Source organism: Winogradskyella sp. (assembly GCF_003712105.1).
Classification (GTDB): domain Bacteria; phylum Bacteroidota; class Bacteroidia; order Flavobacteriales; family Flavobacteriaceae; genus Winogradskyella.
Genome location: NZ_RHLG01000001.1, coordinates 921,915 through 979,585, shown reverse-complemented (window position 1 = coordinate 979,585; position 57,671 = coordinate 921,915). Strand labels below are relative to the sequence as shown.

At 34.6% G+C, this 57,671-nt stretch carries 41 protein-coding genes and 1 tRNA gene (2 of these 42 cut by a window edge); 14 read left to right on the top strand and 28 right to left on the bottom strand.

Annotated elements, in window-relative coordinates; translation table 11 throughout:
• The 3 genes in view from nrfD to ED556_RS04455 are tightly spaced (at most 27 nt apart) and all read right to left on the bottom strand, a layout consistent with a single transcriptional unit that may run on beyond the window.
• A protein-coding gene (gene nrfD / locus ED556_RS04465) for an NrfD/PsrC family molybdoenzyme membrane anchor subunit (protein ID WP_296319770.1) crosses the window boundary here: on the bottom strand, positions 1–1,689 show its 5' portion. The gene continues 39 nt to the left of window position 1, outside the view; 1,689 of the gene's 1,728 nt are visible here — the first part of the coding sequence; its start codon is at positions 1,687–1,689; its stop codon lies off the left edge, out of view.
• 27 nt (positions 1,690–1,716) lie between these two features.
• Positions 1,717–4,800, bottom strand: a complete 3,084-nt coding sequence (locus tag ED556_RS04460; protein WP_296319768.1) for a TAT-variant-translocated molybdopterin oxidoreductase — start codon at positions 4,798–4,800, stop codon at positions 1,717–1,719.
• 20 nt (positions 4,801–4,820) lie between these two features.
• A complete protein-coding gene (locus tag ED556_RS04455; protein WP_296319766.1) occupies positions 4,821–6,116 on the bottom strand; it encodes a c-type cytochrome in 1,296 nt (431 codons plus the stop codon).
• A gap of 173 nt (positions 6,117–6,289) precedes the next feature.
• On the opposite strand from ED556_RS04455, the gene ED556_RS04450 reads away from it, so the two are divergent.
• Positions 6,290–6,709, top strand: coding sequence for an SPOR domain-containing protein (locus tag ED556_RS04450; RefSeq protein WP_296319765.1), 420 nt, complete (start codon positions 6,290–6,292; stop codon positions 6,707–6,709).
• 59 nt (positions 6,710–6,768) lie between these two features.
• Here the strand turns inward: ED556_RS04450 and ED556_RS04445 are convergent, their stop codons facing one another.
• The 6 genes from ED556_RS04445 to ED556_RS04420 all read right to left on the bottom strand — a co-directional run bounded on the left by ED556_RS04445 (position 6,769) and on the right by ED556_RS04420 (position 13,065).
• Complete coding sequence (locus ED556_RS04445; RefSeq protein ID WP_296319763.1) at positions 6,769–7,440, bottom strand: T9SS type A sorting domain-containing protein; 672 nt, start codon at positions 7,438–7,440, stop codon at positions 6,769–6,771.
• A gap of 7 nt (positions 7,441–7,447) precedes the next feature.
• Positions 7,448–8,029, bottom strand: coding sequence for a tail fiber protein (locus ED556_RS04440; RefSeq protein WP_296319760.1), 582 nt, complete (start codon positions 8,027–8,029; stop codon positions 7,448–7,450).
• A 92-nt stretch (positions 8,030–8,121) separates the two neighbouring features.
• Complete coding sequence (gene infB / locus ED556_RS04435; RefSeq protein WP_296319759.1) at positions 8,122–10,821, bottom strand: translation initiation factor IF-2; 2,700 nt, start codon at positions 10,819–10,821, stop codon at positions 8,122–8,124.
• Between the two features lie 62 nt (positions 10,822–10,883).
• Complete coding sequence (nusA, locus tag ED556_RS04430; RefSeq protein WP_296319757.1) at positions 10,884–12,116, bottom strand: transcription termination factor NusA; 1,233 nt, start codon at positions 12,114–12,116, stop codon at positions 10,884–10,886.
• A 12-nt stretch (positions 12,117–12,128) separates the two neighbouring features.
• Positions 12,129–12,593 (bottom strand): ribosome assembly cofactor RimP, encoded by a 465-nt coding sequence (gene rimP, locus ED556_RS04425; protein WP_296319734.1) that lies wholly within the window; start codon positions 12,591–12,593, stop codon positions 12,129–12,131.
• 399 nt (positions 12,594–12,992) lie between these two features.
• A tRNA-Gln gene (locus ED556_RS04420) sits at positions 12,993–13,065 on the bottom strand.
• A 153-nt stretch (positions 13,066–13,218) separates the two neighbouring features.
• Here ED556_RS04420 and ED556_RS04415 point away from each other — a divergent pair.
• Both ED556_RS04415 and ED556_RS04410 read left to right on the top strand, forming a co-directional pair.
• On the top strand, positions 13,219–16,653 hold the full coding sequence (locus ED556_RS04415; protein ID WP_296319731.1) for a DUF2723 domain-containing protein: 3,435 nt from the start codon (positions 13,219–13,221) through the stop codon (positions 16,651–16,653).
• Positions 16,653–17,279: a polysaccharide deacetylase family protein gene (locus ED556_RS04410; RefSeq protein ID WP_296319730.1), complete on the top strand. Its 627-nt coding sequence runs from the start codon at positions 16,653–16,655 to the stop codon at positions 17,277–17,279. The genes ED556_RS04415 and ED556_RS04410 overlap by 1 nt, the downstream gene beginning before the upstream one ends.
• On the opposite strand, the gene ED556_RS04405 is transcribed toward ED556_RS04410, so the two are convergent.
• The 5 genes from ED556_RS04405 to ED556_RS04385 all read right to left on the bottom strand — a co-directional run bounded on the left by ED556_RS04405 (position 17,276) and on the right by ED556_RS04385 (position 24,430).
• A complete protein-coding gene (locus tag ED556_RS04405) occupies positions 17,276–17,572 on the bottom strand; it encodes a thioredoxin family protein (protein ID WP_296319728.1) in 297 nt (98 codons plus the stop codon). The two genes, ED556_RS04410 and ED556_RS04405, sit on opposite strands and share 4 nt — an antisense overlap.
• 101 nt (positions 17,573–17,673) lie before the next feature.
• The gene (locus ED556_RS04400; protein WP_296319726.1) at positions 17,674–18,909 is read right to left on the bottom strand and encodes a metallophosphoesterase; all 1,236 of its coding nucleotides are present in this window, start codon (positions 18,907–18,909) and stop codon (positions 17,674–17,676) included.
• Positions 18,910–18,951: 42 nt separating this feature from the next.
• Positions 18,952–21,405: a glycoside hydrolase family 2 protein gene (locus tag ED556_RS04395; protein WP_296319724.1), complete on the bottom strand. Its 2,454-nt coding sequence runs from the start codon at positions 21,403–21,405 to the stop codon at positions 18,952–18,954.
• A complete protein-coding gene (locus tag ED556_RS04390) occupies positions 21,395–22,084 on the bottom strand; it encodes a copper homeostasis protein CutC (protein ID WP_296319722.1) in 690 nt (229 codons plus the stop codon). The genes ED556_RS04395 and ED556_RS04390 overlap by 11 nt, the downstream gene beginning before the upstream one ends.
• A 63-nt stretch (positions 22,085–22,147) precedes the next feature.
• The gene (locus tag ED556_RS04385; RefSeq protein WP_296319720.1) at positions 22,148–24,430 is read right to left on the bottom strand and encodes a family 20 glycosylhydrolase; all 2,283 of its coding nucleotides are present in this window, start codon (positions 24,428–24,430) and stop codon (positions 22,148–22,150) included.
• 40 nt (positions 24,431–24,470) lie between these two features.
• Between ED556_RS04385 and ED556_RS04380 the strand changes: the two genes are divergently transcribed.
• Genes ED556_RS04380 through ED556_RS04370 form a run of 3 tightly spaced genes read left to right on the top strand, consistent with a single transcriptional unit; the run spans position 24,471 to position 30,103 of the window.
• A complete protein-coding gene (locus tag ED556_RS04380) occupies positions 24,471–27,395 on the top strand; it encodes a GH92 family glycosyl hydrolase (protein ID WP_296319718.1) in 2,925 nt (974 codons plus the stop codon).
• A 20-nt stretch (positions 27,396–27,415) separates the two neighbouring features.
• The gene (locus tag ED556_RS04375) at positions 27,416–29,092 is read left to right on the top strand and encodes an MFS transporter (protein ID WP_296319716.1); all 1,677 of its coding nucleotides are present in this window, start codon (positions 27,416–27,418) and stop codon (positions 29,090–29,092) included.
• A gap of 3 nt (positions 29,093–29,095) precedes the next feature.
• Entirely contained in the window at positions 29,096–30,103 is a 1,008-nt protein-coding gene (locus tag ED556_RS04370; protein ID WP_296319714.1) for an isoaspartyl peptidase/L-asparaginase family protein, read from the top strand.
• Here ED556_RS04370 and ED556_RS04365 read toward each other — a convergent pair.
• On the bottom strand, positions 30,100–31,512 hold the full coding sequence (locus tag ED556_RS04365; RefSeq protein WP_296319712.1) for an aldehyde dehydrogenase family protein: 1,413 nt from the start codon (positions 31,510–31,512) through the stop codon (positions 30,100–30,102). The two genes, ED556_RS04370 and ED556_RS04365, sit on opposite strands and share 4 nt — an antisense overlap.
• A gap of 174 nt (positions 31,513–31,686) precedes the next feature.
• On the opposite strand from ED556_RS04365, the gene ED556_RS04360 reads away from it, so the two are divergent.
• Positions 31,687–31,944: a hypothetical protein gene (locus tag ED556_RS04360; RefSeq protein WP_296319710.1), complete on the top strand. Its 258-nt coding sequence runs from the start codon at positions 31,687–31,689 to the stop codon at positions 31,942–31,944.
• Between the two features lie 68 nt (positions 31,945–32,012).
• Here the strand turns inward: ED556_RS04360 and ED556_RS04355 are convergent, their stop codons facing one another.
• A complete protein-coding gene (locus ED556_RS04355) occupies positions 32,013–33,554 on the bottom strand; it encodes a ribonuclease E/G (RefSeq protein ID WP_296319708.1) in 1,542 nt (513 codons plus the stop codon).
• Positions 33,555–33,882: 328 nt separating this feature from the next.
• Positions 33,883–34,173, bottom strand: a complete 291-nt coding sequence (locus tag ED556_RS04350; protein ID WP_296319706.1) for an HU family DNA-binding protein — start codon at positions 34,171–34,173, stop codon at positions 33,883–33,885.
• A gap of 135 nt (positions 34,174–34,308) precedes the next feature.
• On the opposite strand from ED556_RS04350, the gene mutY reads away from it, so the two are divergent.
• From mutY to gldD, 4 genes are all read left to right on the top strand, one after another.
• Positions 34,309–35,349, top strand: coding sequence for an A/G-specific adenine glycosylase (gene mutY / locus ED556_RS04345; protein ID WP_296319704.1), 1,041 nt, complete (start codon positions 34,309–34,311; stop codon positions 35,347–35,349).
• A 79-nt stretch (positions 35,350–35,428) separates the two neighbouring features.
• On the top strand, positions 35,429–35,878 hold the full coding sequence (gene ssb, locus ED556_RS04340; RefSeq protein WP_296319702.1) for a single-stranded DNA-binding protein: 450 nt from the start codon (positions 35,429–35,431) through the stop codon (positions 35,876–35,878).
• Between the two features lie 24 nt (positions 35,879–35,902).
• Entirely contained in the window at positions 35,903–37,213 is a 1,311-nt protein-coding gene (locus ED556_RS04335) for a gliding motility-associated protein GldE (RefSeq protein ID WP_296319700.1), read from the top strand.
• Between the two features lie 16 nt (positions 37,214–37,229).
• Complete coding sequence (gldD, locus tag ED556_RS04330) at positions 37,230–37,805, top strand: gliding motility lipoprotein GldD (protein ID WP_296319697.1); 576 nt, start codon at positions 37,230–37,232, stop codon at positions 37,803–37,805.
• 83 nt (positions 37,806–37,888) lie between these two features.
• Here gldD and ED556_RS04325 read toward each other — a convergent pair whose 3' ends face one another.
• The 10 genes from ED556_RS04325 to uvrC form a co-directional block, all read right to left on the bottom strand.
• Positions 37,889–41,116 carry a TonB-dependent receptor gene (locus tag ED556_RS04325; RefSeq protein ID WP_296319695.1) on the bottom strand — a complete coding sequence of 1,076 codons (3,228 nt, stop codon included), beginning with the start codon at positions 41,114–41,116 and terminating at the stop codon, positions 37,889–37,891.
• A gap of 157 nt (positions 41,117–41,273) precedes the next feature.
• Positions 41,274–42,914: a glucose-6-phosphate isomerase gene (pgi, locus tag ED556_RS04320; RefSeq protein WP_296319692.1), complete on the bottom strand. Its 1,641-nt coding sequence runs from the start codon at positions 42,912–42,914 to the stop codon at positions 41,274–41,276.
• 2 nt (positions 42,915–42,916) lie between these two features.
• Positions 42,917–44,203, bottom strand: coding sequence for a peptidoglycan DD-metalloendopeptidase family protein (locus ED556_RS04315; RefSeq protein ID WP_296319690.1), 1,287 nt, complete (start codon positions 44,201–44,203; stop codon positions 42,917–42,919).
• 13 nt (positions 44,204–44,216) lie between these two features.
• Positions 44,217–45,149 (bottom strand): tryptophan 2,3-dioxygenase family protein, encoded by a 933-nt coding sequence (locus ED556_RS04310; protein ID WP_296319689.1) that lies wholly within the window; start codon positions 45,147–45,149, stop codon positions 44,217–44,219.
• A 2-nt stretch (positions 45,150–45,151) separates the two neighbouring features.
• Positions 45,152–45,943, bottom strand: a complete 792-nt coding sequence (locus tag ED556_RS04305) for a DUF3108 domain-containing protein (RefSeq protein WP_296319688.1) — start codon at positions 45,941–45,943, stop codon at positions 45,152–45,154.
• A gap of 145 nt (positions 45,944–46,088) precedes the next feature.
• The gene (gene hppD / locus ED556_RS04300; protein ID WP_296319686.1) at positions 46,089–47,249 is read right to left on the bottom strand and encodes a 4-hydroxyphenylpyruvate dioxygenase; all 1,161 of its coding nucleotides are present in this window, start codon (positions 47,247–47,249) and stop codon (positions 46,089–46,091) included.
• A gap of 3 nt (positions 47,250–47,252) precedes the next feature.
• Entirely contained in the window at positions 47,253–47,726 is a 474-nt protein-coding gene (locus ED556_RS04295) for a CCC motif membrane protein (protein WP_296319684.1), read from the bottom strand.
• Positions 47,727–47,763: 37 nt separating this feature from the next.
• Positions 47,764–48,921, bottom strand: a complete 1,158-nt coding sequence (locus ED556_RS04290; RefSeq protein ID WP_296319683.1) for a homogentisate 1,2-dioxygenase — start codon at positions 48,919–48,921, stop codon at positions 47,764–47,766.
• Positions 48,922–49,113: 192 nt separating this feature from the next.
• A complete protein-coding gene (locus ED556_RS04285) occupies positions 49,114–51,318 on the bottom strand; it encodes a patatin-like phospholipase family protein (RefSeq protein ID WP_296319682.1) in 2,205 nt (734 codons plus the stop codon).
• 36 nt (positions 51,319–51,354) lie between these two features.
• On the bottom strand, positions 51,355–53,148 hold the full coding sequence (gene uvrC, locus ED556_RS04280) for an excinuclease ABC subunit UvrC (RefSeq protein ID WP_296319680.1): 1,794 nt from the start codon (positions 53,146–53,148) through the stop codon (positions 51,355–51,357).
• A gap of 89 nt (positions 53,149–53,237) precedes the next feature.
• On the opposite strand from uvrC, the gene rimK reads away from it, so the two are divergent.
• The 3 genes from rimK to ED556_RS04265 are packed head-to-tail and all read left to right on the top strand — an operon-like array spanning position 53,238 to position 55,695.
• Complete coding sequence (gene rimK, locus ED556_RS04275) at positions 53,238–54,113, top strand: 30S ribosomal protein S6--L-glutamate ligase (protein ID WP_296319678.1); 876 nt, start codon at positions 53,238–53,240, stop codon at positions 54,111–54,113.
• A 41-nt stretch (positions 54,114–54,154) separates the two neighbouring features.
• The gene (locus ED556_RS04270) at positions 54,155–55,123 is read left to right on the top strand and encodes a succinylglutamate desuccinylase/aspartoacylase family protein (RefSeq protein WP_296319676.1); all 969 of its coding nucleotides are present in this window, start codon (positions 54,155–54,157) and stop codon (positions 55,121–55,123) included.
• Positions 55,123–55,695 (top strand): 5-formyltetrahydrofolate cyclo-ligase, encoded by a 573-nt coding sequence (locus tag ED556_RS04265; protein ID WP_296319674.1) that lies wholly within the window; start codon positions 55,123–55,125, stop codon positions 55,693–55,695. The genes ED556_RS04270 and ED556_RS04265 overlap by 1 nt, the downstream gene beginning before the upstream one ends.
• Here ED556_RS04265 and ED556_RS04260 read toward each other — a convergent pair.
• Positions 55,674–57,671: the final stretch of a T9SS type B sorting domain-containing protein gene (locus ED556_RS04260; protein ID WP_296319672.1), read on the bottom strand. The gene runs 2,031 nt beyond the window's last position; the window shows 1,998 of its 4,029 coding nt (coding positions 2,032–4,029); its start codon lies beyond the right edge, outside the window; its stop codon occupies positions 55,674–55,676. The genes ED556_RS04265 and ED556_RS04260 overlap by 22 nt on opposite strands.

Genomic DNA, 57,671 nt, shown 5'->3' with positions numbered 1-57,671 from the left:
ACGTTCTGCTCTTCCTGGGAAAGAACCTGTGATTGAATCTAACAAGTCGTATTCTGTTTTAGTCATCTTACTTACTTGTAAGAATGTATAAATACCAATGCTGTTTAACACTTCTTCCATCTTAGGACCAACACCATTTATTTTCTTTAAATCATCTGCAGTTTCAGTAGCAGCATCAAATGTTCCGATGGTTCCAAATAGGCTGTTTAATTTTTCTGTATTATCACCAGTTGAACTCTCTGAAGTCTCAGCGACTGGGGCTACACTGGATGTCTTTTCATCAGCGCCAGTTCCCACTAAACTTTGTCCGCTTTCTCTAATTCTTTTATAGCGTTCACCTGAAGATTTAAGAATTGTTTTTACCTCAGCTTGCGCAATTACTGGGAATGTACGTGAGTATAATAAGAAGAGTACAAAGAAGAATCCGATTGTACCGATAAATATTCCTATATCTACAAACGTTGGTGAGAACATTGTCCAAGACGATGGTAAGTAATCTCTGTGTAACGACGTTACGATAATTACAAAACGCTCAAACCACATTCCTATATTTACTACAATAGAGATAAAGAAAGAGAACATGATACTAGTTCTTAATTTCTTAAACCACATGAATTGTGGAGAGAATACGTTACAAGACATCATTGCCCAATACGCCCACCAGTAAGGTCCAGTAGCTCTGTTTAAGAAGGCATACTGCTCGTACTCAACACCGGAATACCATGCAATAAATAACTCTGTAATATAAGCCACACCTACGATTGAACCCGTTATCATGATGACGATATTCATCAACTCAATATGTTGTACTGTAATATAATCTTCTAGGCTACACACTTTTCTCATGATAATAAGTAAGGTGTTTACCATGGCAAACCCTGAGAAAATCGCACCCGCGACAAAGTATGGTGGGAAAATGGTAGTATGCCAACCAGGAATCACTGAAGTGGCGAAGTCAAAAGATACAATGGTGTGTACAGAAAGTACAAGTGGTGTAGCTAAACCTGCTAATACTAATGATACTTCTTCAAAACGTTGCCAGTCTTTTGCTCTACCAGACCAACCAAAACTTATTAATGAATATATTTTCTTTTGGAATGGCTTAACGGCTCTATCTCTAATCATTGCAAAATCCGGTAATAAACCTGTCCACCAGAATACTAATGACACCGATAAGTATGTAGAGATTGCGAATACATCCCAAAGTAATGGTGAGTTAAAGTTAACCCATAGAGATCCAAACTGGTTTGGTATAGGTAATACCCAGTAAGCTAACCAAGGACGACCCATGTGGATAATTGGGAATAAACCTGCTTGTACAACAGAGAAAATTGTCATTGCCTCTGCCGAACGGTTAATAGCCATACGCCATTTTTGACGGAATAATAAAAGTACCGCGGAAATAAGTGTTCCTGCGTGACCAATACCAACCCACCAAACAAAGTTTGTAATATCCCAAGCCCAGTTAACAGTCTTATTAAGACCCCAAACTCCAATACCTGTAGATATCGTATAAATAATACAACCTATACCCCAAAGAAAAGCAACCAAAGCGATTGAAAATACAATCCACCATGATTTATTGGCTTTACCTTCGACAGGTCTAGCAACTTCGACAGTTACGTCGTGATAGGATTTTTCTCCTGTTACTAAAGGTCTTCTAATAGGTGCTTCGTAATGAGACGCCATAATTATATATTGATTTCTTTATTAATTTTAAGCTTCTTTCGTATTTCTAATCTTCGTATGGTAGAATACATTAGGTTTTGTACCTACATACTCTAATAAATGATACATACGGTCATCTTCTTTAAGTTTTGCAACTTTACTTTCTTTATCATTTACATCACCAAATACCATTGCACCACTTCCACAAGCAGCAGAACATGCTGTTTGGAATTCTCCATCTTCAATTTCTCTTCCGTCACGTTTTGCGTCTAGGATTGTTTTCTGCGTCTTTTGGATACACATTGTACATTTTTCCATAACACCACGAGATCTTACAGTCACATCTGGGTTTAATACCATACGACCAAGATCATCATTCATGAAGTAATCGAACTCATCATTCTCATTGTATAAGAACCAGTTGAAACGACGTACTTTGTATGGACAGTTGTTTGCGCAGTAACGTGTACCTACACAACGGTTATATGCCATATGGTTTTGACCTTGACGCCCGTGAGATGTTGCCGCAACAGGACATACAGTTTCACAAGGTGCGTGATTACAATGCTGACACATTACTGGTTGGAATACCACTTGTGGATTATCCGCAGGATTTTCCATTTCTCCAAACTCACTTAATGAGCTTCCTAAACCAGAGATATTCTCTTTTTTATCTATATCTTGATCAAAACTATCTTCAGAAGAATAATATCTATCAATACGTAACCAGTGCATATCACGGCTACGACGCATCTCTGATTTACCAACTACAGGAACGTTATTTTCAGTGTGACAAGCGATGACACAAGCACCACATCCTGTACATGCATTTAAATCAATAGATAAGTTAAAGTGATGTCCTATTGAACGATCAAACGAATCCCATAAATCAACATCTGGAGAAGTTACGGGAGTTTCAATATGATTTAATGATACTTCAGGAATTGCATTCCAATAGTGCTTATCCTTTGTGTTAAATATTTCAAGAGTTGTTTCTTTAATAATATCGCCACGACCCATTAAAGTATTGTGCAATTGTACACATGCAAATTCATGCTCACCTGAAGCTTTAGAGATTGCAACTTGTTGTATAGTATCAAAGCCTTGGTATAATGCATAAGCATTTACACCAGTTTGCATTTCTTCTTTAACACCAGCTGTACGGCCATAACCAAATGATAATCCTACAGATCCTTTTGCTTGACCTGGTTGAATTAAAACAGGTATGTTATTTATTGTAACACCATTTACTGTTACGTCCGCCAAGCTACCGTTAAGTCCACCATTGGCTACGTTCCAGTTTTCTAATCCTAAACCATCAGCATCAGATTTAGATATTGTTAGGTAGTTATCCCAAGTTGCTCTTGAGATTGGATCTGGAAACTCTTGTAACCAAGGGTTATTAGCTTGTTGTCCATCTCCCATTCCGGTTTTGGCATACAACGCTAACTCCATTCCATTAGATTTTGCAGAAGCAGCTAATGCTCTGGCTGCATCTCCATTTGGAGTTTCACCTGCATCTGCAGTATCAGAAGATTCTTCTTCTACTGAAGCTTCAGCAACAAAAGCACCATCATGTAAAGCGTTGTTGAATGATGCACCATTAAGAATTGAATCTCTCCAATTCGTTTTGATGTAGTCATTATATGTAGTTGTGTTATCAGACCAAGCTAATAATACATCTTGAAATTGTTTTGTATCGAATAATGGACGAATCGTTGGTTGCATTAAACTGTAATGACCAGCTTTCATCTCAAAATCACCCCAAGATTCTAAACTGTGAGGCGCAGCTGCAATGTAGTTACATTGTGTAGCTGTCTCATCTTGCTTCATCGAAAAAGCAATAGATGTTGTATTCTTTAAACCTTCAGCAAAATCAGCAGAATTAGGTAATGTGTACATAGGATTAACGCCACACATTACTAAAGCACCAACAGTTCCAGCTTTCATATCTGCTACAAGTTGTGCTACGGCTTTATCGTTTCCTTGTCTTGTGAGGATAACATTTTTAGTATCAAATGCTTTACTTGATAATGCTTCATTAATTTCTAAAGCAACTGTTTGAGCATTTACATCTTGAATACCAGTAACAACAACACCATTACTACCAGCCTTCTTTAATTCTGTCGCAGCATTCTGAACTGCCGTATTAATAGCTTCTGGTAAGTCAACTGAAACAGAACCACCAACTACTAAACTGTGTAATTTGGCTAATGCTTGTTTTTGTTGGCTTGGTGTTAATGCTACACGTTTATCTGCATTTGCTCCAGAAAGAGACATGTTAGACTCAAACTGAATGTGGCGTGACATCTTACCATGATCAGGGATTCGTTTAGCAGCATAAGCTTCATCAAATCCTCCACCTTGCCAATCACCTAAGAAGTCAGCACCAACAGACACTATTGTCATTGCCTTAGAAAAATCATAGTTAGCTAAAGCACGCTTACCATATTTTGCTTGGAAGGCATCTAAAGCTGCTGATTCTGAAATAGCATCATATACTACATGACGTACATTAGTATAGTTTCCTGAAAATTCAGCAACTAATTTTGAAGTTGATGGACTTGCAAAAGTTTGCGTTAATAACACAATCTCTTTATCACCTACTTTACTTAATACATCTTTAGTTTCTGAAATAAATGCATCCCATGAGATTTCTGCATCACCTTTCATTGGTGATTTTACACGAAGACTATCATATAATCCTAAAATCGAAGCATGAACTCTAGCATTAGCGTTAGCATTTGTTTTTGCTAGTTTATTGTTTTCAATTTTAATTGGTCTTCCTTCTCTTGTTTTCACTAAAACACTAGCAAAATCGTAACCATCTGCAATTGTCGTTGCATAGTAGTTAGCCACACCAGGAACTATTTCCTTTGGCTGAACAACATAAGGTATCGATTTTACAACTGGTCCTTCACAGGCTGCTAAAGAAGCTGCTGCTGTACTAAAACCAACATATTTTAAGAAATCACGACGCGTAGTAGATGAAGCTTCTAAAGTTTCTTTATCTCCTAAAAACTCATCTGTAGGAATTTCTTCCACAAACTCGTTTTGTCTTAGCGTCTCAACAATAGAGCTATTCTCGTTTAGCTCTTCAACACTTTTCCAGTATTTCTTGTTAGATGACATATAATTGTGAGTTATCTTAATTAATAGTGACACTTACCGCATTCTAATCCACCCATTTGCGCAGCTGTTAACTGCTCAACTCCATATTTCTTAGATAATTGCTCGTGTATTTTTGTATAGTATTCGTTGTCTTTAACTTTTACGTTTGTTTCTCTATGGCAATTAATACACCATCCCATTGTTAATGGTGAGTACTGGTACATAATTTCCATTTCCTCTACAGGTCCGTGACATGTTTGGCACTCAATACCTGCAACAGAAACGTGCTGTGAGTGATTGAAATATGCAAAGTCTGGAAGATTGTGAATACGAATCCATTTTACGGGACTAGTTTCACCGGTGTATTTTTGCGTTGCTTCATCCCAACCTACTGCTTTGTATAGTTTTTGAATTTCAGCATTGTAATCTACACCGTATTCTTTTCCTTCAGCTAAAGTTTCTGGAGCAACTTCTCCAATTGACTTGTGACAGTTCATACACACATTAAGTGATGGAATACCTGAATGCTTACTTACTCTTGCTGAGGAGTGACAGTATTTACAATCTATTTTGTTATCACCTGCGTGTATTCTATGCGAATAGTGAATTGGTTGTACTGGCTCATAACCCTGATCTACACCTACCTGCATCAGGTAGCCATATACAAAGTAACCACTAGCCAATAACAATACTATTGAAGTTACTAATACTAAGAATTGATTTTGAACAAATGCTTTCCAGATTGGAGTTCTTTTTTCTTCCTCAGGTATGTCAATACCTTTTTCTTTAGCAAAACGCTTCAGTGTATTATTAACTAAAACTAACGCCATAGCTAATAAACCAAACAAGAGAGCTAAAGCCGCTAAGATTAATTTGTTTGAAGCAGAGTCACCACCACCTGATTGATCTGAAGTGTCAGGACCATCAACAACAATTGGCTCTGGTTTAGGTTCAGCAGTATAAGCCAAAATATCTGAGATATCTTGATCTGATAGCTGTGGAAAAGCCGTCATTGCTGTTGGTTTGTACTCGTCCCAGATTTTTACAGCATACGGATCACCAGCTGCAATCATTGCTGCACTGTTTTTTATCCAAGAGGCTATCCATGCTCGATCTAAACCTTCATCTTCTGCAAGTCTAGCTTCTACATTACGCAATGCAGGACCTGTCATTTTTTTATCTAGCTTATGACAAGAGGCACAATTTGCATTAAATAAAGATTTTCCATTTTTCGGGTCACCATCTTGGGCCAAAAGTGAAGTTGAAAACGTAAGTAATATTATAAACCCAAATCGAAGTATTTTTGAGGTTAAATTACGGTAGATAACGTGTTTCATATGTGTTGTTGAATTATCTTCTAAAATTTGGTATGATTTTTTCAATATAACTATCCAAAATCACGTTTAAATAAACTCATGCAAAAGTAATGTATAAAGTCGATTTTAGAAATGTTAGAGAAGTCTTAATAATTAATTTATAAACATTCTAAATAACAATAAAACCCTTGATTATGTTAAGAAAATATAACTTTGCAACTCAAACAGAATTGAAGATGACTAAATTAAATCTCAAAGTACTTGTCTTTGTTGCAGTTACCCTAATTTGTACTTCTGTAAAAGCTCAAGAAGCAACTGTAAAAGTGGATCAGCCAGAAGACATAAAAAAGCTCCTAGAATTTAAAAAAGATGTAAAAACGGTTGAGACTTTTAAAATTCAGATTTATAGTGGAAGCAGCTCATTTACAGCCGAAAGTGTGAAGTCTGAATTTAGGCAAAAATACAGTGAATGGCCAACAGAAATGGTATTTAATACACCTAACTATAAAATTTGGGTTGGTAATTTTAGAGATCGTCTCGAAGCTGATAGGGCTTTACTTCGTATAAAAAAGAATTACATGAATGCTTTTATCTTTTCACCTAAAAAAGATTAAGAACACTTCATTTGAAAAAATTAAAGGCGAAATCAAATATTGATTTCGCCTTTTTCATTTTATTTAATTATCACTTTTTTTGTTAGTGCTTTTTCATCTAATGTTAGCTTCAAAAAATAGATGCCTTTTTTAAAATTAGACACATCTATTGACTCAGCACTTTTTTGATAAAACACTTCTTTTCCGAGTACATCATATACTACAACCAAAATGTTGGATTCTGGTTCGAGGCCATCTATAAACAATTCATCTCTTACGGGATTTGGATGAATGATGATTTGATTATCAATCGTATTTTGATTAGTGCTCAAAACACTACCTTCTAAAGTATTTATTGTACCACATAATGATTGTGTAACCGTGGTTGCTTCTTCCCAAGTTCCGAGAGTTAAACCTGGTGGAATAGGTTGCGAATTCTCCGTGTTATAATACAGTACAAATGTGTTTGAAAAACCGCCATTGCCATCATCTGCAATAATTTCCCAACGATTATTACCATCACTCCAGAGGATTTGTAGTGTGCAAAATCCTATACCGTTACAATCTCGTGAACCCATTGCTGGATCAGCGACTGTCTGAAAAACTGCGCGTCCATTGACAATGTTTATTTGCTCGAATACATAATCATCTCCATCCAACAGGCTATGACAGGCATTAAAATTTATCTGTTGAGAATATGTAATATTCGATAAAATAAACACAAAGAATATTAGTTTTAAAATTGCTTTCATAACACAATCAATCTGTAGGAAATTGACCTATTAAGGCAATTATAAAAGTTACCGTTTTGTAAGGCGACCTATATGATACAGATTGGCCATTACCTGTGTTTCCAACCATGTTAGAATTCATAGTCGTTGTTGTACCGCCTGTAGCATATTCTGGATCTAAAATCTTTGTTTGTGCAGGATAATTATTAGTTGGAGAAGAACTCGTACCATCTTCGGACACAGCAGTCACTGTGTGGCTATGAGATGGCATATTTGCAGTGGTAATCGTAAAATCTACAGCGCCTCCTTGCTGCCCTAACGGGTAATTAGGTAATCCTGGTCCTTGCCCTGCATGAATTGGAGCTCTACCTCTCAAGTCTGGTAAACCAAATGTAGTTTGTCCATCACCACCGTATGTGATTCCAAGTATCGAAAACAAAGCTTGGTTTTGAGCTATTGATAATAATTGACCTTCGCATTTTGCCCATCCAGCTGGTGCAAAATTACCTGCAAACATGCGTATTTCGCCTATGTAAGGTTCTTGTGCATTAGAAGTATTTACTGAACAAAGCGCAAATACCACTAAAATAAGTGTAATTGTTTTTTTCATAATTGATAGATTGAAAGTTGATATCTTATAAAGATAACCAAAAAACGCCGCAATTTAATTGCGGCGTTTCTGTATATAAGGTATTGAAATCTCTATTTCAGTGTCTTTTTTACCTCAACTTCTTGGAATGCTTCAATAATATCTCCTTCTTTGATATCATTATAGTTTTTAACCTGCATACCACAATCGTATCCTTTAGACACTTCTTTTACATCATCTTTAAATCGCTTAAGTGATGCCAATTCACCAGTGTAAATTACAACACCATCACGTATTAATCGTACACCAGAGTTTCTGAAAATCTTACCATTAGTAACCATACATCCAGCGATAGTTCCAATCTTAGAAATTTTGAACGTTTCGCGGATCTCAGCCGTACCAGTAATTTCTTCTTTAAGTTCTGGTGACAGCATGCCTTCCATTGCATCCTTAAGATCATTGATAGCATCGTAAATGATCGAATATGTACGGATATCTATTTCTTCCTTATCTGCAATCTGACGTGCATTACCCATTGGGCGTACATTAAATCCAATAATAATTGCATCGGAAGCTGTAGCTAATAATACATCACTTTCTGTAATTGCACCTACACCTTTATGAATGATGTTCACCTGAATTTCTTCAGTAGATAATTTTTGGAATGAATCTGTTAATGCTTCTACCGAACCATCAACATCACCTTTAAGAATAATATTCAACTCTTGGAAATCGCCAAGTGCAATACGACGACCAATCTCATCAAGTGTGATATGGCGCTGTGTTCTAACAGATTGCTCACGTTGTAATTGTGTACGCTTAGTTGCAATTTGCTTAGCTTCACGTTCATCTTCAAAGACATTGAACTTATCGCCTGCTTGCGGAGCACCGTCTAAACCTAATATAGATACTGGTGTTGATGGACCTGCTTCTTTTATTTCATTTCCACGCTCATCGTGCATGGCTTTTACTTTACCACTATTTTTACCAGCTAAGACATAATCTCCTATGCGTAAAGTACCTGCTTGTACAAGAATAGTAGAAACATAGCCTCGACCTTTATCTAAGAATGCTTCAACCACAGTACCATTGGCTGGTTTCTTCGGGTTAGCTTTAAGTTCGAGTAACTCAGCTTCAAGAAGTACTTTTTCTAGTAACTCTTTTACACCAGTACCAAATTTTGCTGAAATATCATGAGACTGAATTTTTCCACCCCAATCTTCAACTAGTAAATTCATATTTGCTAATCCTTCTTTAATCTTATCAGGGTTAGCGTCCGGTTTATCTATTTTGTTAATTGCAAAAACAATTGGCACTCCAGCTGCTTGAGCGTGAGAGATGGCCTCTTTTGTTTGTGGCATGATATCATCATCAGCTGCCGCTACAATAATAGCAATATCTGTTACTTGAGCACCACGAGCACGCATCGCTGTAAAGGCCTCGTGACCTGGTGTATCTAAAAATGCTATTTTCTGACCACTCTCTAATGTAACTCCATAAGCTCCAATATGCTGGGTAATTCCACCTGATTCCCCGGCAATTACATTCTCCTCACGGATATAATCTAAAAGAGAGGTCTTACCGTGATCAACGTGTCCCATTACAGTTACAATAGGTGCACGTTCTACTAAATCTTCAGGATTGTCTGGTGATTCTTCTATCGACTCTTCAATATCAGCAGTAACAAACTCAACTGAGAATCCGAATTCTTCAGCAACAATTGATAAGGTTTCTGCATCTAATCGTTGGTTCATAGTCACCATCATACCTAATGACATACATGCAGAAATCACTTGAGTTACACCGACATCCATCATAGTAGCAACTTCACTTACTGTGACAAACTCAGTAACCTTTAATGTTTTACTTTCTGCTGCTTCTGCTTGAAGTTCTTTTTCGGTTTGCTCTCTATGCTGATCTCTTTTTTCTCTACGATACTTAGCACCTTTTCCTTTGCTACCTTTTCCTTGAAGTTTTTCAAGTGTTTCACGAATTTGCTTTTGTACTTCTTCTTCGCTTGGCTCTTCTTTTACAACCTTAGGTCTATTTTGTCCTCGTCCTTTATTGTTACCTCTTCTATTATCGTTATTGAAATTTGGCTTACCAGAATCTCCTGGTTTGCTTATTCTACGACGTTTACGTTTGTTTGTATTATCGTTAGAAGCTTGCTGTGGCTTGTCTTCCTTTTTCTTCTTCGGTTTATTAAACTGAGATAAATCAATCTTTTTACCTGTGTCCTTAGGTCCACTAAGTTTTTGGTATTGTGTTTTTATTTTCTCATCGATTGGTTCAGCTTCAGACGCTTTTGCCTCTTCTTTTACAGTTTCTTTTTTAACTGGTTTCTTCTCTTCCTTAGCTTTAACTTTTGGCTCATCCTTTGGCTTAGATACTTTTTCTTCAGTTGGTTTTGACTTAGCTTCTACTTTTGGCTTTTCTTCTTTAGTTGCTTCAGTTTTAGGTTTTTTGTCTTCTAAGTCTATTTTGCCAACTTGTTTTGGCCCAGAAAGCTCAGCTTTTGCTTTTAAGACAGTTTCTTTTTCAGATTCCTCCTTAGCTTTTTCTTCAAGTTCGCGTTCACGTTTTTCTCTAAGCTCTTCCTTTTCTTTTTGCTTCGCCTCACTTACCTCCTGTGCTTTTTCGCGTTTGGTAGCGTCAGTCTGAAATTCATCAGCTAACGCATCATAAACCTCTTGAGAAATTTTTGTATTAGGACTTTTCTCAATTTCAATGCCTTGAGATTCCAAGAAATCCACAGCACGGTCAATTGAGATGTTAAGTTCCCTAAGTACTTTATTTAATCTAGTTTGAGCCATAAATGCTTTTATATGATTCTAAATATATAGCTTACCAATTAATTTGCAAAAATAGTATGCTATTAGTCCTCGAATTCTTCTTTTAATATTCGAATGACTTCTACAATTGTTTCTTCTTCTAAATCTGTACGCTTAACAAGGTCATCTACATCTTGCTCTAATATACTCTTTGCAGTATCTAGACCTGCCTTGCTAAACTCTTGAATGATCCATTCTTCGATTTCATCAGAGAATTCAGTCAACTCTACATCTTCTTCTGCGCCTTCCCTAAATACATCAATTTCGTAACCAGTAAGTCTACCTGCTAATCTTATATTGTGACCACCACGTCCAATAGCTTTTGATACTTCTTCTGGTTTTAATAATACCTCAGCACGTTTATTTTCTTCGTCTAATTTTAAAGATGTTACTCTTGCTGGGCTTAATGCTCGTGTTATAAATAACTGAATATTATTTGTATAGTTAATTACATCAATGTTTTCATTTCCTAACTCACGAACTATACCGTGAATTCTAGAACCTTTCATACCAACACAAGCTCCTACAGGGTCTATTCTATCATCATAAGAATCAACGGCAACTTTTGCCTTTTCACCTGGAATACGAACCACATTTTTAACCGTAATTAATCCGTCAAAAACTTCAGGTATTTCTTGCTCAAATAATTTCTCTAAGAACAATGGAGATGTTCGAGACATTATAATTGCTGGTTTACTTCCTTTTAACTCTACACTTTCGATTACACCTCTTACGTTTTCACCTTTACGGAAAAAATCCGAAGGAATCTGTCTATCCTTTGGAAGAATTATTTCGTTGCCTTCATCATCTAACAAAATAATTGCTCTATGGCGAATGTGATGTACCTCTGCTGTGTAAATTTCACCTTCAAGCTCTTTAAATTGCTTGTAAATATTTGTATTGTCGTGTTCGTGAATTTTAGATATTAAGTTTTGTCTTAAGGCTAAAATTGAACGTCTTCCTAAATTGATAAGTTTAACTTCTTCTGCTACATCCTCGCCTACTTCAAAATCAGGTTCTATTTTTTGCGCTTCGGATAATTCTATTTCTTGATTTTCATCTTCCACTTCTCCATCAGCAACAACGATTCTGTTTCTCCAAATTTCTAAATCTCCTTTATCTGGATTAATAATGATATCAAAGTTATCATCATCACCATATTTTTTCTTCAATGCGTTACGCAATACATCTTCTAATATTGCCATTAGTGTAACTCTGTCTATTAATTTATCATCTTTAAATTCTGAAAATGATTCAATTAACGCTACATTTTCCATAATTGATAGGACTTAAAATTTAATTTTAACTTTTGCTTCTTTAATATCTTCTAAAGCGATTGTCGCTTCTTTAGTTACTGTAACTTTACCTTTACCTACAGGTTTAGGTTCTCTAGCTTTCCATGTTAGTTGAATTACTGAATCATCAGCAGTGACTAAGGTTCCTTCTAGCTTTTGTTCGTCATTGGTTTTAACCTCAAGGTTTCTGCCAATATTTTTTTTGTATTGTCTTGGCAATTGAATTGGTGATGTAGCTCCTGCCGACAAAACTTCAAGAGAAAAATCTTCTTCATCTCTATCTAAGTTATGCTCAATGGCGCGACTTATAAATATGCAGTCATCAACCAATACACCATTATCACCATCAACAACAATCTTTATAGCATTATCAGTACCAAAAGTCATGTCTATTAAAAACAGATCTTGGCGCTCATTAAGCGCATTTTCAAGTAACTCTTCTACTTTATTTTTTAACATAATACTATAAAAAGAGGGGACTTTTCGTCCCCTCATGTTTATCATTTCCTAAAACAACGGTGCAAATATACGATATATATTGAGTTTTGCAAGGGCTAAGCCCTGTATTTGAGCCCAGATTCTATTAAATAAAAAATCCTAACTGAAAAATTACAGTTAGGATTCTAATTCTTGTTGGCCTTCTTATGGCTCACTTCGACTCCGCTCAGTATAAACTTCTCGCCCTTTGGCATATCTTAAAAAAAAGAAAGTTCCAACTACGAATGCAGTCAGAACTTAAATTATTGTTGGCCTACTAGGGCTCACTTCGACTCCGCTCAGTATAAACTTCTCGCCCTTTGGCATATCTTAAAAAAAAGAAAGTTCCAACTACGAATGTAGTCAGAACTTAAATTATTGTTGGCCTACTAGGGCTCGAACCTAGACTCTTCTGGACCAAAACCAGACGTGTTGCCAGTTACACCATAGGCCAATCTCTCAAAATGAGGATGCAAATTTATAACAAAGTTTTTCTTAGACAAAAAAAAGACGAAAAAATAATTCCTTTTACTTAACGTTTGCTTAAAAACATTAGGCGGTGTTGTATTTATTAGTAAATTCGCCAGCATCAAAAGCATAAATTTTTATGGCCAAATTCAACTTTAAAAAGTGGAATACTATTTTAGGATGGTTTGTGTTTACAATCGCAGCTATTACCTACGGATTAACAATTGAACCTACAGTAAGTTTTTGGGATGCTGGAGAGTATATTTTAACGTCTTCTAAGCTTCAAGTTGGTCATCCACCAGGAGCTCCATTATTTCAAATGCTTGGAGCATTTTTCTCTATGTTTGCCCTTGAGCCCTCTCAGATTGGAGCACTTCTAAACATGATGAGTGCCGTCTCTAGTGCATTCACCATATTATTTATGTTTTGGACCGTGACTATTTTATTACAAAAGCTTGTAAAATATAATGCTGAAGAAGACTCTAAAAGCAAAGGCTTTGCAATATTAAGTAGTGCTTTAGTTGGGAGTTTAGCCTTTACATTTACTGATTCTTTTTGGTTTAATGCTGTAGAAACAGAAGTATATGCCATGGCCACATTAATTATGTCAGTAATGTTTTATTTAGCCTTACGTTGGGAGGCAGATATGCATACCTCAAGAGGCAATCGCTGGTTAATCCTTATTGCATTTGTAATTGGGTTGTCTTTTGGTGTTCACTTTATGGGATTATTGACTATTCCTGCAATTGGGCTTATTTATTATTTTAAAAATTACAAGACCATAACGGTTCAAAACTTTATTTTGGCCAATGTAATTTCGGCTGCAATACTGTTATTCATTTTTAAACTTTTACTACCAAATGCATTACGCTTTTTTGGCTGGATGGAAGTGTTTATAGTTAACTCTTTTGGATTGCCTTTCCATTCGGGAACTATAATCGCAGGTTTAATTGTCATAGCTGCTTTTTATTTTGCACTTAAATATACACGTAAAAAAGGCTTTGTGCATGCTAATACTTTAGTACTGTGTTTGCTATTTATTTTTGTAGGGTTTTCATCATGGATGATGCTTCCAATAAGAGCTAATGCCCATGTTATCATTAATGAAAATGACCCATCTGATGCGCGCGAGTTACTTGCTTATTACAACCTAGAGCAATACCCGGAAACTCATCTGTTTTATGGACCACAGTTTACTGAATTATATTCTGGACAAGATGAAGACAAACCTTTTGTTGATGACAAAAAGAACTATGAAAAAGATTATGAGAAAGGTGAGTATGTAATTATTAACGATTGGGAAAATGCTAAACAAAATTATAACTCAGACCATGCTTCTATAATGCCTCGAATGTGGAGCACAGAACATGCAGAAAACTACATGATGTTTACTGGCTTGATTGATTTTAAGGTAAAACCTTCTCTTGGCACAGACATTTACGAAAACTATTTAAGAGCTGGTTATCCTGAAGAAGAGGCCAGTGCAAGAGCCAGTTACCAAATGCAAGGCATTAATCAAATGGTGAATCAATTTAGAGTAGCTGTTGCTGAAGGTAAAGTTGATTATGAAGATTACCATAATTTCCTAAAAGAAAATGCACAGTCTTGGTTTGAAGTTGAACAACCTTCATTTTTAGACAATATGCTATATATGTTTCAATATCAATTTGGATACATGTATTGGCGTTATTTTATGTGGAATTTTACTGGAAGACAAAACGATATACAAGGAAAGTATGATGATTTTAATGGCAATTGGATTTCAGGAATTGGCTTTATAGATAAATTACACCTTGGTATGTCTCAAGACAATCTTCCGAGTGATGTTAAGAATAATAAAGGTCGAAACACGTATTTCTTCTTACCTCTCATTTTAGGACTAATAGGATTCTTTTTCTTATTAAATACTGACAAAAAATGGTTTTGGGTACTACTAGTTTTCTTTTTGTTAACTGGTTTGGCCATTCAGTTTTATACCAATATTAGGCCATTTGAACCTAGAGAACGTGACTACTCTGTTGTAGGTTCGTTCTATGTATTTGCCATTTGGATTGGTTTTGGCGTATATGCCTTTTACGATTTGCTTTCAAAACAAGCCAAAAGTAGTTTGGTACCTATTACTGCGATAACAATTGCGTGTTTGGTTGCAGTACCTGGTGTTTTAGCCGCTAATAATTGGGATGATCATGACCGTTCGGGTAAGTATACTGCCAATGCCATGGCACGAAAGTATTTAGAATCTTGTGCACCAAATGCCATACTATTCACCATTGGAGACAACGACTCATTCCCTTTATGGTATTTGCAGGAGATTGAAGGTGTCCGAACAGATGTACGGGTAGTGAATACAAGCTTGTTCCAAACAGCTTGGTACATTGACCAAATGAAAAGACAAGCATACACAAGCGATCCTATTCCGTCACAATTAAGCCATAAACAATATCGTGATGGAACCCGGGATTATACCTTCTTCAGAGAAATAAATGAGACTATTTCTAAAGATACGCTTGAGATTAAAGAATTTATGGAGTTTGTATCGAGTGATAATCCTTCGACCAAATTAAAACAACGAATCATTGCGGAAGGTGATGATCCAAGAGGTTATCCTACTTACTTTTTAAATGCTAATTACTATCCTACTCGTAATATCAAAATTCCTGTTAATAAAGAAACTGTTCTTAAAAACGGTATTGTAAAGTCAAAAGATGCTGATAAAATATTAGACTATCTTGATATAAGAATTTCTGGTAGTGCTATTTATAAAAATCGCCTATTGATGTTAGATATTATTGCCAATAACAATTGGGAACGACCAATTTACTTTAGTGGTGGTGCCTTTGCTGATGAGGATTACATATGGATGAAAGATTACCTTCAACTCGATGGCTTATGCTATAAGTTAGTACCAATAAAAACACCGGTAGATAAAGCCAACCCTTTTGATATGGGACGTGTTGACCCAGAACTGATGTACGACTTGGTGAAATCATGGAATTGGGGCGGCAGTGGCGAAGATATTTATCACGATGTTGAAACGCGCAAAAATGGTATTACTTATCGCGGTAATATTGCTAGACTCATAGAATCGCTTTTAGACGAAAATCAATTAGATAAAGCTGAAGAAATGGCGGATTTAGCTATGGAAAAAATGCCTGTAGATACTTTTGGATTCTATACCTTGCTAGAACCTTATATCACCACATATTTCGAAGTTGGTAAAACCGAAAAAGCACGCCAATTATTTTTGGATGTTGCGAAGAAATATCAGGAAAGCTTGATGTATTATGGCGACCAAGATGTTAGTAAACAAGCCGATATTATTGATGAAATATTTACGGATATCCAAAAATACCGTTCCTTAGTAGACGTTCTAGTAGCTTATGACGAAAGAGATTTTGCCTTAGAACAAACTAAGGTATTTAATGAGTACTTAGGATTGTTTGGCGCACTTATGGGAGAAGAACCACCTCAAGAACAAGAGCCTGAGTTAGAGTTAGAAGATTTGTTGAGAGATGGAAATGATAGTGACACAGCTACTCAAGTGATTCCGGCAGAATCTGATAGTACCAACTAATGGCACTAATTCCTGCAAAAACGCCTGGTTTTGTAAAAACGCTTTTTCCTAATTTTATTTGGAATATCGATACCGATAATTCTGAAATCTATCTCACCTTTGATGATGGTCCAACACCCAAAATTACGCGTTGGGTTTTAGAACAGTTGAAACACTATAATGCTAAGGCTACGTTTTTTTGTATTGGAAAAAACATTGAGAATTATCCTGACATCTTCAGGGATATTTTATTCGACGGGCACAATGTAGGTAACCATACGTTTAACCATCTTAAAGGTTGGAAATACAAAACAAAACACTATTTAACGGATGTATCTCAATGCCAACAATTGATGCATTCATCAACAAAGCTGTTTAGACCTCCATATGGTAAATTTAAGAGTAAACAAGCTAAGAAACTTCAGCAATTAGGTTACAAAATAATTATGTGGGATGTGCTGTCTTTTGACTGGGACTCCAATGTTACACAGCAACAATGTCTTAAAAATGTAACCAGCTCTGTAAAAAAAGGAAGTATTGTAGTATTCCATGATAGTGAAAAAGCATTTGGAAATTTAAAATATGTACTGCCCAGCGTCTTAGAATATTATACTAATAAAGGCTTTGAATTTAAAGCATTATACTAAACGTACTCTTCAATAATACCAATAAGGGTATTTACATCTTGCTCACCGCTATGGCGCCATTTCATCTCGCCATTTTTGTAGATAATAAGTGTTGGTAATCCTTTGATGCGCAATGCTTCGGCAAGCTCTTGGTTTTTGTCAACATTAATTTTTATCACTTTGGCTTTATCGCCTAGTGCAGCAGCTACATCTCTTAGCACAGGATGCATAGCAATAGATTGCTCATTTTTTTCAGTGTAGAAATCTAATAGAACAGGTTGATCTACATCGATAAGCTCTCCAAATTTTGACATAATTGTAAGTTTTAGTCAAACTGATACTCAAACTTACGCATTTTTTTTAAATGTTACTTTAAATTAAACTGCGTATCGCATTCATTATGATGTTATTGCTACTATGCGTTTTGAGTTTTAGCCCCTTTTTTAAGTTCAATTACGGTGACTTCTGGCCATATCCCAACACGTCCAGGAAAGGCCAAATAGCCAAATCCTCTATTAACATTGATGTATTGTCCAAGCTGTTCATAAATACCAGCCCAATGTTTGTATCGCCATTTTACTGGACTCCACTTAAACCAACCTGGTATTTCGATACCAAATTGCATACCATGTGTGTGGCCGCTTAAAGTTAAATGGTAATGGTAATCGTCACTAACCACTTGCTCATCCCAATGGCTCGGATCATGGCTTAAAAGAATTTTAAAATCGTCCTTATCAACGTTCTCCGATGCTTTTTTAAGGTCACCTGCTTTTTTAAAGCCACCTTTACCCCAATTTTCCACACCTACTAAAGCGATACGTTCACCATTTTTTTCAATAAATCGGTTGTCGTTAAGTAGTAAGTCAAATCCAATGTCTTTTTGAAGTTGTTTTAAGTCCTCTAAGTTTTGTGTTTTAGCTTCGTCTGATGGCCATCTCACATAATCACCATAATCATGATTTCCTAAAACAGAAAATAATCCGTCTTTGGCTTTCAGTTTATTAAAAATAGAGACATAAGGCTCAAGCTCTGTGGCTTTATTGTTAACAATATCTCCAGTGAATAAAATAACATCAGAAGCTTGCTCATTAATTAAATCAACGGCATATTTAACCTTGTCTATATTATCAAAACTACCAGAATGTATATCGCTAATTTGTGTTAGTTTATAACCATCGAACGCATTTGGCAAATCATCAAAATGCAGCGTGTACTTTAAGACTTTAAAATTGTATTTACCTTTATACATACCATATAAAATAGACGCAAAAGGAATAGCTGCAATACCCAATGCAACTTGGCTAATAAAGGTTCTTCGTGATGGCAAATAGTTGCCTTTGGCCGCACTACCTTCTGTAAAATAACGATACAAGGCTTGTGGAACTCTAAATACATCTTCACCAAACATAATGATTAACAAAATCATTTTTGGCACTAAAAACGCTATCAAAAATCCAAAAGCATAGGCTTGGGAATTTCCAAATCCGCCACGATCTAAACCATAAAGTCTTAATATAAAATTACCCGTAACTAACAAACTTATTACCCAGTATAAGATATGGATATATGTATTTTTGGTAATGGTTCTAAATGATTGAAAGGCATAGAAATCTATGACTCCAAAAATTAGTAAAAAAATAATCCAGCGCATCTGATAATTTTAAGTTGCAAAGTTACCTAATAGATCTAAGACTTATCTTAAAAAATGGTTAAGGGATTTTAGCTTCAAATCCTTAATGGCTTCTGCTTCAGAATTAAATTCGATTTTATAAGTTCTGTTCGGCAGCATATTGAAGAAATTATCTGAAAAATGTCCTATCGCATCTGTATAGAGAAAGACGTCTTTTTGAAACGTGTCGCTAGTTAGTTCAATAGTAAAACCTGATTCTGTTTTTTGAATTGATCTCTTAATTTCTGAATCATTTAGTTTTAAATCTTTTGGTTTAGTGAAAAAGAAAAACGAGGTTTGATTATTAAATTTTGAAACCAAAACTGAAGCTTCTTTCTTAAAATCAATTACATCTAAATCCAGTGAATGTTTAACATTACTTGATAATGGTGTCGCTGTAATCTCTTGTTTACTTTCCCAAAGTATGTTCCCACTAAAATCTATAATCTGTAAACTGAGATTTCCAGTTGCAGGTATTCTATCATCATTTACAACCCATGTCATTAGTGTATTATTTTCAATTTTTGATGAGACTAAGACATCTTCAAAACTATGTTTTGCTCTATAGTGCAAGGCTTTCCAATTTCCCATAAAATCCAAGCTAGACCAAGATACTGCTGGCCAACAATCATTGAGCTGCCAATACAAAGTTCCCATATTATAGGGTTTGGCGCGTCGTTGTGCTTCTATACCTTTTGTAATGCCATAAGCCTGTAATACTTGACTCATGTAGACGTAGTCTTCAGCTGCCTCAGGAACAGGAAAATCGCGTTGCATATAGTCTTCAATCAATTGAAAGCCTCGAGAGTGCTTTTGATGATTTTTAAAGCCTTCTGAACTGATTTCGATAGAATCACTTTGATTGATATATCTGATAGCCTCATAACTCGGAAAGGATTGAAACCCAAACTCACTCATAAATCGAGGCACTTTCTCTTCGAGATGCTCAAACGGATAAGCATCATGCCAAATCCACCAATCGTGCGCATCGCCTTCAAACTCATATTTTGGATTGCCACGACCATATTTGGGTGAGGATTCCCAATAATCTGTATCGGTATCTCTTGAAACTGTATTTGGTAAAATAGAATCGAATACCTTAAGGTAATTATTCCAAATCTCTTCTTTTTCAGCTTCACTCCTATTGGCCTGCCAACCCCAGCGATGCCAACCTTCAGAGTTTTCGTTGTTACCACACCATAAGGCAATTGATGGATGATTTCGCAATCGCTTCACATTGTATTCTGCCTCTTTTTTTACATTCTCAAGAAACTTGTCATCACCTGGATACATCGCGCAAGCAAACATAAAATCTTGCCAAACCATGATGCCTTTTTCATCACACAAATCGTAAAAGATGTCATTCTCATAAATGCCGCCACCCCAAACTCGGAGCATATTCATATTGGCATCAACCACATCATTGAGGAGTTTCTCGTAGTACGCATCATTAACCTCATTTTGAAAACTGTGCTGCGGAATATAATTGGCGCCTTTAGTATATACAGGCATGTCATTAACCTTAAAATAAAAGCTTTCGCCAAGACTGTCTTTTTCAGTAACCAAATCAATATTTCTAATGCCTATTTTTTTTGATACCGTATCTAAAATTCTATTTCCATCTTTTACAATAACCTTGATGTTATACAAATACGGATCTCCTAGATTATGAGGCCACCATAATTTGGGGTTTTTAATTGATATCGGTATTTTAGGTTTTTCTGGTATAACAACATTTAATTTTCCATTTACATAAGTTTCATATTTCAGAGATTTTAATTCACCCCTTGCATCAGTTATGTTAATTTTGAATGTGGATATAGTATCACTAATGGTTTGATTTTGGATGACAATGTCATCAATCTTATAGTCATTCCAACTAATCAATTGTATTGGTCGCCAAATTCCAAATGTATTTAGTTTTGGTCCCCAATCCCAACCATATTGAAATTGTGCCTTGCGCGTAAATATACGATTGCCTTCGGGCAACTCATAGGGTAGTTTTGCTTTTTCAGCTTCTTCATATTTTGAGGTATGCTCAAATACTATACGCAATTCATTTTCCAATTTCAAAATCGGTTTAACACCAACTGCCCAAGGTCTAAAGGCATTATTTGCTTTTAAAATTAAACTATCATTTAAGTAAACTGAAGCATAGGTATCTAAGCCTTCAAAATTAAGTTCTAAGTGCTTTTGCTCAAGTGTTTTCTCATCAACAGAAAAAGTGGTTTTGTATTCCCAATCTTCTTCTGACACCCATTGCACATCTTTTTCATTATCGCCAATAAATGGATCTTCGATAAGTTTATGGTTTACTACATCTGAAAAGATATTTCCAGGCACTGAAGCAGAATACCACATCGTATCCGACACTTTTTTGAATTGCCAATTGCTATTCAACTCAATTGTAACAGGCACATCGTATTTAGGTTGGCAACTAAATACCAAAGCGATAAATAAAAGTATACTATATCGCATTGAGAATGGCTTTAATTTTATCTACATCTGAAACTGTTTGCGGTATAGAAAACAAGGATTCTTCTTGATGAATTACTCGTGACGCCGAAGCATGAATTTCTTTTAATCCGATTGACTTAAACTTTGATGTATTTTCTGCATTGATTCCGCCGCCAGCTAAAATGACTATTCTATCATTAGCAATTGTGTTCAGCGCATTCAATAAGGCTAAACCATTTTCGGCTGTTTTTTCTTGTCCTGAGGTTAAAACTCGTTCTACACCTAATGCAATCAGTTGTTCTATTGCTTCTTTAGGGTTTACGACTTCGTCAAAAGCCCGATGAAAAGTAAATGGTAGTGGTTTAGACAAATTAACCAACGCTTTTGTTCGCTGAACATCTATAGTTCTGTCTGCTTTTAAAACTCCTGAAACAATGCCATGACATCCCAAATCTTTACACTTTTGAATATTGGTTTTCATGATTTCGAACTCCTCATCCGAATACACAAAATTACCACTACGCGGGCGCACTAATACAAATACGTCAATGTTAAGAATATTTAAAACGTGTTGCATGAGACCAAAAGATGGCGTAATGCCACCAACTGATAACTCTTGGCATAATTCAATACGGTGTGCGCCTGCTTCTTGAGCATTTTTTGCGGATTGGTATGAATTGGTACAGACTTCTAGTTTCATTTTTCTATATGGCTTCTCGATACAAAATTGCTTCAGCAATTTCACTCGAAGTGACATTACAAATTAATTCACAATGATTTCATCAATAAAGGTCCAAGCTTTGTTGCCTGCTCCTTGTTTGCCTTCAGGAATAATTCCGTAGTTTTCTACCCTAATGATGATTTTTTTTACATCTTTAATTTCCTCACCCATTCCGAAATCTGCACTAACATTGGTTATCAATCCATTTGGTTCAATAGATTGATACATAGTTGGTGCCCTATCTAAATAGTACCATGTCACAGCAATACTCTTAGGTGCATAAATCCATTGGCCTTGACCATTATAAAAACGCATTTTAATCGTAGTTAAATCAACTGGTTTTTTAAAATTAATTTCAACAAAAATATCTTCTCCCCAAAAGCCTAACCACTCTTTATCACCAAATCGCTTATCGCTTCCGTTAATACCATTAATCAGGCCTTCTGCTCCACTACCTTGATAGGCTTTATGAGGGTTTTTATCAATTGTGATTTTTGCACCTACCGCTTTATGGTAGTTAATGTCTTGAGAAAACATACTACCCAATTGTTTTTCATCATCAAAAACTGCGGCTTTTATAGTGACACTTTCTGTGATTGGTATGCTCTTATTATAAATATTAGACTCTAAATTCGGAACAGTTCCATCTAAAGTGTACCTAATTTGCTTGCCTTTGGATGGCGTTGTTAGTTCAAACGTAGTTTCGGTTGCTGAGCTTGTCGAAGCACCTTCAATTTCGTACAAATGATTCGCGTAGTTAATATCTAATGCATCCAAGCGTTTATGAAAATGCTCAACTCTCGAGACAAAATCTTCATAATTTTTATGTTCAGGATTAGTCCAAACTACTTCGCTCATGGCCAGCATTCTCGGAAAAGCCATATACTCAACCTGATCTTCTGTAGGCATATATTCTGTCCAAATATTACCTTGCGCACCTAGAACATATTTAGATTCCGATTCATTTAATTCTTCAGGGATAGGATTAAAATTATATACTTTTTCTAATGGCAAAAATCCACCAATTGCTAATGGTTCGTCTTCATTTTCAGATTGGTAGTAATCAAAATAGCAATGTGATGTTGGTGTCATAACCACATTATGGCCAGCTTTTGCAGCTTCAACAGCGCCACTTGTGCCTCGCCATGACATTACTGTAGCATTTGGTGCCAAACCACCTTCAAGAATTTCATCCCAACCAATAATTTGCCGGCCTTTAGAGTTGATATATTTTTCCATGCGTCTAATAAAATAGCTTTGCAAACCGTGTTCGTCTTTTAATTCATTTTGTCTTATTAGCTCTTGACAATGACTACAGTTTTTCCATCGTGTTTTTGGAGCTTCATCGCCACCAATATGAATATACTTGCTTGGAAATAATTCAACCACCTCATCAATGACATCTTCTAAAAATTTAAAGGTCTTTTCACTTGGGCAATAGACTTCTTCAAAAACCCCCCATTTTTTAGCAACTTCAACTTGCTCGCCGCTACAACCAAATTCAGGATAAGCTGCTATCGCAGCCTGACTATGCCCTGGCATTTCAATCTCTGGAATAATGGTTACGTATCGCTCTTCAGCATAAGCTACTATAGCTTTAATCTCTTCTTGTGTATAATAGCCTCCGTAACGTTTACCATCGAACTGATGAGGTTGGTCACTGTAATGCCCAACTAAGGTTTCATCTCTAAAAGCTGCAATCTCTTGGAGCTTTGGGTACTTTTTAATTTCTATTCGCCAACCTTGGTCTTCAGTTAAATGCCAATGAAACGTATTTAGTTTTAGCATTGCTAAGGCATCAATGTATTTTTTTATAAAATCTACAGAATACATATGCCTACCTACATCAAGATGCATGCCTCTATATTTGAATTGAGGTGAATCTTTTATACTAACACAAGGAATTACTATTTCGTTATTTTCACCTGCATTATCAGGAAATAATTGAAGTAGACTTTGAACGGCATAAAATGCTCCTCTAGAATCTTTTGCCTCGATAGAGATACTGTTTTTTGACACATCTAAGTAATAGCCTTCGTCTTCAATATCTAGATTCTCAATAAACTCTACTTTTCGCTTATTTTGAGGATCTAATTTAATATCGATTACATTGTCTATTTGGTTCATAAAATAAACTGAGGCATCTGCGAGGTCGTTCTCTGCACTCACCGCATAAATATCTTTTAAAATGAATTGGACGGGTTTTACAGTTTGTTCCGAAGGTTTTGGAATAATTAATATCTGATTGTCCAGTGGTTTTGGACTAGAACAATTAAAACATAAGTAAACAAAAAGACAAAAAGCCGCGAAGTTCTTGTGACGCATTTTAGTATATTAGATGCATTAAAATTAGTAATCATTTTTGATGAACCATAGATTCGCCTCAATTTTAATCCTGATAATTTTATTTTCGAGCTGTAAGGATTCTGCAGATATCGCAGTAGCAAAAAAAGATCAGCCGCTAATTAATTATGTCAATACATTTATTGGTACTGGTGGTCATGGCCATACATATCCTGGTGCAACATTACCCTATGGTATGATGCAACTAAGCCCAGACACACGACTTGAAGGTTGGGACGGCTGCTCAGGTTATCATTACACTGACGAGTATATTTATGGATTTTCACATACGCATTTAAGCGGTACTGGTATTAGTGATTATGGGGATGTGCTTCTAATGCCAACTAATAGGCAAATTTTTAATAATGGCGCTGATGGCAAAGCTGGTTATCGTGCGCATTTTTCTCATGATAATGAAACTGCAAAGCCTGGTTATTACAAAGTACATTTAGATTCTACAGAAATAGATGTAGAATTAACTGTTTCAAAGCGAAGTGGAATTCATAAGTACGAATTTCCTTCTTCAGAAAATCAAGTTTTAATTCTCGATTTAAATCATCGTGATAAATTATTAAGTGGAAATATTTCTATGATTTCAGATACCGAAATTGTGGGTCATCGTCATTCTGAAGCTTGGGCAAAAAATCAAAAACTATTTTTCTACATAAAATCGTCGCACTCTTTAAGTGGTAGTTTTGGAAAACCGGTTCAAAAAAATAGGGAATCTATCGCCGCATATGCGTTCATTAATCCAAACAATGATCCAGTATATATTAAAGTTGGAATCTCGGCTGTGGATATTGAAGGCGCTAAGAAAAATTTGGAAGCTGAAATAGGTTCTAAAGATTTTGAAACCATAAAAAAAGAAGCGCAAGACTATTGGGAAACTCAACTTGAAAAAATTGTCATTGAAAGTGATGACTTAGATAAAAAGACCAACTTCTACACTGCATTATATCACACAATGATTGCACCTAATCGTTATCAAGATGTTGATGGACGCTATCGTGGCATGGATTTAGAAATTCATAATGCAGATTTTGATTATTACACAGTGTTTTCACTTTGGGATACCTATAGAGCAGCACATCCTTTATATACCATTATTGAGCAAGAAAAAACCAATGACTTTATTAAAACGTTTCTAGCTAAATACGATGAAGGTGGCATTATGCCAATGTGGGATTTATCAGCAAACTATACGGATTGTATGATTGGTTATCATGCGGTACCTGTAATTGCCGATGCTTATCTTAAAGGCATTAATGACTATGATACTGAAAAAGCTCTGCAAGCCATGAAACACTCTGCTACCAGAGACAAATTTGGTTTAGAGGCTTATAAAAAATATGGCTTTATTCCTGTTGATGAAGAAAGTGAATCGGTTTCAAAAACTCTTGAATACGCCTATGATGATTGGACTATTGCACAAATGGCAAAAGCCATGGGTAAGGAAAATGATTATAAAACTTATATTCAGCGCGCTCAGTATTATAAAAATGTTTTTGACCCTGAGAGCAAATTTATGCGCGGACGCTTTAGAAACACATGGTTTGCACCGTTCGACCCTTATGAAGTAAATTTTAATTACACTGAAGCCAACTCTTGGCAATATAGTTTTTATGTGCCTCAAGATATTTCTGGTTTCATAGATTTGTTAGGCGGCAAAGACAAACTTGAAGCTCAACTTGATGAATTATTTACTGCAAAAACAGAAACATCGGGTCGTAATCAAGCAGATATTACTGGACTTATTGGGCAATATGCACATGGCAATGAACCAAGCCATCACATGGCGTATCTCTATAATTTTGTGAACAAGCCTCATAAAACACAAGAGAAAGTTCATCAGATATTAACTCAGTTATATAAGAATGACCCAGATGGTGTGTCTGGAAATGAAGATTGTGGGCAGATGAGTGCATGGTATGTGTTAAGCGCCATGGGATTTTATCCCGTAACACCAGGAAGTAATGACTATATTATTGGAACACCTTTAATGAACAAAGCAACCATTAATTTAGAAAATGGTGAGTGGTTTACTATATCAGCTAACAATTTGAGCGATGCAAATAAGTATGTAGAATCTGTTAAGTTAAATGGAAAAAGCTTGGATGTTACTTATATAAAGCATGAAGATATTGTAAACGGCGGAAGTCTCGAATTTTCAATGACAGATAATCCAGCAGTTTGGGGTTCTGAAGAACGTAATGCACCAAAAACGGAAATTACAGACCATATTATTCTGCCATCACCTTATATTGAAAAAGGCGATATTACGTTTAGAGGTTCAACTGAAGTAGTTTTAAACACATCTGAAGACAATGCCAAAATTTACTATGCCTTAAACGAAGAAGAGTTTAAGCTTTATCAAAAGCCTTTTACCTTGTCTGAAGACACTAAAGTAAAACTCTATTCAGAAAAAGGCGACTTAAAAAGTCCTGTACTAGAAACACCTTTTTATAAAATCGACCCTAACTTAAGTATTAAACTTGAAAGTGAATATGCCAATCAATATTCTGCAGGCGGTAATGATGCTTTAATAGATGGTATTAGAAGTACAAAAAATTATAGAACAGGTAGCTGGCAAGGGTATTGGAATACAGATTTGATAGCTACTGTGGATTTAGGTTCAGAAAAATTTATTCAGTCTATAACAACAAACTTCCTAAGAGATCAAGGTGCTTGGATTTTTCATCCTACTGAAGTCGAGTACTTAATTTCAAAAGATGGAATAAAATTCCAATCAATTGCCAAAACCAAGCTAAATACCTCTGATAAGAATTACAATATTACAATTGAGGAAGTACATGCTAAACTTGAAGGAAAAAATGCGAGATATGTTAGAGTTATTGCGAAGAAGCTTGGTGATTTACCGGAATGGCATATTGGGTATCCTATGGATGGTAAAACTTGGATTTTTGTAGATGAAATTTCGATAAAATAAAAAACTAATAATAACTAATTATGAGTAACCAAAACAACAAATCTGCATTAACGACCTTGGTCACCGTGTTTTTCTTTTGGGGCTTTATCGCTGCATCAAATGGTGTGTTTATACCTTTCTGTAAAACCTATTTTAATATAGATCAATTTCAATCGCAATTGGTTGATTTTGCATTTTATGGTGCTTATTATCTCGGTGCTCTATTGCTATTTATCATCTCCAGTTCTATCAAAAAGGATATTGTAAATACTTGGGGATATAAAAAAGTCATTATTTACGGTTTATTACTATCTGCCATTGGTGCTTTTATAATGTATCCTGCGACCGCAGGAGCTGAACAAGGACAAACAGCTGTGTTTTATTTTGTGTTGATTGCATTGTTTATTGTTGGCCTAGGCTTTTCATTACAGCAAACAGGTGCTAATCCGTTTGCAATTGCTTTAGGTAAACCCGAAACCGGTTCGCATCGTTTGAATTTAGCTGGAGGAATTAATTCTTTTGGTACTACCATAGGGCCAATAGTAGTTGCATTAGTACTGTTTGGTACTGCAGCAGTAAGTCCGGAAGAATTGGTAAGAATGATTAAGAACAATGAAATTACATTAAGCACTGTACAATTGCTGTATCTAGGCGTAGGTGCATTGTTTTTAGTTGCTGCCGCTTTATTTCATTTTTCAAAAAAATTACCTGCATTAAAATCTGACACAGATTTTGAACCTGCTAATAAGGCAAGAAATCTATTAGTGCTTTTAACCTTGGTGATTGTTGCATGTTTTGGATACATATTTAGTACGTATTCAGGAACAACTGAAGCTACTGAAGGTATAGAAAATACGCGACTAATTTTATTATTTGTGGCTTTAGCTGCAGTCATAGTTTCAGTATTTATAGCAAATAATAGTGCCTCAAAAAACGAAAAAGGTTGGGGCGCTATGAAGTATCCCCAATTGGTTTTAGGTATGCTTGCCATATTTACCTATGTAGGCGTGGAAGTAACTATACAAAGTAATTTAGGCGAATTATTAAAAACTGTTGCTGATAAAGTGACTAATCTTAACCCGCTTGGATTACCAGTTTTAAATGATGCTGGTATTGCGCCATTTATCTCATTGTATTGGGGTGGTTTAATGATTGGCCGTTGGGTTGGAGCCATTACAGTTTTTAATCCGAGTAAAGGATTAAAAAAGGCATTACTCATTAGTGTTCCATATGTTGCGTTGGCAGTGATATTAATTGCAAATAGAGCTGGTGGAAAAAGCTTCTCTTCTAATGAGATATTGTTTTTTGCCATTTGTGTTGCCGTGCAAATCATTGGTTTCTTTTTGGCTAAAGACAATCCTGTTAGAACCTTGAAAATTTTCAGCATATTAGGTGTTTTGGGTATGCTAATTGGTTTATTTACTTCTGGTAACTTAGCCTTATTTGCATTCTTATCAGGTGGTTTATTTTGCTCAATCATGTGGCCATGTATTTTTACATTAAGTATTGCCGGTTTAGGAAAATACACATCGCAAGGTTCAGCATTTTTAATTATGATGATTTTAGGTGGTGCTATTATTCCGCCATTACAAGGAAAAATCGCGGATATCTTTAGTATTCAATCTTCATATTGGATTGCCGTTGCATGTTTTGGATATTTATTGTTCTATGCATTCAGAACAAAAACAGTTTTAGATAAACAAGGTGTAACTTATTAAGTTATGGATAGAAGAAAATTCATCAAAAACACTTCGATTACAGGAATCGCTGTTGCAAGTGGAGCAGCCATATCTGCATGCAACAGTTCAAGTGAAAATAAACCTGATGTTGTTATTACTCCTAAGTCTGTTGATAAATCAAAATTTCCAATTGCAATATGTACTTGGGGATTTGTAGATGCAAATGCTGCGGCAGGTGAAGCTTTATCTAAAAATAAAAAAGCTTTAGACGCGGCGATTGAAGGCGTTGCTGTTGAAGAAGAGAATATTAAGAATACAACTGTAGGTAAAGGTGGAGCACCAGATCGAGATGGTAATGTTACACTTGACGCTTGTGTAATGGATTCTAATGGAAATTATGGAGCAGTCTTAGCTGTAGAAAATATAACCAATGTGGCGGCTTTAGCTTGTAAAGTTATGAAAGAAACACCTCATGTTATGCTTGCCGGTAAAGGTGCTGAAGAGTTTGGCTATAGTCAAGGGTTTAAAAAAGAAAATCTACTTACAGAGGCTTCGAAAGAAGCTTTAGAAAAATGGAAAGAAACCTCTGAGTACAAACCCATAATTAATATTGAAAATCATGATACTATTGGTATGCTTTGTATTGATAAAGATGGAGATATTGCAGGTGTTTGCTCTACGTCTGGATTAGCATATAAAATGAAAGGCCGTATTGGCGATTCGGCAATAATAGGCTCAGGATTATTTGTTGACAATGCTATTGGTGCGGCTGTTGCTACTGGAATGGGTGAAGAAGTTTTAAAAACTGTTGGAAGCTTTTTAATCGTAGAATTAATGCGCCAAGGTAAATCGCCGCAAGAAGCTTGTGAAGAAGCCATACATCGTATTACTACAAAGAATGACAAGTATAAGAACTTTCAGGTTGCCTATATTGCTATAAACAAATATGGAGAAACAGGAAGTTATTGTATTCATGAAGGATTTTCAATGATGAAATATCAAAATGGGAAAAACGAAAATATAAAATCAGATTTTTACAATAAACCCTAAAACCATTTTACGGTTAACTTTGCTAATTTCTCTTTTAGGTTTGTATATGGAGGAAAAAGCAATTCAGTAATTCCATAGGTGTTTTGCTTAACAACTGAGCGTTCGTTACTAAATGCTTTAAAACCATAATATCCATGAGATTTACCTATCCCGCTATTATTAATACCACCAAATGGTAAATGGTGATTAGCATACTGTATGACATTATTATTGATACATGTACTACCAGCTCTCGTATTGGAAATAACTTTATTAGTATTTGTTCTGCTTTTACTATAGACGTAAAGTGCTAATGGTCTTTCCTTACTATTAATATATGCTATAGCATTTTCTAGTGTATCGTAAGATACTATTGGTAAAATAGGACCAAAAATTTCCTCGTGTAATAGAGAAGCATCATCTTTTAAATCAGAAATTAATGTTGGCGAAATATACTTAGTGCTTTCATCAGTTTCTGCTCCATAATGAATTGTTGCATTTTTAAGTTTAGCATCTTCTAAATGATTAGCTAATCGGTTAAAATGCTTCGAAGTTACTATCCGTCCATACGCATCTGATTGTTTTGGGTCTTTATCATAGTATTTATCCAACCAGCCTTTGCACTCTGATATAAATTTTTCTTTTACACTTTTATCGATTAAAACATAATCTGGTGATACACATATTTGCCCACAGTTCATAAACTTGCCCCACATAATCTTTTTAGCAGCAGTTTTTAAATTAGCGGTTTCGTCAATAATCGTTGGTGATTTTCCACCAAGTTCTAGCGTAACGGAAGACAAATGTTCAGATGCAGCCTTCATCACAATCTTTCCTACCATAGGAGATCCTGTAAAGAATATATGATTAAATGGTAGTTTTAGTAATTGAGTAGATGTTTCTATTTCTCCTTCAACTAGTGCAACTTCATCTTCATCAAAAACAGAAGCAACAATCTGTTTCATCAATGCAGAAGAATTTGGTGTCATTTCTGAAGGTTTAATAATTGCCGTATTACCAGCAGCTATTGCAGATACTAATGGCCCAAAAGTAAGGTTAAAAGGAAAATTCCATGGGGATATAATTAAACAAACGCCTTTAGGCTCATATTTAATGTACGACGAAGCACCTAACATAGAAAGTGGTGTTTTCACTTTTTTGTCTCTCCTCCACTTGTGTAAATTGGCTTTAGCATGCTTGATTTCGCCAATAATCTGATATACTTCGGTCATTTCAGACTCAATGGATGGTTTCCCTAAATCTTTCTTTAATGCCTCTTTTATATTGTTTCTGTAGGTAATTTCTATTGCTCGTTGAAGTGCATTCAATTTTTTAACTCTTTGATTTCTAGATGCTTTAGCTACTTTCAATTGATTGTTTTTTTGCTTTAAAAACAAATTGTAGTAAGGATTTTCGGTGTTTTTTATCATCTTTTTAGCTGAATTTAAAGGGCTACAAGCCGAAATAGTGCATTTCGTCGATGTTTTCAACAAAAGCCTTCCATTTATCTAAAAGTACTCTTGTTTGGTCTAAAATTTTAGTGATGAACTACTTCTCTGTTGTTTATTTGTACTGTTGTTAAAAATAACAAACAGCACAGATAAATGAAAAAACTAATTTTAATAGTAGCCTTTTTTTCGCTTTCAATAGCAGGATTCGCTCAGACTAATAGTTCTGAGACTGCTAATACTGAGTTAGTATCTACTAAAAAAGTGGAAGAGCTTGCTACTAGAAAAGTTAGAACCATAAAAAAAGCTAAATACTTAAAAGTAAATTACAAGAAGAGTAATGATATAATAAGTATTAAAGCTTACAGAAAAAGTCTTAAAGACAAAGTACGAAGAGAAAGTAGACTTTGCTAAGAACATAATTTAGTTTTAAATCAAAAAAGCCCGTTAGAAATTTCTAACGGGCTTTTTGCTAATAGATATTATTTGATTTTGTTACCATTTTTATCAAAAAAATGATATTCAAGATAAGTGTAAGCATCTCTTGGTAAAACTTTTACCCATTTTTTATGTTCAAAAAACCACTTTGAACGTACTGATGGAAACCCTTTGGTTAAAAAGGCTGCTATAAAAGGATGTGCGTGCAATGTCACTTTTTTATAGTCTTTTTTGTAAATCCTTTCTAATTCTTGACTCATACGTTCAACAACTTTAATTGGTGCTTCTATTTCATCACCAATGGCATTAGGATTTACTTCTTTAGTTTTTATATTACGCTCTGGCCTAACGCGTTGTCTGGTAATTTGCACTAAACCAAACTTACTCGGCGGTAATATTTTATGCTTTGCTTTATCATCTTTCATTTCTTCACGAAGATGATTATAGAGTGCTTTTCGGTTTTCTGCCTTGCCCATGTCTATAAAATCGACAACAATAATACCACCCATATCACGTAAACGTAATTGGCGTGCTATCTCTGAAGCAGAAATTAAATTAACCTCTAAAGCGGTGTCTTCTTGGTTTTTCTCTTTGTTAGAGCGGTTACCACTGTTAACATCTATAACATGCAGTGCTTCGGTATGTTCAATTACCAAATAAGCGCCTTTTGCCATAGAAACGGTGCGACCAAATGATGTTTTTATTTGACGCTCAATGCCATATTTTTCAAAAATTGGCATACCGTTTTTGTAAAACTTAACAATGGATTCCTTTTTTGGTGCAATACTATGCACATAATCTTTTACTTGGCTATATAAATCTTCATCATCAACTACAATTCCTGAGAACGAATCATTAAAAATATCTCTCAAAATTGAGGATGCTTTGTTCATTTCTCCTAAAACTTTTGTAGGATAATGCGCTTTATAAAGCTTCTTACACATTGCTGTCCATCTATTCAGCAAATTTTGTAAGTCACTATCTATTTCAGCTACTTTTTTACCTTCTGCAACCGTACGAATAATAACCCCAAATCCTTTAGGAGTTATACTCTTTACCAATCGTTTTAATCTATCTTTTTCTTCTTGTGTTTCTATTTTTTGAGAAATAGATATTCTATTAGAAAAAGGCACTAAAACAATGTATCGTCCTGCTATTGAAAGTTCTGAACTTATACGAGGACCTTTGGTTGAGATTGGCTCTTTTACAACTTGAACTAGAAGTGATTGGTTTGACTTAATAGCTTCAGCAATTTTGCCATGTTTGTCTAAATCTTTTTCAAAAGGAAAGTTTTTTAAAGAGTAATCTTTTAATTTTCCTGTGCTTACACGTTTAATGAATTTTAAAAGTGAAGGTAATTGTGGACCTAAATCATGATAGTGCAAAAATGCATCTTTTTCATAACCTACGTTTACAAACGCAGCATTAAGTCCTGGGACAACTTTACGGATTTTGGCAATAAAAATATCGCCTACCGCAAAATTATTATCCTCTTCATCTTTATGTAATTCAATAAGTTTTCCATCTTTTAATAAAGCAAAATCAACAATATCTGAGCTAGTTCTTACAATTAACTCTTTGTTCATAATGTTAATTTTAATTCCGATTATTATCGGAATGGATTTCACTTAATTAATTGACACAGGATTCCCGATATTACCGACAGCTATCGGTTCGGGATTTCCAACAAATCTATGTGTACTCTATTAAATACACTATTAGATTTTATATCAAAGAACGTTTTTTTAAAATCGAAAAAAGTAGTTACGACAACTACTTTTATCAATTTATTTTTTCTTGTGACGATTAGCGCGTCTACGTTTTTTACGCTTATGCGTCGCTACCTTGTGTCTTTTACGTTTTTTACCACTTGGCATAAATTATACTTTTTTTAGATTAATGTTTTATGTACGATTAGTTCACTTCTACCTTTGCCTTTACACCTTCTAAAAATACTTTAGCTGGTTTAAATGCTGGGATATTATGAGCTGGAATTTTTATTGTAGTATTCTTAGAAATGTTACGTCCAGTTTTTTCAGCTCTCGTTTTGATTATAAAGCTTCCAAAACCTCTTAAATATACGTTATCGCCACTTTCTAAAGACGTTTTAACTTCATCCATAAATGATTCAACTGTAGCCTGAACATCACCTTTTTCCATTCCTAACTTGTCAGAAATTTTAGCTACTAAATCTGCTTTTGTCATCTGTTTAATTATTTGTGTTATTACTATTTATAAGGGGTTGCAAATATATATAATTTAATTTCAATATTTCAAACGTAATTCATTTAAATTAAAGCTAATAAAGATTTATGTTTGTGTTCCAGAGTAAATTTTTAAATGAATTTTTCAAAAAACGTAACTAATTGGTATTCAGAAAATAAGAGAGATTTGCCTTGGCGCAAAACCAAAAACCCTTATTACATCTGGTTATCTGAAATAATTTTGCAGCAAACCCAAGTAAAACAGGGCTTACCTTATTACTTGGCCTTTGTAGATGCTTTCCCAAACGTTTTTGATCTTGCAAAAAGCAGTGAAGATAAGGTTCTAAAACTATGGCAAGGTTTAGGGTATTATTCAAGAGCTAGAAACCTTCATTATACCGCCAAATATATTGCGGACGAACTCGACGGTAAATTTCCTAATACGTATTCTGAAATTTTAAAGCTTAAGGGTGTTGGTGATTATACTGCTAGTGCAATTGCTTCCATAGCATTTAACGAACCTACTGCTGTTGTAGACGGCAACGTTTACCGTGTTTTATCTCGGTTTTTTGGAATAAATACACCTATTAACTCTACCCAAGGAATTAAGGAATTTAAGGCGCTTGCCACAAAGTTGATAGATACTAAAAGACCTGCTTTGTTTAACCAAGCAATTATGGAGTTTGGTGCTCGACAATGTAAACCAAAAAGTCCTGACTGTACTATTTGCCCAATTAATACGGGCTGTATTGCTCTTGCAAAAAATAAAATCACAGAACTACCTGTTAAACTAAAAAAGGTCAAAATCCGAAAACGGTATTTTAATTATTTAGTACTCATAGATTCTAGAAAACGAACTATTATTGAAAAACGAATTCATAAAGGTATATGGCAAAACTTATACCAGTTTCCACTTATAGAAACAAATGAGCCTCTTGACATATCAAAATTTGAAGCAGAAGTGCAAAAACTAGAACTATTAAAACGTATTGATTTTGATTTTAGCCTATATAACGAAAAAGCAATTGTACATAAACTTTCGCATCAACATTTATATACTAAGTTTTGGATAGTGGAAGTAAGTTCTGAGTTAGATTCAGATGTTATAATTTCTCAACTTAGCAACTTTCCAGTTCCCATATTAATTAGCAACTTTATTTCTGAGTTTAAATACTGAATTCAACTACCAAATTTTTATTATTTTTAATGAAAATACGTGTAATTTTGCACACTTAATTTAAATAGATAGAACGCCCATGTCAGGAACATTAAACAAAGTTATGCTTATAGGGCATTTAGGAGATGAAGTAAAGATGCATTATTTTGATGACAGAAACTGCGTTGGACGATTCCCATTAGCTACTAATGAAACATATACTAACAAACAAACTAACGAACGTGTTAGTAATACTGAGTGGCATAACATAGTTGTACGTAATAAAGCTGCTGAAATTTGCGAAAAATACCTTAGTAAAGGTGATAAGGTTTATATTGAAGGCCGAATAAAAACCAGAAAATGGACCGATGATAAAGGTACTGAACGCTACTCTACCGAGATTCAGTGTACAGATTTTACGTTTTTAACTAATAAAAACGAACAGCCTGGTAGTGTAAATCCTAGTCAGCCAAACTCCGCGAGCACAGCACCATCACAACCAGTTAATGATGTATCTCTTACAGACGATAATGATGATTTACCATTTTAGTTTAGTATAAAATTTTTAATTCTTTTGGACCCAGAACCCGGTAGTTTACTTATTTCAATTATATCTGTTAATTCATCCTTAATAATTAGCATTGTTGTATTAGTTATTTTGTTATTATGTTCTGCCTTAATATCAGGTGCTGAAGTCGCATTCTTTTCACTGACAAAAACAGATTTAGATACAGCAAGCACAGAACATGAAAAGCAGACAAATATTATTTCTACTTTATTGGAGCAACCAAAAAAGCTATTAGCCACTATACTAGTAGCTAATAACTTTATAAATATTGCCATTGTAATCCTCTTTGCGTATTTGGGAGAATTTATCTTTTCTACTATAGAGAATTCAATTGTTAGATTTCTTCTAGAAGTTGTATGTGCAACTTTTTTAATTCTTCTTTTTGGAGAGATTATTCCAAAAATCTACGCTAGTAGAAACAGTATTAAATTCTCACTGGTAATGGCAAGACCATTAAAGGTATTGGATACCGTATTTGCACCTGTGAGTTTGCCTTTACGATATATAACCACACAAATACACAATAAACTTGGAAAGCAAAAATCTAATATTAGCGTTGATCAACTTTCGCAAGCTTTAGAACTTACAAATACTGAGGATACCACTGAAGAAGAACAACAAATACTAGAAAGTATTGTCACATTTGGAAACACTGATACTAAACAGGTGATGCGACCAAGGCTAGATATTTTTGCATTAAATATAGATGCAGATTATAATGCAATTATACCGGATATAATAGACAATGGGTATTCAAGAATTCCTGTTTATGAAGAAAGCATCGATAGTGTAAAAGGTATTCTTTATGTAAAAGATTTATTACCTCATCTTCAAAAAAAATCTTTCGATTGGACAAGTATTTTGCGTGAACCTTTCTTTGTACCTGAGAATAAAAAGTTAGATGACTTAATGCAGGAATTTCAGACTAAAAAAGTTCACTTAGCTATAGTTGTTGATGAGTATGGAGGCACATCGGGCGTAGTTTCTTTAGAAGATATTATTGAAGAGATTGTAGGAGACATTAGTGACGAATATGACGTTGATGATTTAAATTTTACCAAAATTGATACTAACAACTATAGGTTTGATGGTAAAACACAGCTTAAAGATATTTATAAGATATTAGAGCTTGAAGACAACTCTAGTTTTGAATCATCTAAGGGTGAAGCTGAGACTATTGCTGGTTTTATTTTAGAACTATTTGGTGGGTTTCCAAGAGTTAATAGTAAAATAAATTTCGAAAATTACGTTTTTACTATTGAGGCTATCGAAAAGAAACGTATTAAACAGATTAAACTTACTATTAATGATATTTAAGGACTAAGTTACAATTATGAAAAAGATTCTAATTCCGATTTTTTCATTATTTCTAATAGGTTGCAATGATGACACATTACCTAAACCTAAGGCGTTTTTAAGGTTAGATTATCCTATACCAGAATACAAACGTGTATCTATTCCTGTTCCTTTTTCGTTTGACAAAAACACTTTAGCTAAGCCTATTTCTAAAATAGAGAATACCAATAACACATCTATTAGTATTGATGTGGAGTATCCTAAACTTAAAGGAACAATCTATTTAACCTATAAAAAGGTAACCACGTCAAATCTTAGAGATTTACTACGAGATGCCCAAAACTTAACTCAAAAACATACGCAAAAAGCAGACGAAATTAATAGTACTGTTTTTGAAAATAAGGATAAAGATGTGTATGGTATGTTCTATGAAGTTGGAGGTAATGCAGCTTCTCAATCACAATTTTATGCAACAGATAGCACTAATCATTTTCTAACTGGTTCGCTCTACTTTTATGCCAAACCCAACTATGACTCCATATATCCAGCAGCAATATATTTACGACAAGATATTAGACGTGTTATGGAAAGTTTAGAATGGAAAGAATTATAACAATCAAAAGTTTATTATAACGTAAAAAGCGCAACCAATGGGTCGCGCTTTTTTTATTATATAGGCTAAGTTTAACTTTCGTATTAGAAAGAATATCTTAAACCAACCTGCATCTGCCATCTTGAAGACTGAAGTCCTCTATCATCAACTCTTTCGATGTTATTGATACCTGAATCAAGAACTCTGAAAACAGGATCTGGTCCAGCAGTTACAGTTTGTAAAATTTGAACATTCTGAGAAGCAAAGTTTCTATTACCCCATTCTTTATTTATGAAGTTAGTAAAGTTGAAAATATCAAAAGTTGCTTCGAATGTGTGCTTCTTACCAAATGCATTAACTGAGAAGTTTTGAGCTAATCTTAAGTCAATTACATGACTCCATGGTCCTTGTACACCATTTCTTTCTGCATACTGACCTCTTCTACTATTTAAATAAGAATTACCACTGATAATACCATCTAAAGTCGCCCATTCATCATTTGTAGAACCACTTGAGTTAGAATCCTCTAAAGTAATTTCTGAAGCATTAGCTGGCACATAGATAAGCGCGTTATCTCTAGAGTCATCATTTAATAAATCTGCGCCATCTCTATAAGTGAATGAGTAAGGTTGAGCCTCAGCACCTTCATAGAATAAACCAATCTTTGTTTGAACATTCTCGTTCCAGTTAATGTTAAGTCCTAATGAACTCGTAATTCTGTGACCTTGGTTAAAGTCTGATCTCGTAACAGGTAAGTTAGAGTTCTTACCATTTACAGTTTGAAGGTTTCTCCATTGAGAACTATTTTGAGATGATGTACCGTCAAAAATAGCAGTAGTTTCACCATAAGAATAGTTAAGAGCACCTTCTAGGGCAAGCCAATCTGTTACATTAGTGTATGGTTTACGTAAAGAGAATGTTGTATTCCAAGAATCACCTGCTCCTGTATTAGAAGCTAACATGATACGACCATAAGTTGGGTCAACCTCATCTCTTCTGTCGTAGAATGGTCTACCGTCAGCTCCATTTAAGAAACCTACAGGTCCACCAACATTTAAGTTTTGGTAGAAAATCTCCGTGATGTTATCAATCCAGAAAGCATCTACACTCGCAATTAATCCCCAGATAGGTAATTTTTGATCTACAGCTAAGTTAACTTTAAAACGCTGAGGTAATTTAAAATCAGGAGTAAATAAATCGATGTTTCCACCTGTTCCACCAGAACCTGGAACAACATCAACAGGTTGGCTATTTACATCTGGGTTGAAGTTTACACCACCACTAATATCAAAATTAGTAGAGAATCCACCTGTTACACCATTATTATTATAAGTAGCACCAGGCCATACAAGTGGTAATCTTGAAGTAAAGATACCTAAACCACCTCTTACTTGAGTTGTTCTGTTTCCTTTAACATCCCAGTTGAAACCTAATCTTGGAGAAACGTGCGCACGAGTTCTTACACCTTTACCTACTCTAGCACCTTGTAAATCTTTACCAGCTGCTTCTAAAAGAGGTATTGTTCTATTGTTGAAGTCGTCATTAACTGTGCCATCTTCCCAAATTGGAAAATCAAATCTTAAACCAGCAGTAAATTTAAAGTTATCAGAGATTTGTACCTCATCTTGAGCATAGAACCCTAATTGAGTAGTATTAAATTCTGATGCACCTGCAGACTCATCACCTACAACACCGTTACCTACTAAAGAGTATCCGTGTTGGTAAAAATCAACGATATCATTATTAAAATCACTAACACTGTTGAATGTATAATCACCAAAGTTAAATGCGAAGAATAAGTTCTTAATCTTAGCAAATTCGTTGTGAGTACCTAAGGTAATCGTATGAGCTCCTTTGTATATCTCAAAGTTATTTGTAAATGTAAGTACGTCTTGGTCTAATAAGTTTGCAGTAGAGAAAGGCTCTGCACCAAAAGTAATTGTACCAGCACCATCATCGATATCTACAGATGGGAATGGATTTCCTAATGGATCTCTATCATCTCTAACACGTGTGTAACCTAACAACATGTTGTTACTTATGTTATTTCCTTGGTAATTCCACTCTAAAGATCCAGAAAGTGTTTTAGTATCAAAAAACTCAGAACCATTTATAAACGCAATACGAGTATCACCTGATGCTCTAGCTTCTAAATTTTCAGCAGCAGCATATCTTGTACTGAATGATAATTTGTTTTTATCATCAATGTTCCAGTCTAATTTTAAAGTAAGTTTATCACTTTCTAATGTACGTGTGTTGTTTTCGAAACCTCCAACATCATAACCGTATTGAGAAGCAATAGAACTCGCTAATGCATTAATTTCAGCTAAACTTGAATCACCTGTATAGTTACTAAAATTAAATGGTTGAGGAGTTTCATCATCTTGTCTTTCATAGTTTAAGAAGAAGAATAACTTATCTTTTATAATTGGACCACCAACTCTAAATCCATATGTCTGAGCAGTGAACTCATCCAGTTTTTCTCTTGTTTCACCTGTACCTACTAAATCAACTGGTGTTTTACCAGCTAAATCCTCATTTCTTAAAAATCCATAAACAGAACCAGACCATACATTAGAACCACTTCTAGTTACTGCACTAATTGCACCACCGGCAAAACCTGAAATCTTAACATCAAATGGTGCTAATTGTACTGTGAAAGATTCAATTGCATCCACTGAGAATGGATTAACTCCTGTCTGACCACCATTTGTACCAGAACCTGCAAGACCAAAAACGTCATTATTAACCGCACCATCAACATATATCGCATTATATCTATTATTTTGACCTGCTAAAGAAATAGAGAAACCATCGTTACCTTCTGTTAACTGAGCTTGAGGTGTGATTCTTACGAAGTCAGCAATAGATCTCGAAGTTTGAGGTAACGTTTGGATCTGTCTGTTGCTAATGTTCGTTGAAGCACCAGTTTTGTTAGAGTCAAAAATACCTGTTCTATCGGCAGTGATAACAACCTCGTCTAATACACTTGCATCTTCAGAAAGTTGTGTACTAATTCTTTCAGAATTACCTAACTGTAAGTAAACATTTTCTCTAACGAACTCTTTAAAACCTACATAGCTAATAGTCACTGTGTATGGTCCACCAGTTCTCATGTTAGAAATACGGTAATAACCGTCAAAATCTGTCGCAGCCCCATACTTACTTCCTGTAGGAGTATGAACTGCAATTACTGTAGCTCCTGGCAGAGGCTCACCTTGAGCATCTGTCACTTGCCCACCCAATGATGAAGTAGTAACACCCTGAGCAAAAGCAACTGTTGTAAATAAGAACGCAACAGTCACTAATAAAAATTGAGTAATTTTTTTCATGTTTTAATTTGTTGATTAACCATGCAAAAATACGACAACGGTAGGCTTGAATATTAACGTAATGTTAAGAAATATTAACAGTTATTCACTAATGTGAATATCTTTGATTTTTAGAGGTATTTATGAGATGTTTTTAAATTACTATTGCGAATAGTGATTATTTGTTATAAAAGTCAATTAAATTTTGAGTTGAGGAATCGTGATTGACCGTATTTGAACCTGAATTTAGCTCCTCTAAGATCGTTTTTGCTAGTTTTTTGCCTAGTTCTACACCAAATTGATCGTAACTGAAAATATTCCAAATAATACCTTGTACAAAAATCTTGTGCTCGTACATAGCAATTAATTTACCTAGACTTTCTGGCGTTAATTTTTGTATTAAAATAGAGGTTGTTGGTTTATTGCCTTCAAATATTTTAAACGGTAAAAGCATATTTATTACCTCATCCGATAGGTTGCTAGCATGTAACTCTTCTAACACTTCACGTTCGGTTTTTCCATTCATTAAGGCTTCAGTCTGGGCAAAATAATTAGACATTAGCTTATCATGATGGTCCTTATTTCCGTGCAATGAATCTACAAAACCAATAAAATCAGTAGGTATAAGTTTTGTGCCTTGATGTATTAATTGAAAAAAAGCATGTTGAGAATTAGTACCGGGTTCACCCCAAATTAAAGTTCCGGTCTGATAATCAACAGCATTTCCGTTTCTGTCAATACGTTTTCCATTACTCTCCATAATGCCTTGCTGCAAATAGGTAGCGAACTGATTTAGGTATTGGGTATACGGGATAATTGCTTCGCTTTCAGCGTTGAAAAAATTATTATACCATATAGTTAAAAGTGCAGTTATAACTGGAATATTTTTATCGAAAGTTGTGCTTTTAAAATGCTCATCCATTTTGTTTGCACCACTTAAAAGCTTCTCAAAATTATCATATCCAAGTGCTAAACTAATAGACAGACCAACGGCACTCCATAACGAAAAACGTCCGCCTACCCAATCTTTCATTGGAAAGATATTCTCCTCATCAATACCAAATTCTTTTACACTATTAATATTTGTAGATACAGCAACAAAATGATTAGCTACAGCTTGTTTTGGCATAGTCTGTAAAAACCAATCTCTAATTGAATTGGCGTTAGATAATGTTTCTTGAGTAGTAAAGGTTTTTGAAACTATAACAAAAAGTGTTGTCTCTGGGTTCAGGTTTTTTATGACCTCTTGATAATGATCACCATCTACATTACTCACAAAATGTGTTTCGAGATGATTTTTATAATATTGAAGAGAATCTACAACCATCGCTGGACCTAAATCTGAGCCGCCAATACCTATATTTACTATATCTGTAATTTGTTTACCAGAATATCCTTTATGCAGTCCATTTACAACTGAATCTGTGAAGGTTTTAATTTTGGCTTTTACTTCAAAAACCCCTGGAATTACGTCTTCAGAGCCTACAAAAATCTCTGCATCTTTAGGTGCTCTCAAAGCTGTATGCAAAACTGCTCTTCCTTCAGTCTTATTAATAATATCCCCTTCAAAATACTTAGATATTGCATCATCAAGGTTTAACTCATTGGCTAACTCTATAAGTAAAGACAAAGTCTTATTAGTAATTCTATTTTTAGAATAGTCTACATAAAAATCATCCCAAAGAACAGTAAGTTCTTCTGCTCTTTTAGGGTTGTTCTTAAAAAGTTCTTTAAGATGAATATCTTTTATATCTGAAAAGTGTGATTGTAATCTTGACCAAGCATTGGTATTGGTTGGGTTGGTTGCTTTTAATGCCATAACTATTGTATCTCTGAGATGGTTTCTTCAGTGCTGTCTTGAATTGAGTCTTCTATTAAGATTATATTATCGAGCTGTTGCTTAATTGGGACTATATATTCTAAGTATCTTGATTTTAAAGAATCTGAAATTGGCTTTGCTTCTGGTAGTTTTTGTTTAAAAGGATCTACTTGCTTACCGTTTTTCCAAAAACGATAACAAACGTGCGGTCCACCAGTATTCCCGGTCATTCCTATCCAACCAATAACATCGCCTTGTTTCACAAATTCGCCTTTCTTCACTTTTTGAGCTTTCATATGAAGGTATTGGGTTTCGTACGTTGCGTTGTGTCTTATTTTAACGTATTTACCATTTCCGCCACGTCGAGTAGATTCGGTAACTGTACCATTAGCAGTTGCTAGTATAGGTGTTCCTACTGGAGCTGCAAAATCTGTACCCTTATGCGGTCGTCTTTGATAATTATAATAAGCTATTCTCCTGTTAAGATTATACCGAGAAGATAATCTACCAAACTTTAACGGTGATTTTAGAAAGGCACGTCTTAAATTTTTAGCTTTCTCACTAAAATAATCTATAATTCCTTTGGTACTATCTGTTTCAAATTCAAAGGCATAAAACGGTTCCTTATTGTGTTCAAAGTAAGCAGCCTTTACTCTATCTACACCTGTATAAATAGAATCATCTATATACTTATCTGTATAAATCACTTTGAATCGGTCACCAGGTAACAAACGGTTAAAATCTATTGTCCAAGCATAAATTTCATCTGCCATTTTATAGGCTAATCTTTGACTTAAGCCTTTTTCTTCTAAAACAGTTGAAATACCATTGCCTGGTGTAATGACACCTGAGGCTTCTCTTTCGACATACTTTATTGGTTTTCTTCCAGAGTAAGCTTGAATACTATCTTGAAAATCGATAACAACATAGTCTTCCATGTTTGGCTGGTAAATAAAACTTTTTGGGGTTTGTAAACTGTCTTTTGCACATAGTAATGTATAGGGCTTACCTACTTGTAATCTACGAATATCAAAGCTGTCTTTTGCTTTTTCAGCAATCTGAAAAATCTGAGGGTATCCTATATGATTTCGCTCTAATATTTCGCCAAAACTATCTCCTTTTTTTATAGTATCTCGCTTTACTATATAGTTGTCTAGGTTGAAACCAAACTCTATGTGTTCCTTTTTAACTATTGCTAATTCTTCTTTTGGAGCATCTTCAATTTTTTTGTCATTACAACTGAAAAATGCTATACAAATAATAAGTCCTAATAATCTTCTTAGGTGCATTTAGTTTTAATTTTTAAATATTATTACCCCAATTTTTTAATTCATCTTCAGACCACAAATCTGGGAAAAATATACGTCTTTGGTATTTTGGATGCATATATTTTTTCCAATCGCTGCCACCTGTAGCTTCGCCATCACCTATACCGCTTTCAATATAATGTTTGGCTGCATTATAATGAGCCATTACCCAAGTGACATTGACCGTATAATCGTAATGACGCATAGCCTTTACTAAATCTTTATCTTCTCTATCTTTTTTAGGTAACTCTTTAAAGCGTGTCCACAAATTCTTAGTATTGTACGCCTCCATAAATCTTAAAAACTCATCTTTGTAGCGGTCTTCAAAATTTAGAAGTAAAATTGATTTTTTGCCTGTTTTGTGATCCTTACCTGCAGCTTGCCAATACAAATGCTCAAAGGCGTGCGTGTAAGGTGTTTTCCTATCAATATCTTTTCGGAATCTGTAATCTATAAGATTAATAAGCTCGGTTGAGGCAAACTCAATAAAACGATATTGTGCACTTTGAAATCCACTCGCTGGAGTTAAGGTGTATCTAAACTTCATATATTGCTCAACTTCCATACCTTCTCGCATTATGTTAAAGGATGTAGTTAACATATTAAAATATCGAGAGATTCGCATAATTTTTCCCTCAAAGAATTCTGCATTGATACTCTCCTTTTCTGCAACTTGTGAGATTTCCCAAAGAATCATCTTAAAGATAAGCTCATTGATTTGATGATATGCAATAAAAACCATTTCATCTGGTAAAACAGTTCTTTGTTTTTGTAAGCTTAATAAGGCATCGGTTTGTATATAATCCCAATATGTAATAGGCTTGCTATATAGCAGGCCCAAAAGATGATCGTCTGTATCTTGATCTATTTCATCAAACTTATGCTGAAGTGATTTTATTATGTGAGAATAATCTGGTTGGTCGGCCATTGTTAATCAAATTGTACTTCAAAAGAATGTTTAAGTCCTTTGTATTTATCGAGGTCAGCTCTTAACGAACCAACAGCTAAATCTGCTTTTATCCTTAACGGAATTTTATTTTTATCAGCACTCACCCAAAGGGTTAAACTTTCTTCTTCTTTAAATACACGTCCAGCCATAACATAAGGTCTAAACATTAATGTTTTGACTTTTACTCTGCTTCCATTAAGGTTTACTTTTATAGTTTCGCGCCCTAAAAATTTAAGTCTAAAAGGATAATTTTCTTCGTCAAAAAACATATTGAGGGTAACTACATCACCTTTCTTAATATTTTGAGTTTCGTAGTTGTTTCTTAAATAATAAAACGCCGAAACCATGTCTTGTACCTTAGTTTTAGTATCTAAAGTCTTAATGGTCTTATACTTTTTATTATTAACTTTTGCCTTATTATTTATTTGGTCAAAATCAATTTCAATATCTTTTTTATGTCCACCTTCATCAATTTTTCTAATAAACTTATACGGTAATCCCGATTGCGTATCGAAATAACTCTCATATCTGTCTTTTACCTTAAAAAACCACTTAATCGCTCCAGTTGTCCAGCCTTTACCAACGACGTGATAAACATCCTTCCCATTGAGCTTTTTTTGTTTTATATCTAGAGTTGCATTACCAGCTTTAAGCCAACCACTGTAGCTAATACGAAATTTGAACCATTCACCATCTTTAAAAGCAGATTGTGTTTGGGTAAAACTAAATTGAAGCCCCATTACAGCTATAAAAATTAGTAAATATCTTTTCATATCAAATTTGTATTGCAAATGTAACTTTAAAATCTACATTTTATTAGTATTACACTAACATTTACAATTACTATTCCAAAAGTATTAAAACTAAAAAACACCATCAATAGCAGATGGCGTTTTAACGTAAATACAACATTAAATATTATAATGTTCCTCTTTTAGCTTGTTCGCGTTCAATGGATTCAAATAATGCTTTAAAATTACCTGCTCCAAAACCTTTTGCTCCCATACGCTGAATAATTTCGAAAAAGAGTGTTGGTCTATCTTCTACTGGTTTCGTAAAAATCTGTAAAAGATATCCTTCTTCATCAGCATCTATCATAATACCAAGTGACTTTAATTTTTCAATATCTTCACGTAATTCATGATCAAAAACGTCTAAACGTCCTGGTACTGCTTTGTAATATTCTTCTGGCGGTGTTGACAAAAACTCCACACCATTTGAGCGAAGCTGTGATACGGTTTTTATAATATCATCTGTGGCTACGGCAATGTGTTGAACACCTGCGCCTTCATAGAAATCTAAATACTCTTCAATCTGTGAGCGTTTTTTCCCTTCTGCAGGTTCATTAATAGGGAATTTAATTCGGCCATTACCATTAGACATTACTTTACTCATTAATGCTGAATATTCGGTATGTATTTGTTTGTCGTCAAAAGACAAAAAGTTTTCAAAACCCATAACATCTTCATACCATTTTACCCAAACATTCATTTGGTTCCACCCAACATTCCCGACCATATGGTCTATATACTTTAATCCTGCTGATGGCGGATTGTAATCTGATTCCCATTTTTGAAAACCTGGTAAAAATGCACCGTTGTAGTTTTTACGCTCAACAAACATATGTACGGTTTCGCCATAAGTGTATATTCCTGCTCTGACTACTTCTCCAAACTCATCTTTTTCTACAGCAGGTTCCATATACGATTTAGCGCCACGAGATGTAGTTTCCTTGTATGCTTGTCGTGCATCATCGACCCAAAGGGCAATGATTTTTACGCCATCACCATGCTTAACAATATGGTCATTAATTGGAGATTTACTGTTAAGCGGTGTAGTTAACATTAATTTTATTTTGTCCTGGGTTAAGACATAACTTACAGCGTCTTTTGCACCGGTTTCTAAACCTCTATATGCATGCGATTGAAATCCAAAAGCTGTTTTATAAAAGTGAGCAGCTTGTTTTGCATTGCCAACATAAAACTCCACATAATCTGTTCCTAAAAGCGGCAAGAAATCTTGAGCGCCTTCAAATATTTTTTCTAGTCCGTAATTAACGGATTTAACTTCTTTTGCCATGATTTAATTTTTATTTAAAATTGAATCTATATTTATTGAATCTATTTCTTTTTCGATTTCATAGACATCTTCATCTACTTTGAGAGAATCTGTTTCCCATTCGTAATCCTCATAATACTCATAATCATCATTTAGCTGATCTTGTCTTATGCCTTCTAAGACAGCGGTTGAAATGAAGGTTCCGTATATTGCAAACACTACGATAAAAACCAGAAAGGTCAACGAGTTTAGTACCACTGCAATAATATTTATGACTCTGGCCGTATTAACATTAGTATAACTTGATCTATCATACACTTCGGGATTTTCTCTATATACTCTTAAACTCTTATTTGCCATTACTAATCCTGCAATACTTAATCCCAAAGGAATAATTGCAGAAATACCATAACAACAGCAACCAGCAATACCTAATACTATAGCTATTATTCCTAAAACTAATGATGTTGGGTCAGCAGGTAATTTACTTCTAAACATGTGTTTGTATTACTCTATTTTTAATCTTAGAAACTCACTATTCTATCCACGATTTGTAATAATCTTCGTCAGCAATTTTAAGTGCTTCTTCAGTTACTTTTAGTGGTTTAAACGTATCTACCATTACTGCTAATTCATCGGTTTTAACTTTACCTATACTGCGTTCCATAGCTCCAGGATGTGGTCCATGTGGAATGCCTGCTGGATGCAACGAAATATGTCCTGCAGCAATATCATTTCTACTCATAAAATCACCATCTACATAATATAATACCTCATCGCTATCTATATTACTATGATTGTATGGCGCAGGAACAGCTAAAGGATGATAATCGTATAGTCTTGGCACAAAACTACAAACTACAAAGGCATCTGTTTCGAACGTTTGATGCACTGGTGGTGGTTGATGCACACGACCCGTAATTGGTTCGAAATCATGAATAGAAAATGCATACGGGTAATTGTAACCGTCATAACCTACAACATCAAAAGGATGAGATGCATAAACCATATCAAAAATTTCATCTTGTTTTTTAATCTTAATTAAAAAGTCTCCGCTTTCATTATAAGTCTCTAGTTCGTTAGGTTGTCGTAAATCGCGCTCACAAAATGGTGAATGCTCTAACAATTGACCAAACCAATTGCGATAGCGCTTAGGTGTATAAATTGGTCTGTAAGATTCTACAATAAACAGTCGATTATCATCCGTATCAAAATCTATTTTATAAATAATTCCTCTTGGTACTAATAAGTAATCTCCGTATTTAAAATCTAAATTCCCCAGATGAGTTCTTAATTTTCCTGAGCCTTTGTGAATAAAGATTAACTCATCTGCGTCAGTATTTTTATAGAAGTAGTCTTTGGTTGATTCCTTTGGTGCCGATAAAATAATATTACAATCGCTATTGGTTAGCACTACTTTTCTGCTTTCTAAATAATCGCTTTCTGGTGCAACTTTAAAGCCATGAAAACGATACGATTGCATATTATTTGCCTTAGCCACCTTTGGTGCAACGCTGTATTGTTTTTTTATCTCTTTTACTTGAGTTGGTCTCTGCTCGTGATAGCAGTTGGTAGACATACCATCAAATCCTATGGTGCCAAATAGTTGCTCATAGTAAAAACTACCATCAGGCTTTTTAAATTGTGTATGTCGTTTTGGTGGGATTTTCCCTAATTTATGATAAAAAGGCATTTCTTAAGTGTTTAAAAAGTTGATTTGTTTCTACAAGAAATTGTAAAACAAATGTTATGATTTAAAGGTACAAAAAATGCAAAGTTATTCTGGATTCCTTTTGATAAGGAAATGTAAATGAAGTTTTATGTTTTCCCAGAATGGTTTCATATCGACACAAATATCGTAAAAAAATTGAAACAAAAACGAAGCCTAAAACCAAAACCCTAGGTTAAAAAACCAGTAACTTTCTTTCTCTTCTGGTGAGTATGTATACTTAGCTTCTATTGGGCCTAAAAATGTTTCTAATGAATATCCAAGCGCATAACCAGTAAAATCCGGACTAGAGAACCACTCACCATCGTCGAAAATATTATCCTGAATATTAGCAAAATTACCTGATAACATAATATGATGCTTTTTGAATATCTCGTAATCTATTGTAACATCAGCCTTAACAAAACTGTTGCCAACTATTGACAAATAATCATAGCCATAAAATGAATTGAAATTATTGATGAAATTATAACCATAACCGCCAAAAGCAAAGTTGAGAAAGTTGGTAGAACGATCTCCTAGCTGGAATCCTCCTGATGTTTGAAAATGTAAGGACAGTTTATCAAGCGGACTAACTGCATAACCAATATCTGCTTTTGCAATAGAGAACGGTTCAAAGTCAGTATTAAAACCACTTGCACCAATATACCAATGAATATCACCATTAAACCAAACACCATTATTAGGAAAAAATCTATTGTCGTAAGTGTCAATTTTTAATCCGCCATATAGACTAAAATAATCTGTGTTTTCGAATGTAAAATCACTTTGATTTGTACTATTAAGATTTTCCGTTGTTATTTTTAGTCGCTTATGTTCAAACCCAGATTTAATTTCAAATTCTTTCGCTAATAATGTCTGAAAATAAATTCGGTTTGTTTGATCTTGAAGTTCTACATCAACCTTATTTAAACTAGTTAAAAGCGGGTTATTGGGTTGTAAAACCAAATTGGCATTTACGCGTCTATCAAACTGATTATACCTAGAACTTAGGCCAATACTTACATAAAACCCCTTATCAATGAAGTAATTAAAATCGTATCGGATGTTATCCCCAAGACCAATATCTAATGATGCAATATCATTTTTAGAGATTAATCTTTTTTGTGTGAGATTTACCAAAGCTGCACTTTTATAAAGCCCATCGTAATGCACTCCTAGTTTAAGATAGGTACTTGTGTTTGTTTCTCTAATTTTTGCTTCTAAATCGTATTCATCTGTATTAGGAACAGGTTTCAACTTATACCTAAACGTGTCAAAGTTATTGGTAGCTACTAAATTGTTTACCCCTTTATCTAGCTTACTATAGGCAATATTATCATCGCCTTTAAGCTTCAATTTACCTAATATATATGACCTTGTGTAACGCTCATTACCCGATAAATTAATTTGCCTAATCTTTAAACTATCTTTTATTTTAGGAACAGATCTTTCTATTGAAGCACTTTGCTTTTCCTTTAATTGAACAAGTTCTTTTAACCTTTCTTTTGCTGCTACTTCACCCGTTTTTACAATATCTCTTCCTTCACTAAAAGAAATAACAGAAAAGTTGGTGATGTCTGGCTTAATATAGATATCTGTAAGTTTTCGTTTAACTTTCATGTCGTTTATGGTCCTGAAATTATTAATCTGAACCAATATTTCTGGTGCCGACTGTAATGCCTCTCTATCCTTTAAACCATCCTGAACATCTACACCGATAATAATGTCCATTCCTTTTGCCCTAAGCTCCTCAATAGGATAATTATTGGTAACACCACCATCTATATAAATACTATTATTGATTTCTACTGGTTGAAATAAAGATGGAAAAGCGCCACTAGCTAAAACAGCCTCAGCTAAATTTCCTTTATTCATCATTTCAGGTTCGCCTGTTTCGATATTGGTAGCTATACAAAAAAATGGAATTGGTAAAGATTCGAAATCTGAAATCTCATTAACTGGCAACATTAATTTATAAAGTAAATTGTAAACGTTTTGTCCACGAGATAATCCAGAAGGTAATTTTACTTTAAACTTTTGAAAAGGTAAACTAAGTGCGTAACGCTCAGAATTATTACGCTCTACTAATGATTTTGAATTCCTAGAAAACTTATCATTAATTAAAGCATCAAAATCAATTGATTTAAATATGGAGTCTAGCTGTTTTCCGGAGTAACCGGAAGCATATAATGAGCCTATTATGGCGCCCATACTTGTACCCGCAATATAGTCTATTTTAATACCTAAACTATCTATAACTTTAAGCGTACCTATATGTGCAAATCCTTTTGCTCCACCACCACTTAATACTAAACCAACTTTAGGTTCTTGGTTAGATTGCGCATTTAAGCTAGCTGAACCAAGCAGAAGAAAAGCCACTAAAAAAGTAAAACAATATTTTAATTTTCTTCTCAATTACTCTTTATGATAATAGTTATAAACTTTATTTGCTCTAGATACTCCAACAACAGCTTCTAATTCATCTAATTTTGCATTGGCAATGCGCTTCACTGTCTTAAAATGTTTCATCAAATCAATTATTGTTTGTTCTCCTACGCCAGGTATATTTTCTAACTCTGTTTTTAGAGCACCTTTACTTCGTCTATTTCTATGGTGTTCTATACCAAAACGATGTGCCTCATTTCTTAGCTGCTGAATAATTTTTAGTGTCTCGCTTTTTTTATCTAAATATAAAGGAATTGGGTCATCGGGATAAAATAATTCTTCCAAACGTTTAGCAATTCCGATAATAGCAATTTTTCCTCTCAAATTTAATTCATCCAAGCTCTTTAGTGCAGAAGACAATTGTCCTTTACCTCCATCAATAATTATGAGTTGAGGCAACGATTGTTCCTCATCCAGTAAACGCTTATAACGCCTATAAACGACTTCTTCCATAGATGCAAAATCATCAGGACCTTCAACTGTTTTGATATTAAAATGTCGGTAGTCTTTTTTGCTCGGCTTTCCATCTTTAAACACTACGCATGCTGCAACAGGATTTGTACCTTGAATATTAGAATTATCAAAACACTCGATATGCCTTGGTTCTTCAGATAATCGTAAATCAGCTTTCATCTGAGCCATGATTCGGTTAGCATGTCTATCAGGGTCAGTAATCTTTATTTGTTTCAGCTTATCTAATCGATAATATTTTGCATTACGAAGTGATAAATCTAAGATCTTTCGTTTATCACCTAATTTAGGTACAGTCACTTTTAATTCGTTTCCTAAATCTACATCAAATGGCACATACACTTCCTTGGAAAGCGAATGAAAGCGTTGACGAATTTCGGTAATAGCTATTTCCAACAAGGATTTGTCTTCTTCTTGCAGTTTTTTCTTAATCTCTAACGTATGTGATCGAATAATTGAGCCATAAGACAATTGTAAAAAATTAACATAGGCATAACTTCCATCACTTACTATTGTGAACACATCGACGTTGCTAATCTTTGGGTTAACTACGGTAGATTTGGACTGATAATTTTCAAGTATATCGAGTTTTTCTTTCACTCTTTGTGCTTCTTCAAACTGCATATTCTGAGCAAAATATTTCATTTGCTCTCTAAACTGATTTAATGAATCCTTAAAGTTTCCTTTTAGAATTTCCCTAATAGCTGTAACATTCGAGTGATATTCTTCTTCTTCTTCAAGTCCTTCGCATGCGCCTTTACAATTGCCCAAATGAAACTCTAAACAACGTTTGTATTTTCCGGCTTCAATTTTCTCTTTAGATAAATGGTAATTACATGTACGTAACTGGTAAAGCCCTTTAATTAAATCCAAAAGTGTTTTTACAGTTTTCATACTAGTATATGGCCCAAAATACTCTGAACCATCCTTAAATACTCTGCGTGTAGAAAATACTCTTGGGAAACGTTCATTTTTGACACATATCCAAGGATAAGATTTATCATCCTTAAGCATAACGTTATACTTTGGCTGATACTTTTTTATGAGATTATTCTCTAACAGCAACGCATCACTTTCGGTCTCGACTACAATATGCTTTACTGAAGCAATATTCTTAACCAAAACACGTGTTTTTCCATAATCATGATGCTTAGTAAAATAGGAGCTTACACGCTTTTTTAACTGTTTTGCCTTACCAACATAAATTAAATTATTATCCTTATCAAAATACTGGTAAACACCAGGTTGATTTGGCAGTGTTTTTATCTGAATATCTAATGTAGTTTCTGACATCGACTCAAAGGTATATAAAAGTATAGATTTATATTAAATTTGACGAAGACCAAATACTTTTTAACTTTAGCAATTAAAGCACTTCAACAATGAATATTGTTATACTTTCTAGAAATGAAAACTTATATTCTACTAGACGACTGATAGAAGAAGGTGAAAATCGTGGACATGAAATAGAAATTATCGACCCATTGAAGTGTGATATTATCATTGAAAAAGAAAAACCAACACTTTTTTACAAAGACCGATACTTAGACTATGTAGACGCAATTATCCCTAGAATTGGAGCATCAGTAACATTTTTTGGATGTGCTGTTGTGCGACAGTTTGAAATGATGAACGTCTTTACAACCGTTACATCTGATGCTATAATTAGGTCTCGTGACAAACTTCGTAGTTTTCAACGCTTGTCAAAAGCTGGTGTCGGCATGCCAAAAACGGTATTTACTAATTATTCTCGTGATGTGGAAGAAGTCTTAAATCATGTTGGTGGTCCACCAGTAATTATAAAGCTTTTAGAAGGTACTCAAGGACTTGGTGTGGTATTGGCTGAGTCTAAAAATGCCGCCGAATCTGTACTAGAAGCATTCAATGGACTACAAGCAAGAGCTCTTGTTCAAGAATATATTGAAGAAGCAAAAGGTGCCGACTTAAGAGCATTAATTGTTGATGGACAAGTCGTTGGTGCAATGAAACGCCAAGGCAAAGAGGGCGAATTTAGATCCAATTTACATCGTGGTGGAAAAGCTGATTATATTAGGCTATCTGAAGATGAACTTAAATTAGCCATTAAAGCTGCACGAGCACTTAAATTACCTGTTTGCGGTGTGGATATGTTACAATCCAATCGCGGACCTTTACTTATGGAAGTAAATTCTACACCGGGTTTAGAAGGTATAGAGCGTGCTACACAAAAGAATATTGCTAGAGCAATAATTACATTTATTGAAAGAAATAGAAAATAATAATTGATAGAATAGAGTTCTCTAATTGACGAGAAATAACTATGAGTGAAAAGGAAGTATTACACATTTTAGGCAAAAAAGTTGCTCTTGGTGAAAGTGCGAAGGTAAGCTTTAACGTTGCTAAATTGCATACACAAAACCGAATTGATGTTCCTGTAATTATAGAGCGTTCTAAAGTACCTGGACCTACAATTTTAATTACTGCAGGTATTCATGGAGATGAGGTAAATGGTGTAGAAATTGTGCGTCAAGTTATTGCTAAAGGCATTAATAAACCTAAACGTGGTACCATTATTTGTATACCACTAATTAATGTTTTTGGATTTATTCAAATGGAACGTATGTTTCCTGATGGACGTGATTTAAACCGTGTATTTCCAGGCACCAAAACTGGATCTTTGGCGAGTCGTGTTGCTCATAAACTAATGACCGAAATTGTACCCCATGCTGATTTAATTTTAGATTTTCATACTGGTGGTGCAGATCGCTTCAATGCTGCTCAAATACGTATTGTTAAAGACGAAGTGGTCCTCGATGAACTTGCATATGTATTTGGTGCACCTTTTGTATTTTACTCTAAAAATTTGAATAAATCGTTTAGAAATTCTTGTTATAAATTAGGTATACCAATGCTTCTTTTTGAAGGCGGTAAATCATTCCATATAGATAATACAATTACTAATACTGGTGTAAATGGTGTGAAACGTGTATTAGGTCATCTTGAAATGTTGGGTCGAAAATTCAAGGTTTCAAAACCTAAAAAACATTGCGTGAAAATTAGCGAAAGTAAGTGGTTGCGGGCAAAATACTCGGGAATGTTTAAGGCAACAGTTAGTATAAATACGAAAGTAGAAAAGGGTGATGTTATTGGTAATATTACTGACCCATATGGTAGTTTTAATCACTTTGTAAAAGCGCCAAATAGTGGTTATATTTTTAACGTTAATCAATCTCCAATTATATATCAGGGTGATGCTATTTTTCATATTTCTACAAAGTATAGCGATTAATGACCAAGTCTAAATTTCGAAAAAAATATAAAGCTCTACGTCAAAATTTAAGTTCTGAGACAATAGAAGATCAAAGCTTAGCGATAGCAAACAATCTTCTAAAATTAGATATTTGGAACTTTGACTTTTACCATATATTCTTAACAATTGAAGAGCAAAAAGAGGTTAATACCGAATATATCCTGAATATACTTGCCGGAAAGGATAAAAATATCGTAATCTCAAAAAGTAATTTTGAAGACTATTCAATGTCACATTACCTTCTGACTGACAATACCAAACTCAAAAAAAACACATATAATATTCCCGAACCCGTTAATGGCATTCCTATCAAAACAACACAACTTGATGTTGTTTTTGTTCCTCTATTAGCCTTTGATAAATTAGGTAATCGTATTGGTTATGGTAAGGGGTTTTATGACCGGTTTTTATCTAATTGTAAACCCAACACCGTTAAGATAGGGTTATCATTTTTTGAAGCTGATACTCATAACTTCAAAACTTCCACTGATGATATTAAACTAGATTATTGTGTGACTCCCAGGAAGAATTATCGCTTTAATGTAAAGTGACCTGTAAATTGTCTACCATCTTGTCGGTCTACGACAAACCAATAATCGCTAGTTGGCATTAATTTGCCATTATAAGTACCATCCCAACCTGAAGCTGTAGGACTTATCTGTTTTAAAAGCTTACCATAACGGTCAAATATTCTTATCACATTAGCAGGTTCAGTAAAACCATTGATAATTTGCCAACTATCATTATAACCGTCACCATTAGGTGTAAAGAATCTAGGGTAGCCTAATAAATAAACCGTTTCCTCTACGATACCACAACCTAATTTATCTCTTACATAAACCGTGTATTCATCTAATAATAAGTTTGTGAATATATTAGAATCTTGATATACAAACCCATCAATCGAGTATTCATAGTCTCCATTACCTGTAACACTTACAGTAATGCTATTATCTGTTTGTGTCCAATCTTCTGTTTCAATCGCCGTTATAGTTGCAATATTAGATTGTGTTACGGTAATGGTTTTTTCTGTTTCACAGATGAAACCGCCATAATCATTCCAAGCTCTTATTGTTAGATTTTGTGGTGCATCTACAGTAATAATTCGTGTCGTTTCTCCATTAGACCATAAATAATGATCATACCCAGCGTCTGCTTCAATATCTATAGAACTCCCTTCACATATTGGCCATATGTCATCCATTAATAATACAGGTTGCTCACGCACATAAATATCAAACTGCGTCGTTGTATAGCAATCTGGTGAAATCCTATTTTCTAAACGCACATAAATAGTCTGAGGATTTTGAATATTAGTAAAGTTATCTGGCAATTGGTTGTCGTCTTGTTCAGCATTTAAAAGACTTAGATAATATTTTACATTAAAGTCGTTTGGATTTAGACCGTTTAAGATCTCATTGTCTTTATCACTGAGCATAAAACTCTCCTCACCATCATTAGTGTCATCGTCACAAACATCGAAGTTTGTAGGAGCAGTTGCTATAGGAAATACATTAACGCCTAATTGAAAACTAGTCGTGGCAAAACAGTTTGGGTTATTTCGGTTTTGGATTCTAGCAAATAGCGATGTCGATAAACTATTTATTAGATATGTATTAGGTAAGGGAATTGCATTAATATCTTCTGCATCTATTGGGTTATCAAAATAGAACACCTCAAATATTGCACCTGACTGACTTCCTAATATTTGATTATTGTAATCAGACAATGTAAACAGTTCTTCACCATCATTTGATGCATCATCGCATATAAAATCATTTAAAATTGTATTTGCAACCGGTAACTCATCAACAATAAAATTTATAGTGGTTTCATCAAAACAGGTGCTGCTCAATATATTTTCGACTCTTGCGGTTATTGTTTGTGTATCACTAAAAAATGGATTTGGTAATGGGCTAGGTAATGGATTGCCATTAGTATCGGTATAAAAAATTAGCATTCCTGTTTGCCCATTTAGTAATGTGGCTTCAATGGTACTAGTATCGAAATTAAAAAACCCATCTGTATCATCATCGCATACACGCTGGTCCGGCACTATATTAGCAACTGCAGCTGCTTGAACTATAAAGTTCAATGTGGTTTCTCCAAAACATGCACCGTTAGGATCTTGAGAAGAATCACTTGTGACTCTTACTATTATATCTTGCGTGCCCGATAAAAACGGATTTGGTAATGGGCTCGGTAGCGGGTTCCCTAACGCATCTGTATAAGTCACAGTCACATTAGTCTGTCCTTGCAGCACCTCTGCTTCAATAGATGTTGTATCGAATGGGTATAAACCATCACCATCAGCATCACATTGTTCTGCTATGAGCACCGGATTGGCGATTGGATTGGGTTCTACATTAAGGGTAATATGATGCCCTAGCCCCAGACAATCATTATCCAATTCGCTATCTACTCTAACATATATATCTTGTGTATTTGGAGAACCAACATTTCTATAGTTCGAAATATCAACTATAGGATTAGTCTCGGCTAATGCGTCCATCTCATTTTGGTAATA

Bases quoted from the DNA above. Each gene is read 5' to 3' on its own strand.
- ED556_RS04305 (WP_296319688.1), bottom strand. From the start codon at position 45,943: ATGAAAAGATATTTACTAATTTTTATAGCTGTAATGGGGCTTCAATTT.
- ED556_RS04355 (WP_296319708.1), bottom strand. From the start codon at position 33,554: ATGAACAAAGAGTTAATTGTAAGAACTAGCTCAGATATTGTTGATTTT.
- pgi (WP_296319692.1), bottom strand. From the start codon at position 42,914: ATGGCATTAAAAGCAACCAACCCAACCAATACCAATGCTTGGTCAAGA.
- ED556_RS04440 (WP_296319760.1), bottom strand. From the start codon at position 8,029: ATGAAAAAAACAATTACACTTATTTTAGTGGTATTTGCGCTTTGTTCA.
- rimP (WP_296319734.1), bottom strand. From the start codon at position 12,593: ATGTTAAAAAATAAAGTAGAAGAGTTACTTGAAAATGCGCTTAATGAG.
- ssb (WP_296319702.1), top strand. From the start codon at position 35,429: ATGTCAGGAACATTAAACAAAGTTATGCTTATAGGGCATTTAGGAGAT.
- ED556_RS04365 (WP_296319712.1), bottom strand. From the start codon at position 31,512: ATGATAAAAAACACCGAAAATCCTTACTACAATTTGTTTTTAAAGCAA.
- ED556_RS04410 (WP_296319730.1), top strand. From the start codon at position 16,653: ATGGCACTAATTCCTGCAAAAACGCCTGGTTTTGTAAAAACGCTTTTT.
- ED556_RS04415 (WP_296319731.1), top strand. From the start codon at position 13,219: ATGGCCAAATTCAACTTTAAAAAGTGGAATACTATTTTAGGATGGTTT.
- ED556_RS04445 (WP_296319763.1), bottom strand. From the start codon at position 7,440: ATGAAAGCAATTTTAAAACTAATATTCTTTGTGTTTATTTTATCGAAT.
- ED556_RS04385 (WP_296319720.1), bottom strand. From the start codon at position 24,430: ATGCGTCACAAGAACTTCGCGGCTTTTTGTCTTTTTGTTTACTTATGT.
- ED556_RS04350 (WP_296319706.1), bottom strand. From the start codon at position 34,173: ATGACAAAAGCAGATTTAGTAGCTAAAATTTCTGACAAGTTAGGAATG.
- ED556_RS04400 (WP_296319726.1), bottom strand. From the start codon at position 18,909: ATGCGCTGGATTATTTTTTTACTAATTTTTGGAGTCATAGATTTCTAT.
- gldD (WP_296319697.1), top strand. From the start codon at position 37,230: ATGAAAAAGATTCTAATTCCGATTTTTTCATTATTTCTAATAGGTTGC.
- ED556_RS04315 (WP_296319690.1), bottom strand. From the start codon at position 44,203: ATGCACCTAAGAAGATTATTAGGACTTATTATTTGTATAGCATTTTTC.
- ED556_RS04310 (WP_296319689.1), bottom strand. From the start codon at position 45,149: ATGGCCGACCAACCAGATTATTCTCACATAATAAAATCACTTCAGCAT.
- ED556_RS04390 (WP_296319722.1), bottom strand. From the start codon at position 22,084: ATGAAACTAGAAGTCTGTACCAATTCATACCAATCCGCAAAAAATGCT.
- ED556_RS04265 (WP_296319674.1), top strand. From the start codon at position 55,123: ATGACCAAGTCTAAATTTCGAAAAAAATATAAAGCTCTACGTCAAAAT.
- ED556_RS04325 (WP_296319695.1), bottom strand. From the start codon at position 41,116: ATGAAAAAAATTACTCAATTTTTATTAGTGACTGTTGCGTTCTTATTT.
- ED556_RS04270 (WP_296319676.1), top strand. From the start codon at position 54,155: ATGAGTGAAAAGGAAGTATTACACATTTTAGGCAAAAAAGTTGCTCTT.
- ED556_RS04455 (WP_296319766.1), bottom strand. From the start codon at position 6,116: ATGAAACACGTTATCTACCGTAATTTAACCTCAAAAATACTTCGATTT.
- mutY (WP_296319704.1), top strand. From the start codon at position 34,309: ATGAATTTTTCAAAAAACGTAACTAATTGGTATTCAGAAAATAAGAGA.
- ED556_RS04450 (WP_296319765.1), top strand. From the start codon at position 6,290: ATGTTAAGAAAATATAACTTTGCAACTCAAACAGAATTGAAGATGACT.
- ED556_RS04395 (WP_296319724.1), bottom strand. From the start codon at position 21,405: ATGCGATATAGTATACTTTTATTTATCGCTTTGGTATTTAGTTGCCAA.
- ED556_RS04370 (WP_296319714.1), top strand. From the start codon at position 29,096: ATGGATAGAAGAAAATTCATCAAAAACACTTCGATTACAGGAATCGCT.
- ED556_RS04460 (WP_296319768.1), bottom strand. From the start codon at position 4,800: ATGTCATCTAACAAGAAATACTGGAAAAGTGTTGAAGAGCTAAACGAG.
- ED556_RS04375 (WP_296319716.1), top strand. From the start codon at position 27,416: ATGAGTAACCAAAACAACAAATCTGCATTAACGACCTTGGTCACCGTG.
- hppD (WP_296319686.1), bottom strand. From the start codon at position 47,249: ATGGCAAAAGAAGTTAAATCCGTTAATTACGGACTAGAAAAAATATTT.
- uvrC (WP_296319680.1), bottom strand. From the start codon at position 53,148: ATGTCAGAAACTACATTAGATATTCAGATAAAAACACTGCCAAATCAA.
- nusA (WP_296319757.1), bottom strand. From the start codon at position 12,116: ATGGAAAATGTAGCGTTAATTGAATCATTTTCAGAATTTAAAGATGAT.
- rimK (WP_296319678.1), top strand. From the start codon at position 53,238: ATGAATATTGTTATACTTTCTAGAAATGAAAACTTATATTCTACTAGA.
- ED556_RS04360 (WP_296319710.1), top strand. From the start codon at position 31,687: ATGAAAAAACTAATTTTAATAGTAGCCTTTTTTTCGCTTTCAATAGCA.
- ED556_RS04405 (WP_296319728.1), bottom strand. From the start codon at position 17,572: ATGTCAAAATTTGGAGAGCTTATCGATGTAGATCAACCTGTTCTATTA.
- ED556_RS04295 (WP_296319684.1), bottom strand. From the start codon at position 47,726: ATGTTTAGAAGTAAATTACCTGCTGACCCAACATCATTAGTTTTAGGA.
- ED556_RS04290 (WP_296319683.1), bottom strand. From the start codon at position 48,921: ATGCCTTTTTATCATAAATTAGGGAAAATCCCACCAAAACGACATACA.
- infB (WP_296319759.1), bottom strand. From the start codon at position 10,821: ATGGCTCAAACTAGATTAAATAAAGTACTTAGGGAACTTAACATCTCA.
- ED556_RS04380 (WP_296319718.1), top strand. From the start codon at position 24,471: ATGAACCATAGATTCGCCTCAATTTTAATCCTGATAATTTTATTTTCG.